The sequence below is a fragment of the Luteimonas rhizosphaericola genome (genome assembly GCF_029888045.1).
In the GTDB taxonomy this organism is placed as follows: Bacteria; Pseudomonadota; Gammaproteobacteria; order Xanthomonadales; family Xanthomonadaceae; genus Luteimonas; species Luteimonas rhizosphaericola.
On sequence record NZ_JARXRN010000021.1, the window covers coordinates 55,733 to 108,844 of the forward strand.

Consider the following 53,112-nt stretch of genomic DNA (forward strand, 5'->3'; position numbering starts at 1 on the left):
GTCCGGCGCGCCACCTCCGCGACCACGGCGCGCCTGGCATCGAGCAACCGGTGTCGCGCGGGGGACGTGGTCCCGCCGCGCACCTCGTCGAGCGCCCGCAGCAGGCGCAGCAGCACGGTGGTATTGCCGTGCGCATTCTCGAGGATCTGGTCGAACGCCAGCGCCAGCAGGCGATCGAACCCCGGGCCGGCGGGCAGCACGCGCAGTCCCTGCGCGTCGCGCAGCGGCCGGGGTCGGACGCGGCGTCCGGCCAGGCGCCGCAACAGCAGCGACAGATAGTCCAGGCTGGTGACCGCGGTGGTGCTGTCGTTGATGGCGGGAGACAGCGCCTTCAGGGCCACGTCGACCAGCTGGCGGATGCCGAAGGCCACGTCCTGTTCGATGGTGCGGTAGGAATCGATGGCATACATCCCGGCCAGGCGATGCAAGTCCCCGACCCCGGGCGCTCGCGCCGTGCCGATGCTCGCGATCGGCAGGTCGGGGCTGGCGAAGTCGCCGAGGCTGGCCTCCATCCGCACCACCACGTCGCGTTCGCGGGCGAACGCCAGCAGGGCCTCGTAGTCCACCCGCTCGATGTAGCCCATCTGCGACGCGGTGACCGGATGCCAGTGCAGCCCGTCGCCGGCCTCGTGTGCGGGCACGGCGTCGTCGCCCTCGAGCGGGTCGGGAAACAGCGCGTCGATGGTGCACAGGGTGTCGGCGGCAATGCCGTGGGCGATCGCGCCCGACTGGATCGATGCCGCCACGTGGTGGATGAAGAACACCAGGAACGCCACCGCCACCAGCGCCAGCCCCAGGCCCGAGGTCACCGCCACCTGCGGAACGAAGCCCTCGCCTTCGCTGCCGGTGATCGTGCGCATCACGCACAGGCAGTAGGCGAACACGCCGAGGAACACGCCGAGCACGACCTGGTTCCCCCGGTCGCGCATGAAGTTGCGCAGCACACGCGAGGTGTACTGCGTCGAAGCCTGCGCGAGCGCGACGATGGTGATCGAGAACACGACGCCGGCCACCGTGATCATCGAGCCTGCGATCGTGGCCATCAGTTCGCGGGCCCCGTCGGCACCGACCGCCCACAGCGCCTCCCCGCGCTGGCCGGCCCCGCTTCCCGACTGCCGGTCGAGCGTCACCAGCCCGACGGCCAGGCCGATCGACGCCAGCACGATGCAGCCGGGCAGGAACCAGAAGCTCGACCGCAGGCTCACGGCGAGCTTGCCCAGCGCCCCGCTCGAAATCCGGTCGGCCATGCTTCGCCCCTGTGAGACGGCGAAGTGTGGTCCGGTCCGCGTGGAGGGCGCGAGAACGGTCGCGCCGCTCGCCGCGTGGACGGGAATGCGCCGCCGTTACGGGAGGGTGACGGGAGGCGCGCCCACAGGGGCGTAGCATCGACCCCGGGGGATCCCCACACAGGGGGACACGACATGGACAGCACGCTGGCGGACTTCATCGAGGAGAACGCCGAGATGGTCGTCGAGCAGGCCATCGCCTTCGCGCGCACCGTCGACGTGGGACGGCCGCTGGATGAAGCCACCCTGCGCGACCACCTGCCGCAGATCATCGAGACCGTCGTGCAGGACCTGCGCACGCCGCAGACACGCGCGCAGGAGATCGAGAAATCCGAGGGCCGTACCCAGGGCGGCCCGGACCAGGCCATGTCCGCGGCCGGCACCCACGCCCTGCACCGCGCGCGCAGCGGCTACAGCATCGCCGACCTGGTGGCCGAGTATCGCGCCCTGCGGGCGTCCGTGCTGCGCGGCTGGGCCGATGCGCCCGACCGCTTCGCACGCTCGACCGCCGAGATCGCGCGCTTCAACGAGGCCATCGACGAGGCCATCGCCGATTCGGTCAGCCACTATGCGAGCGAAACCGAACGCTGGCGCAACCTGTTCCTCGGCGTGCTGGGCCACGACCTGCGCAGCCCGCTGACCGCGATCCTGATCACATCGGAAATGATCGGGCGGATGGCGGCCGGCGAGCCGATCGCGCGGGCGGCGCAGCGCCTCCTGCGCAGCGGGGAGCACATGCGCGACCTGCTCGACAAGCTGCTGGTGTACAACCGCACGCAGATGGGCATCGGCTTCGAAATCCGCCGCGAGCAGACCGACCTCGCGGACGACTGCGCCGAGGAGATCGAGCTGTTGCGGGACTCCATGCCCCTGGCGCGGATCCGCTACCAGGCCGACGGCCCGGTGCGCGGACTGTTCGATGCGAGCCGCGTGCGCGAGGCGCTGGCCAACCTGGTGGTGAATGCCCACAAGTACGGGACTGCCGACTGCACGATCGACGTCGAACTGCGCACCCGGGGCGACGACGCGCAACTGGCGGTGCGCAATCCCGGGGCTCCGATCCCGCCTGAGACGCTGGAACGGCTGTTCGAGCCGCTCAAGCGGGGCGGCGTGGCCGCCTGCGACCAGGCCGAGCGCGCGAGCCTGGGGCTGGGCCTGTTCATCGTGAGCGAGATCGCCAAGGCGCACGGGGGCAGCATCCAGGCCGACTCGCGCGACGGATCGACCACCTTCCACCTGCAGCTGCCGCGCGCCTGATCGGCGCCGATCGCCCGGGCCTCCAGCCCATGCGAGCGAGGCCCCGGAACCGGGGCCTCGACGTCGCACTGGTATCAGGATGTATCGACGGCACGTACACCGGATCGCGAGTGCGCCGGAAACCAGCGGAAGGCCGCGTCGCCCGGCATCGCGCCTGCACTGGATCGTGCCGGGTGACGCGGACTCCCAGGTCCCGACGCAACCGCGGTCAGGCGGCCTTGCTGTCGGCCTGGGCGCGCTCGTTGCCGCCCTGTTCGGCGATCATGGTGAGCTTCTCGTCGGTGGACTTCTCTTCCTTGAGCGTCTCCAGCAGCAGCCTGAGCGCATCGCGCTGACCCTGCTGCTTGGCGAGTGCAGCCAACGTGCCGTAGGCCGCGATCTCGTAGTGCTCGACCTTCTGCGCGCCACCGATCAGCGCGGCATCACGCAGCGGGCCCTTCTCGATCGAGTCGATCACATCCTTGCTTTCCTCGACCAGGCCTTCCATCGCGGCGCACTTGATGCGCTTGAGCTTGATGCCCATCAGTTCGACGATCTGGTCGATGCGCTCGATCTGCCCCTGGGTTTCTTCCAGGTGGGCCTCGAAGGCCGCAACCAGCTTGGGATTGTCTGCCGCGCGCGCGAGCCGGGGCAGCGCCTTGGACATCTGCTTCTCGGCGCTGTAGGTGTCCGAAAGCTCGTGGATGAACAGTTCTTCGAAGTTCTTCACTGACATGTCACATGCTCCGTCAAGGTAGTGGGATGCGCTCCGGAGCGCGGAGCGTGGGATGACCGGTCCGACGGCGTGGCTCACACGACCGCCGGACCGCAAACGGCAAGTCCCGGCCCGTCGACGGGCCTGGTTGCCGCGTTCACGCGGATAGGCGATCGATCAGCGGCCGTCGCCGTCGGCGTCGCCCGGCAGGGCCCGCTCCACGCGGTGCCACGCGGCGCGGGTGGCATCGCGCGCGTCGTTCCATTCCAGCCGCGAGTTGCCGCGGCCGCGCTCGTATTCGGCGCGCAGGTCGCTTTCGGCGGCATCGAAGTCGCGGTCGGCGTAGCGAGCACGTCCTTCGTAGCCGGTGCGATACGCGGGCGCGTAGTCCTCGTAGCCGAACTCGGGCTTGCGGTAGGTCTCGGTGCTGTAGTTCTCGCGCCAGTAGGCTTCTTCGACCGTGGGGTTCACGCGTTCGCCCACCGCCTTGCCGCCGAGGCCACCGGCCACCGCGCCCACCGCAGCGCCGACCACCGTGCCGACCGGTCCGGCCACCGAGCCCACGGCCGCACCCGCCACGCCGCCGGCGGCGGCGCCTACGCCCGTGCCGACGGGATGCGCGCCGGGCGTGCCGGTGATGGGATCGCGGTTGGCATCATGCTTGTCGAGATGCGTTTCGTCGTTGTGGTTCGTCATCGCCATGCTCCATGGAAGGGGGTCGGCCCGAGGCCGGCGCCAAAGGTGCGGCCGGCGGCGTGAGCGAGACGTGTTGCTGCAGTGCGATCTGCTGAACGCGGATCCGCGCGGATTCAGCTAGATCGAGAACGCTTCATGCAGCCGGTGCACGGAGTGGAGTCGGCGCGCGCGTCGAACCCTGGCGACCGTTCAGCCGAGCCCGGGTGCGTCGTGCCTGGCCGGCTCGACGGCAGGTGCACGGGTCGCGGCGAAGGCCGGATCGCGCTGCGGCTCGAAGCGCTCCAACTGCGCATAGTGCTGCTCGACCGGCGTCGACAGCGCATCGGTGACGCGCAGCCGGGCGAGGTTCGCTGCAGGGTCGGGCGAGGCGGTCGGCCCATGCCGCACCAGGAACACGAACTCGCCGCCCCCGGCCACGTCGGTGGCGCGACTCGTCGCGACGTGCAGCGCATCCCCGGCGTCGAATCCGGCGGCGCGGGCGCACACCAGCAGGCCGGCGCTCAGGCGTTCGCTGTCGGCGTCCCAGCGCTTGCCCGCACCCGCGTCGAGCGCACGCACGCCGTCGCGGATCCGTTCGCGCAGTGCGTGATCGGGATGACCGGGATCATCGGGTGTGCGCGCGCGTTCGAGCATCGGCGCCGGATCGTGGAACGGATGGCCGTGCTCGCGCGGCTCGCGCCGCGTGCGCGCCGGATCGGCGGGATGGCCCGCGTCGGGCGCGGGCTGCCCGGGCCGGGGCGTGAAACGTGGATCGAGACCGAGTTCGAGTTCGCGCATCGCCGAAGGCAGCACCTCGATCGCCGCGACCGGGGCCGGCGGCGCCGACCCGAGCGGCCCGAGCGGCCCGAGCGGCCGGTCGAGGTTGACCCGCAGCGCCACCTGCACCGTCGCCGGATCGACATCGCCGGTCCGCGGAATGCGGTGGTCCTGCTGGAACGCGAGCAACGCGCCCTGCATGTCGAGCCGGTACACGCCGTCGATGGTGATCGGGCGATCCCCGGTGGCGCGGTACCCGTCCGCGGCCAGGGCACGCTGGACGGTGGCGATGCGGTCGCTGGTTTCGCCGAGTCTGAGAATCCCATCTTCCTCGACTGCCCTCGCGCCCAAGTCCCGACGATGTTCCGCCTCGACCGTGAGCCTTCCGCTCGCGAGATCTTCGATGTAGTGCTCGAACTGCCGGTAGTACCGCGTATCCACTTCAATATGGACGTGCACGCCGGCTGTGCGCGGCAATCCGCGATTTCCCTGCACCCCGAGCGACTGTCCGTACTCGACTGTGTCTCCGACCCGCACGGAAACCGGATCCAGATGGCGAATACGGGCCACGACCTCGCCGCCTTGGCGGTCGATGATTTCCACCATGCCACCGCTCTGGCGAACCATGCTCACGATTCCGCCGACGGGCGCTGGAACGCCGATCTCGCGAGGACGCTTGCCAGGCGGCGGCGCGGGGTCTTCGAGGATGAAGTCCTTGACGATCAGCACCTGGTCCGGCTTCAAGGAGCCATAGCGATCGGTGGTCGCATCGATGGTCTCCTGGAATTCTCCGGAGACGAACGCGTACGACCGGTCGCCACCGCGATATCGCGGCTGCTGATCTTCCGCACCGAACACGGCGCCATCCCGCATGTGGATATGGCGGTTGGCCCGGGGGTGGTGCGTGACGAGGTCTTCGAGATCCACGACTGCTTCGTTGACCTGAAGATCCCGAGTTCCCTTCGGCGCGCCCAACTGTTCGACGCGGAACGTCCTGCCGGTCGCCATTTCCGTGGTCCTTCACTCGCAGCGGATGTAGGCCGTCTCTCCAGCTCCGGTCCCGATGACGAGCGTTGGCCCGTCCAGCCTGAATATCACCGGGTCGGCGCCGTCATGCTCGCCGGTCCCCGGGCTGTAGGCCAACTCGATGCGCCACGTCGGAGGGTGTGTCCCGACGACCTCCACGCGCCGTGCCCGGCTGGTGTTCTCGTACTGACCCATCAGGTCGGCCTCGATCGACAGGAAGCTTTCGCCGTCGTAGTTGATCGGACAACCGATTTCCCGCTCGACCCATTGACCCCTGATTTCGCTGGGATATTCCACCCAGCCTTTCGAACTTTCGGAGGACGGCTCAGCTTCGAGCGTGCGCGGGGTGCGATCGGGCGCCATCCCAACGACAGGGTCCACTGCCGCCGCCGCAGGGCCGCTGTCCAGCACAGGTTCGCTGCGCGCCTTCGTGTCCTGCTGCGAGCAGGCGGCGGCGATGCACACCGCAAGCGCCAGCCCCGTTCCATGAACGCGCATCGTCGTCATCCCTGAGTTCGCGTGGTCCGTGGGCCGAATCGTCCCTCCGGGGGAAGGCGGAGTCAAATCCACGCAAGGTCGGCCAGGCGAGACAGGACCGCATTCACAGCCAGCCCACGGCCATCCGCGCAGGCTGGCGGCATTCGAACCAGGACGCACGCCGATGACCGCCGAACACAAGCCCACCGCGCAGGAATTCCGTCGACCGGATCGACGCATCGGCAAGCTCGTCGGGTACGGGTTCCTGGTGCTGTTCGCGCTGGCGATCACGGCGGCGGTGCTGCAGGCCACGCTGGGGACGCCGAAGAACGGGACGCCGGAGATCCCGCCGCCGACCGGCACGCGATAGGACACGGCCATCGATCCCGCGTCGCCCGGATAAGCGAAGCGCAGCCGGGGCGGGATGGGTGACGCGTACTCGCGTGCTTCGGCTTCGCCGGGTGTATCGAGCGCGAGGGGAGACGAGCGGAGCACGGCGTGGCGGGAGCGCTTGACCGGGCGCACATTGCGGGCTCGCGCATTCGTTGCGTTCGGACAACCGGGCATCCTTAGGTCCCGGATGCGCTGCGCTTATCCGGGCTACGGAATCGAGGGTCTGTGCCCAGCTCCGTCAGCCCTTCCGCATGTCGAGTCCCGGATGCGCTGCGCTTATCCGGGCTACGGAATCGAAGGTCTGTTCCCACCTCCGTCAGCCCTTCCGCACGTCGATCCCCCGGATGCGCTTCGCTTATCCGGGCTACGCGGTCGTGCGCCCCGCCAGGTGCGGGCCGCACACGGCTGCCCGCGTGCAACCGCGGCATGACATCCCGCGCATGGCTGCCTACAGTGCACCGCAGTCCGTACGCGAGTCCCGCATGGCCGATCGCCCGACCTGGTCGCGCAGCTACTGGTTCGACCGCTGCATCCTCGCGGTGCTCATCGCGTCCACCGCGTGGCTTTCGCTCGCGCTGGCGCGCGGACCGGGCGAACTGGCGGCGATCTGGATCGGCAACGGCATCCTCGCCGGCTGGCTGCTGTCGCGGCGCACCACCACCTGGCGTGGCTACATCGCGGTCGCCTTCGTCGCCGAACTCGCGGCGCGCATGCTGGCTGGCGACGAAGCGCCCTACGCCGTCGCCATCGCCGCCTGCAACCTGATCGAAGCACTGGTCGTGGCAGGCGCGGTGCGCTGGCGGGTGTCCGACACCCGCGATCCGCGCGACTGGATGCGCATGGGCGGCATCGCCACCGCCGCCACGCTGCTGGCCTGCGCCGGCTCGGGCGCGCTGGCGGCGGGCGTGGCGCATGCCATGCACGCGCAGCCGTTCCTGCCCGCGCTGGGGCGCTGGTTCTCGGCGCACGTGGTGGGCATGGTGGTGGTGGCGACGATGACCCTGGTCGCGCAGCGCGAACGCACGCGCCTGTTCGCGCTGCGTGGCCGCACCGGCAGCCTGCTGGCGTCGCTGGCGCTGCTGGTGGCGACCACGGCGGGCGTGTTCCTCACCGACTACGCCGTGCTGTTCCTGGCCTACCCGCCGCTGCTGCTGGTGGCGGTGCAGCACCGTTTCGTGGGCGCCGGCCTGGGCGTGATCGCGATGGCGCTGGTGGCCGCCACCCTCACCACGCTCGGACACGGCCCGCTGTGGCAGCAGGGCCTCGACGACACCGGCCGCATCGCCCTGATCCAGCTCTACATCGCCGGCGGCTGCCTGATGACGATTCCCGTGTGCCTGGCGCTGGCCGAACGCGACCGCCTCGCCGGCCGCCTGCGTGAGAGCGAGCGCCGCTACCGCATGCTGGCCGACCACTCGCACGACGCCATCACCCGCGTGCGCGCCGACGGCGAACGCGTCTACGTCTCGCCCGCCGCCACCGAGATGCTCGGCTGGGACGCGGACGAACTGCTGGGCTCGCGCTGGTCGATCGTGCACCCGGACGACCGCGATGCGCTGGAGCAGTCGATGGCCAGCGCACTGGCCTCGGGCGAACCGCGCACCGACCAGTACCGCCTGCGCCACCGCGAGGGGCACTACGTGTGGGTCGAGGCGGTGTCGCGCGCGATCCCCGCCGACGACGGCAGCGGCCGCACCGAGCTGATGATCAACGCCCGCAACATCAGCCGCCGGGTCGCGGCGGAACAGGCGCTGGCCGAGAGCCGGCGCGAACTGGAGCGCCAGTCGCGCGTCGACCCGCTGACCGACCTGGCCAACCGCCGCCAGTTCGACGAACGCCTGTCCCTGGCCTGCAAGCGCCTGCAGCGCCACGGCACGCCGATCGGCCTGCTGGCGATGGACATCGACCGCTTCAAGTCGATCAACGACGGCCACGGCCACGCCACCGGCGACGCGGTACTGCAGGCCTTCGCCCGGCGCCTGTGCGAGAGCGTGCGCGAGACCGACCTGGTCGCGCGCGTGGGCGGCGACGAATTCGTGATCCTGCTCGAGGACGGATCCGCCGACGGTGCCGAGGCCGTCGCGCGCAAGGTGGTCGCGGCGATGACCGCACCGGTCGAGGCCGGCGGAAAACCGCTGGAGGTCTCGACGAGCATCGGCGTGGCGCACGCGCGCGAGCCGGTGGACCCCGCCACGCTCATGGCACGCGCCGATGCGGCGCTCTACGTCGCCAAGCAGGCCGGCCGCAACCGCTACCACGTCGCCACGCCGTACTGATCCGCGACGCCCACGCCCGCGAGCGTCCGCCGGGAACGGGCGCTCGGCGACGCCGCGCGTCACCCGGGCGCGCCGGCCCTGCCCGCGGATCGCGGCCTGCACGACCGCACGGCCCACGCTGGTCTAGACTGCGCGGCCCACCCGCGCCCTCGCAGCGCCGTCGCGGAGCCCCGCGGCGCGATGCAGGCCCCCGCCCCGCGAGGCTGCCGTGCCCACATCGCGCGACCGTGACACCCCGCCCACCCGCGACGCCGAGCGCGTGCAGCTGGCCATGGCCGCTGGCGCCATCGTGGGCACCTGGTTCTGGGATGTCGCCGGCGACGCGCTGAGCGTCGACGAAGCGCTCGCACAGGCGTTCGGACTGGATCCGGCGCTGCCGCGCGAGAACCTGCGCCTGGAGCAGGTGGTCGCCACCGTGCATCCCGAGGACCAGGCCGCACTGGGCGATGCGATCGAGGCGGTGCTCGCACGCGGCGGCCGCTACGTGCACCAGTATCGCGCCCGCGGCGCCGACGGCACCTACCGCTGGCTGGAAGCGGTGGGCCGGGTGGAGCTGGACGCCGACGGCCACCCGCTGCGCTTCCCCGGCGTGCTGATCGACATCGACGAACGCCGCCGGCTGGAGTCCGAACGCGACCAGGCGCGCAGCCTGCTCGATTCCTTCATCGAGGCGGTGCCGGGCGTGGTCTACGCCAAGGACCGCCAGGGCCGGCTGCTGATCGGCAACCGCGGCACCACCGAGCTGCTCGGCCGGCCGCCGGAGGCCTACATCGGCCGCACCGATGCCGAGCTGCTGGCCGATCCGGAGCAGGCGGCCGCAGTCATGTCCGCCGACGCGCGGGTGATGGACAGCGGGCGGGCCGAACAGCTGGAAGAAGCGGTGAGCTTCCCCGACGGCCGCAGCGCGTACTGGCTCTCGACCAAGGCCCCGCTGCGCGATGAAAGCGGCGCCGTGGTCGGCCTGGTGGGCACCTCGGTCGACATCACCGCGCGCCGCACCGCCGAGCGCCGCCACCGCGAGATCGAGGAGCGCTACCGGCTGGCGGCACAGGCCACCAACGACGCCATCTGGGACTGGCGCATGGTCGACGGCCACGTGATCTGGAACGACGCGCTGCGCACCCTGTTCGGCCACGATGCGGACCAGACCAGCGCGCAATGGTGGATCGAGCACATCCATCCCGACGACCGCGCGCGAATCGACCGCGAGATCCACGCCGTGGTCGACGGCGGCGGCAATGCCTGGAGCGGCGAATACCGCTTCCGCCGCGCCGACGGCAGCTATGCGGCGGTGTTCGACCGCGGCGCCGTGCTGCGCGACGATCGCGGCGCGCCGGTGCGGATGATCGGCGCGATGCTCGACCTCACCGCGCGCAAGCAGGCCGAAGCCGCGCTGGCCGAGCGCGAGGAGCGCCTGCGCCTGGCCACCGATGCCGGCGACCTGGGCTTCTGGGACGTGGACCTGGTGCACGACCAGCTGATCTGGCCGCCGCGCACCAAGGCCATGTTCGGCATCTCGCCGGACGTGCCGGTCAGCCTGCGCGACTTCTACGACGGCCTGCATCCGGACGACCTCGACGCGACCAGCGCGGCGTTCGCGGCCGCCGCCGACCCCGCCCGCCGCGCCCTGTACGACGTCGAGTACCGCACCGTCGGCAAGGAGGACGGCATCGTGCGCTGGGTGGCGGCCAAGGGCCGCGGCCTGTTCGAGGACGGGCGCTGCGTGCGCGTGGTGGGCGTGGCGATCGACGTCACCGCGCGCAAGGCCAGCGAGGCGCGCCTGCAGGAACTCAACGAACGGCTCGAGGCGCGCGTGGCCGAGGAGATCGCCGGGCGCGCGCAGGTGGAGGACGCCCTGCGCCAGGCGCAGAAGATGGAGGCGGTGGGCCAGCTCACCGGCGGCATCGCGCACGACTTCAACAACATGCTGGCCACCGTGATCGGCCCGCTGGATGCGCTGGCCCGGCGCCTGGGCGACGGCGACCCGCGCAACAAGCGCTACGTGGACCTCGCCCTCAACGGCGCCACCCGCGCCGCGCAGCTCACCCAGCGCCTGCTCGCGTTCTCGCGCCAGCAGCCGCTGCAGCCCGTGGCGCTGGACCCCAACCGGCTGGTGGCGGGCATGTCGAGCCTGCTCACGCATTCACTGGGCAGCAGCGTGCAGCTGGAGACGGTGCTGGCCGCCGGCATCTGGTGGATCAACGCCGACGAGAACCAGCTGGAGAACGTGATCCTCAACCTCGCCGTCAACGCGCGCGACGCGATGCCCGACGGCGGCCGGCTCACGGTGGAAACCGCCAACTGCGACCTCGACCATCGCTACGCCGCCGAGCACGCCGGCGTGCAGGCCGGGCAGTACGTGATGATCGCGGTGACCGACACCGGCGCCGGCATGCCGCCGGAAGTGATGGCCAAGGCCTTCGATCCGTTCTTCACCACCAAGGAAGTCGGGCGCGGCACGGGGCTTGGGCTGTCGCAGGTGTACGGCTTCGTCAAGCAGTCCGCGGGGCACGTCAAGATCTATTCGGAAGTCGGCCAGGGCACCACGGTGAAGGTGTACCTGCCGCGGCTGCTGCGGCGCCCGCAGCCGCAGGCCGACGCGCCCGCGCGCGCATCGACCGCGCTGCCGCTGGGCGATGCGCAGGAACTGGTGCTGGTGGTGGAGGACGAGCCGGCGGTGCGCGAGTTCTCGGTGCAGGTGCTGCAGGACCTGGGCTATCGCGTGCTCGAAGCCGACGGCGCCGAGGCGGCGCTGCGCCTGCTCGAGGCGCATCCGGACATCGCCCTGCTCTTCACCGACGTGATCATGCCCGGCCTCAACGGCCGCCAGCTGGCCGACCGCGCGCGCGAGACGCGACCCGACCTCAAGGTGCTGTTCACCACCGGCTACAGCCGCAACGCGGTGGTGCACAACGGCGTGCTCGACCCCGGCGTGCACCTGATCGGCAAGCCCTTCACCGCCGAAGACCTCGCCCAGCGCGTGCGCGCGGTGATCGACGGACTGGCGCCGCTGCGGTAGGGGCGCGCGCCGGCGGGACGCCCCGGTGATGGCGCGACCAGCCCCGGATGCGGCCTTCGGCCTTATCCGGGCTACGCGATCCGGGCAACTCGACTGCGTCGGATCGCGTCGCCCGGCCAAGCGAAGCGCATCCTGGGCCACGCCCACCCTCCGGAACGCCCCATGCCCGAACCCCGATGCGACTCCGCCCATCGAGGCGACGCTCCCGTAGCCCGGATAAGCGAAGCGCATCCGGGGTGCACCGCGTCGCCAACATCATTCTCCGCCCGCGCGCCCCTGCACACCCGCCTCCCCATGCACTCTCGCCTCCCCAGGTCCCCCGCAGCCCACGCATCCGCTGCCGAGGCACGTCGCGCCGGCCATTGACGCAATCATCACATCCCGGTGCGAGATGCTGCCGCCCCGCGGTGCACGCCGGGGATGCGTCGCCCGTCCGGGCATGCGGCCTGCACCCGCCTATCCACGAGGGGACACGATGCGCAACCCGGCGGTGCTGTTGGTGGACGACGAATTCGCCATCGTCGAACTGGTGGGCGACGAGCTCTCCGACATGGGCTATGACGTGGTCACCGCGCGCTCCGGCGTCGAGGCCCTGGACCACATGGCGACGGGCAAGACCTTCGATTTCATCGTCAGCGACGTGAGCATGCCCGAGGGCGTCTCCGGCGTGGATGTCGCCCGCCGCGCGCGCGAGCTGCAGCCGCAGGCGCGGGTGATCCTGTCCTCCGGCCGCACCCGCGCCCAGCTGCCCGAGATTCCCGACGACGCGCAGTTCCTCGCCAAGCCCTATCGCCTGACGCAGCTGCTGGAACTGCTGGCGCCGGCCTAGGCACCCGCGATGCGCGCGTCGCCGCGTCGCCCGTAGCCCGGGTAAGCGGAGCGCACCCGGGAAAGCCTTCGCCCCATCGACGGATGCCCCGCGAACCCGGATGCGGCCTTCGGCCTTATCCGAGCGACGCAGGGGCCGCGTCGCGTAACCGGGTAAGCGAAGCGCACCCGGGGAAGCCTTCGCCCATACACGGGGGAGGCCTTCGCCCCATTGATCCACATGCCCCGGCAACCCCGGATGCGGCCTTCGGCCTTATCCGGGCTACGCAAGCGCCGTCGCGTAGCCGGGGTAAGCGAAGCGCACCCTGGGAGGCCTTCGCCCCATCGATCCACATGCCCCGGCAACCCCGGATGCGGCCTTCGGCCTTATCCGGGCTACGCAAGCGCCGTCGCGTAGCCCGGGTAAGCGAAGCGCACCCGGGGAAGCCTTCGCCCATCGATCCGGATGTCCCGCGAACCCGGATGCGGCCTTCGGCCTTATCCGGGCTACACAAGCGCCGTCGCGTAGCCCGGGTAAGCGGAGCGCACCCGGGGATGCCGGCGGCCGCCTCGCACCACTACCTCGCACCACACCTCGCCCCCCCTCGCCCCTACCCCAGCGGCGTCCGCCACCGCCATGGAAAATCGATCGCCTTTGAGATCCCCACCCGCGGCCCGATACGCGGCTCCGCCGGTGGTGGCATGCCGTCGGTGACGATGCGCACGCCGCGGTCGCCGGTCACGAGGTCCGCGCCGTCGTGCGCGCGGGTGAGGCCCATCGCCTGCGACAGCTTGCCCGGCCCGTTGGCGAGGTCGCGGTCGCGCCGAGCCGCCGGCCGCAGCGCGCGCATGCGTTCGAGCCCGGCGATCGGCTCGATCGCGCGCAGCAGCACGCCGGCGCCCTCGCCCACCTCGCCGCACACCGCATTGCTGCCCCAGTGCAGGCCGTAGATGAAGTACACGTACAAGTGGCCGGGCTCGCCGAACATGGTCGCGTTGCGCGGCGTTTGGCCGCGGAACGAATGCGCGGCCGGATCCTCCGCGCCGGCGTAAGCCTCGACCTCGACGATGCGCCCGGCGCGGCCGTCGTCGTGCACCAGCAGCTTGTTGAGCAGTTCCGGCGCCACCTCGGCCGGGTGCCGGCGGTAGAAGTCCCGCGGCAGCGGCGCCCAGGGGTCAGGCGTCGTCGTCGACACGTTCCACCATCGCCTGCACGCGGCTGCGCACCCATTCGCGCTCGGCCGGCTCGACTTCGCGGCACAGCGCGTCGGCGCGATCCTGCACGGCGTCGAAGAAGGTCTCCATGTCCTGCCGCAGCAGCGGCAGTTCGGCGTCGATCTGCGCCAGCCGCTGTTCGATCGCGGGCCGGTCGAGCTTGGGAACGGGCTTCATGGCGCGATGATCGCCCCGGCGGCGTGGGGTGCGCGTCAACTCCGGCGCTGCCCTCAGCCGCGCAGTTTCAGCATCGGCTGTTCGTCCAGCGTGCCGTCCTCGCGGATCACCACGTGGCGGGTGTTGTCCTGGTCGAACAGCACCGGGATGGGCGGCTGGAACAGCGGCCGGCGCACGAAGGCCAGCCGCCAGCGGAAGATCTCCATCGCCTCCAGCGTGACCAGCTGCGGCGGCGTGAGCCCGGCCCGCAGCAGCTCCGGCGCGGTGGGCTGCGCGTCCTTGCGGCGCTCCTGCCCGCGCGGCGGCGCGGCGGGACGCGGCGAAGACGCCTCGGGCGTGACGGCACCGACCAGGCGTGGCGCAGGCGCGGCCGCAACGGCCGGAGCCTGGGACGGCCAGGGGCCGGGAATGACGGTGCCTTCGGTCTGCAAGCTGAGCATGGTGGAATCTCTGGACGGCCCAGGGGCCGGACGATGCGTCCGCCGGGACCTCCGGCGGGGCGCACAGGCCCCATGCAAAGCCTGTGCCATCGGCCCGCAGACCTGAAAGCCGACGCTCTTCAACGAGGCGCGCCCTTGTGTTCCTTCCCCTGGTTCACGCGGCATTGCGCCTGTCCCACGCGTGGAAGGTGGCCCGCAGGCCCGAATGGGCAATGCGACAACGCGTCGGAAAGCGTTCCCCTCCGCCGTCGGCACCGCCCATCCATTAAAGGGCGCGATGCTCCGCAGCGCGGAGGCAGCACACGCCTGATCTTCTCGCCGGGCCGCCCTCTAGAAGCTGTTGACGTGCAGGATGTTCCCGTCCGGATCCTTGAACCAGATCCCAGCGAACCCCTCGTCCAGGTGCACCCCGGCCTCGATCCGCAGCCCCATCTCCGGATATTCCTCCATCCGCACGCCCTTGCCGCGCAGGTCCGCGGCGATCGCCGCCACGTCCCCGCCCCCGCTCCACACCACCGCATTGCCCGTGCCGGGCCGCAGCCCCTTCGACGGATACACCACCAGCCAGGTGTCGCCGGTGCGGAAGGTCAGCACGCCCTCGCCCCCGTCGCCATCCAGTTCCAGCCCGAGGGTGTCCGCATAGAACCGGCGCGCGCGGTCGAGGTCGCTCACGGCGACGATGGCGGACGAGGTCTTGTGTTTGAGCATGATGGCGCTCCAGTGGGTTGGAAACACGATGCGGGTCAGTCGCGGGGCTGCGGTGGCGTCCATCCAGTGGCCACGATCGCCCGGCTGCGCGGGGGAAGCCTTGCGCCTCAGTCGGCAGGCACGGCCGCCGGGTCCATCCAGAAGGCTTCCCACACATGCCCGTCCAGGTCGGCCAGGGCGCGGCTGTACATGAAGCCGTGGTCCTGCGCCGGGTTGATGTCGCCGGTACCGCCATTCGCGGCCGCGGTGGCATTGAGGGCATCCACCGCCTCGCGATCGTCGAGCGAGATGGCCAGCAGCACCTCGCTGGAACTGGCCGGCGGAATCGGCCGGGTGGTGAACGTGCGCCACTTGTCGTGGGTGAGCAGCATCACGTGGATGGCTTCGCTCCAGACCATGCAGGCCGCGGTGGCGTCGCTGAAGTGCGGGTTGTTGCGGAAGCCCAGGGCCTCGTAGAAGGCGATCGAGGCGGCCAGGTCGGCGACGGGCAGGTTGACGAAGATCATGCGGGGCACGGGGTGGTCCTTCAGTGAGTGGATGCCATGGCGACGAACCGCGGAGCAAGGAATCGACAGGGCGCCCGGTTGCGTGTACCGGACAGCGATCGTGTCCGTGCACGTTCGCTGCAGCCGTGCGACCGGGACGTCCCCGGGACCACGCGTGCGGCAGACGGCCGGACCACCGCCCGGACTCAGCGCACCGCATCGAGAAAGTGGAGATGCCGCTCGTACTGGTCGAGCACATCGTGCAGCAGTTCGTCGCGCCCCCAGCCCATCACGTCGTAGTCCTGGCCGCCTTCGCGCAGGTGGACCTCGGCCCTGAAGAACCTGTCCGCGTCGCTGGACGGACGGCGTGGATCGCGCAGCATGAACTCGGCCGGTTCGTAGGCCACCGGGCGCACGGAGTAGAAGAAATCCATCTCCGCCCCGTGCCCCACTTCCAGCCAGGCGCGGCCGTTCTCGCCGCTCTCCACCCTGACCTCCAGGCCCTGCTGGCCCAGCTCGGCCGCCACGGCTTCGAGTGCCGGGCGCACCGTGCCTTCCAGGTAACGCAGTACCTCGGCCCGGGTCGGGCTCTGCATCAGCGCGCGGATACGCGCCTTCCAGTCGGCCGTCGCGTGGCCCGGCGCCGAGACGCGTGCCGCGCGGATGCTCTGGCGCCTGGTCACGTCCAGCTGCATCGCGCGCAGCAGGCCCCAGGCCATCAGCAGCATGACGAAGGTGAAGGGAAACGCGCTGGCGATCGTGCCGGCCTGCAGCGCTTCCAGCCCGCCGGCGATCAGCAGCGCGATCGCGATCGCACCCACCAGCAGCGCCCAGAAGATGCGCTGCCACACTGGCGATTCCTCTTCGCCCTTCGAGGAGAGCATGTCGATCACCAGCGCGCCCGAGTCGGCCGAGGTCACGAAGAAGATCACCACCAGCAAGGTCGCGGCCGCCGAGGTCAGCATCGGCAGCGGATACGCCTCTAGGAACTGGAACAGCGCCACCGAGGTGTCCGCGCGCACCGCCTCCACCAGCGCGGGCGCCGCCCCGGACATCACCTGGTACAGCGCGCTGTTGCCGTAGATCGTCATCCACAGGAAGGTGAAGCCCAGTGGCACCAGCAGCACCCCGACCACGAACTCGCGCACGGTGCGCCCGCGCGAGATGCGCGCGATGAACATGCCCACGAACGGCGACCACGCGATCCACCAGCCCCAGTAGAACAGCGTCCAGCCGCCCAGCCAGCTGGTGGGTTCGTAGGCGTAGAGGTTGAACGTCATCGAGAACACGTTCGACACGTACATGCCGGTGTTCTGCACGAAGGCCTGCAGCAGGTGCACCGTGGGGCCCATCACCAGCACGAAGGCGAGCAGCGCCACCGCCAGCGCTATGTTGAACTCCGACAGCCGGCGCACGCCGCGGTCGAGCCCGGTGAACACCGACACGGTGGCCACCAGCGTGATCGCCGCGATCAGCGCCACCTGCACCCCGACGCCCACCGGCGCGTCGAACAGGTACCGCAGCCCCGAGTTGATCTGGATCACGCCCAGGCCCAGCGACGTGGCCAGGCCGAAGATGGTGCCCAGCACCGCGAAGGTGTCGACGGCATGGCCGATGGGGCCATGGATGCGCTCGCCGATCAGCGGATACAGCGACGAGCGGATGCGCAGCGGCAAGCCGTGCCGGTAGGCGAAGTAGGCCAGCGACAGCGCGACCACCGCGTAGATCGCCCAGGCATGGATGCCCCAGTGGAAGAAGGTGATGCGCATCGCCTGGCGCGCCGCGGCCACCGTGCCCGGATCGCCCACCGGCGGCTCGGCGAAATGCATGATCGGCTCGGCCACGCCGAAGAACATCAGGCCGATGCCCATGCCCGCGGCGAACAGCATCGCGAACCAGGTGGGATAGCTGTAGTCGGGCCGGCTGTGGTCCGGCCCCAGCCGGATCCGCCCCAGGCTGCTCACGCCAAGGCCCACGATGAACACCAGGAACCCCGCCACCACCAGGATCGTGAACCAGCCCGCATCCTGCGCCACCCACGTCTTGGCGCGGCCGAACAGCAGCGCCGACGCCTCGGGTGCCGCGAACGAGAGCGCCACCAGCAGCGCGATCAGCAGCGCCGTCGGGTAGAACACCGGGCCGAGGATGGCGGCGTGCCAGCGGCGCGCGGGCGGCTGCTCGTCCGGTGACGGCGTCACTGGGAGAACTGACATGTCGGGCTCCAGATCGGTGGCCGGCGCGCCGGGTGGGCCGGGGGTTCGCATCCAGCGATCCCCCAACCTGGAACGGCGCGCGCGACCGGCATGTGAAGCCACGGTAGCAAGCGGACGGTTCCGGCCTTTCGGGACGCGGGCGAACCCGGCATGCGCGCTTGGCCGCCGGATCCGCTCGCGCGGGGTGTGCCGCCGGCTCAGGCCGCGGCCGCGATCCCCGCCGCGAATTCCCGGTACGTGCGCAGCGGGCGGCCCAGCAGCTGCTCCAGCCGCGCCACGTCGCCCGCCTCGGGCACCATGCCGTCGGTGAGGAAACGCGCGGCCATCTGGCGCATGTCGTAGGCCATCCACGGCGGCATGAACTGGCGCAGGTTCTGCTCGAACCCGGCGGTGTCGTCGCCGCCGTAGGCGATCGGGCGCCGCAGCACGTCGGACCACAGGCGCGCCACGTCTTCGCCGGTGAGGGTGTCCGGGCCGACGAGGTTCAGCCGCGCCAGCGCCGTGCCGTCCGCCGCGCGGTCGCGGGCCAGCAGTTCGAGTGCCGCGATCTCGGCGATGTCGCGGGTGTCGATCATCGCCAGACCCTTGCCGCCGATGGGCATGGGATACACGCCGTGCTGCAGCACCACGTCCTTGATGGTGAGGTCGTTGTCGATGAAGTACGCCGGCCGCAGGAGGGTGGCGTTGAAGCCCGACTGCTCGATCATCCGCTCCACGCCGTACTTGCCGGCGAAGTGCGGCACGTCGACGTAGCGGTCGCTATGGATCACAGACAGGTAGACCAGCCGCTGCACGCCGGCCTCGCGCGCCACGTTGAGCGCGATCAGCGCCTGGGTGAATTCATCGGGCACCACGGCGTTGAGCAGGAACAGGGTACGTATGCCGGCGAAGGCGCGGCGCAGGGCGTCGACATCCAGCAGGTCGCCCTGCACCACGTCCACGCCGTCGGGCAGATCGGCGGTGGCGGGGGTGCGGACGAGGGCGCGCACGTCGGCGCCGCGGTCGACGAGCTGCTGGACGACCTGACGGCCGATCTGGCCGGTGGCGCCGGTGATGAGGATGGTCATGGGAAAGCTCCGCGTTGGTTGGGAGGCCCATGGTTGTCGTTTCTCTGACGGACCGATAGCCCATATACTTGGACCACCTGTCCCGCTGGCGGAACACATGGATCTCCTGGCGCTGGCCGATTTCAACCTGGTGGCGCGCCACGGCGGCTTCGGCCGGGCGGCCCGGCTGGCGGACCGGCCCAAGGCCACCCTGTCCCGGCGCGTGTCCGAACTGGAGGCCAGCCTCGGCGTGCGGCTGTTCGAGCGCGGCTCGCACGCGCTGAAGCTGACCCAGGAGGGCCGCGCCCTGTTCGAGCGCACCGAGGCGCTGCTGACCGAACTGGGCGAAGCCACCGCCGCCGTCGCCTCCGGCGGCGACACCCCGCGCGGCCGGCTGCGCGTCAGCGCCCCGCTGCTGTTCTCGCAGACAGCGCTGGGCACGCTGGCGGCCGAGTTCGCGCGGCGCCATCCGCAGGTGCAGCTGGAGATCACCACCGAAGACCGGCCGGTGGACATGGTGGAGGAAGGCGTCGACCTGGTGATCCGCGTGAACCCGCAGCGCGACGCCCAGCTGGTGGGCCGCGTGCTGCTGCGCGACCGCCTGGTGGCGGTGGCCGCCCCCACCCTGCCGCGCCCGGCGCAGGACACGGCGGTGCCCGCCGTGGTGCGCGTGAACAGCCAGGACGCCGCGTGGACGCTCACCACCGCCACCGGCGAGCAGCGCATCGCGATCGACCCGGTGCTGCGCCTGGCCTCGCTGATCATGATCCGCGACGCCGTGCGCACCGGCATCGGCGCCGCGCTGCTGCCGCTGTCGCTCGTCGCCGGCGACCTGCGCACCGGCACCCTTCTGCACTGGGGCGACGGCCAGGGTCCGCCGATCGAACTCTGGGCCCTGTACCCGTCCCGCCGCCTGTTGAGCGCCCGCGTGTCGGCCTTCCTGGAATTCCTGAAAGACGCCTTCCCCCAGGGCCACCCCGAAGAACTCGCCGCCTACGTCAAAGGCTGAGCATTCCGCGCGCCGATGCTCCTGATGTCCCTTCTCCCGTTTGACGGGAGAAGGTGCCCCGAAGGGGCGGATGAGGGCGCTCTTCGCCGCGCCAACGAAGCACCCGAAACAGTAGAGACCCCACCAAAGCGAAGCCTCCCCAGCCTGACGCCCGCCCCTTGGCTCCAGACTACGGGCGTGCGTAGCCTCCCTCGCGTTGCGCACGGATCGCCAGCACCAGCGCGGTGTCGATCACTGCAAGAAAGCGATACAGCGCCACGTAGCCATGCGCATCGCGACCAATCAAAAGCTCGCGCCGATCGTCACCTGCCGGGCGACCGATCAGCGGGTTGTCGGCAAGCACATCCAGTGCGCTGATGATCTCGTTCACGCGGTCGTCGGCCGCCTCGACCTCGTGCTGATGCATGTGGTCGACGATCCTGTCCAGATCCTCGATGACGCCGGGCGCCAGCCGGACGCGCGCCACCTTATCGGGCCTGCTTCCTGGCCAACGGCCGCTTCGCGGGTTTGCCTGCGATTCGCTGCATCAGGTACGTGCGCGCTTCTTCCCACGGAATGCTTTCACCGGAGTCGAGGAACTGCGCATAGCGCTGGTCCGCGAGCGCATGGAACTCGGCGCGCTGTTCGGCCAGCGCGGCCTTCTCGGCGATGGCTTCCAGAATGAAGTTGTGCGAGGTGGTGCCGGCCGCTTCCGCGGCCTTGGCGACGCGGGCCTTGAGGTCTTCGGGCAGGCGGATGGTGGTGGTGCTCAAGGCGACCTCCGGCAGATTGCAGCAGTAGCACAAGTGTGTCACACCATCGCGACGCCTGCATTCGCGGTCAACAAAAAAGCCCCGCCGAAGCGGGGCCCCCACGGCCGATCGCGGACCCAGTCGCGATCACCCCGCAGGCACGGCTTCCGGCGTGCCGTCCGCCAACGAACGCGGCGACCGGCTGAAGCGCTGCGACAGCAAGCGCTTCAGCGCTTCCATCCCCTCCCCCTTGCCCGACACCTTCAGCACCGCATAGCCCTCCAGCGCCGCGTTCATCAGGTCGCTGCCCAGCGCGATCTCCGTGCCGGACATGCGCTCGTGGATGCGCGTGAGCCGCTGCATCCGCGGGCGCAGCGCATCGAGCGTGGCCAGGTCACGCTGGAAGCCTTCCAGGTCGAAGTTGCGCGGCAGCACGCCCGGGTTCTCGCCGAAGGCCACCGTGGCCTGGCGCACGAAGGCCTCGGACTTGGCGCCCATCTTGGTCAGCTCGCGGATCTGGTCCGGGCCCAGCGCGGCCATCCCGGCCAGCTCGGCCTCCACCGCCGCCAGCGCGGCATCCAGGCGTCCCAGCCGCTCGGCATCCAGGCTCAGGTCGATCAGGTTCTGCGACATCACGTGTCTCCTTGGTCCATGTGAAGGGAACACCGGCGCGGTCCGGCCGGCGTGGGCATTGGACGCGGGTGGGACGCGTTGCGCTGTCGGCGCGGGGCGGATGGTGGGGTAGGAAAACTTCCCTGCGGCGGCTCGGAATGGTCCGAAGCCGAGCTGCGGAGCTCCGCCCGGAAGCCAGCGAGGGCCGGACGCAAGGGGCTTCCAGCCGGGCGCAAACGATTGCGGGCCTGCCGCGAGCCGGAATCACCGGGCCGCGGGTGGATTTGGCTTGCGCACAAGCGGCTTCAGGCCGAGCGCCGCCGGTTGTGGCTTGCGCGCGAGCGGATTCCGGTCGCGCTCGGGATTCGGATGGTCCAAGCGCAAGCGGAATTTGGTTGCGCGCGAGCGGAATTGATTCGCGCGCAAGGCAAACTCGGTTGCGCAAGAGCGGAATCGGGCGAGCGATGAGCGAATTTCACTTGCGGACGACCATGAACCAGTGGCTCTGCTGACCGGAGTGATCGCCGCTACCGCAGCGAGTCACTCCATCTGCCCGCTCGACCTGCCCCCCTTCCCCTGACAACCCGATCTAGTCTGCGATCTCCGGATACCGCGTCGCCAAGGACTGTGCGATCAGCGATCGTCTAGTGGCATCCAGATGCTCCGGAGGAAATCCCAAAAACTCCGCGCCACGGCCCATCGGCGTGAACACACGGACAGAAGATCCCTTGGCGCTATCGCTACGTTCGACGAACCAACCAGGCAAGGCGAGGGCAGGAACCACTGGAACATCCAGAGCCAACTTGTCATGCAGGAATCGCCGCACCCATTGGGCGGAGCGCTCCGCTTGCGAGACGGCATCGACATTCACAAAATCGGGAAAGTGCAGCGCTTTTCCATCGTAGCGGACACGGTAGTTCTTGCCTTCGGCCTTTGGCTTACGAAAGGACTTCGTCTCGATTGCAAACACACCCTGTGGCGCCACCACGATGTGGTCGATGTTGCCCACGTCACTTGGCAGATCATGGAGCACGAGGCAACCCTTCGCCACCAGCCGGTTGAGCTGCATGCCCGTCACCCGCTCCGCAAGCAGTCCGTCGCGGGCCTGTTCACGCCGGCGGGCGTGCCGCTGGTAGTACCAGAGCCCGAACGCGAAGAACAATGCCCAGGTCACAAGCATGAAGACTTCCGTCGCGCCAAATCGAACGCTAGACCAGTCGAGCCTGAGTGTGGCCCATACCAGAAAGAGCATCGGCAGAGCCAGCATCATGACGTCGATGCCGAAGCCCGCCTCTCCGGTTTCCTTCTCGATTCGCTCAAGCAACATTTGACCGGGCACATGGCCGACCTGCTTCCCGTACAGCGGGGATCTGCGGCGGCGCGCCAGCCGATACGCCTTGAACAGCACGACGATGCTGCCTGTCAGCAGGACGGAGACCACAAACACCGCATGCCCGATGAACACGTGCTAATTCATGCTGCAGTTCCGTCACTCGTAGTCGACCGCTGGCGGCCCATTGAACAAGCTTGCTGCATCCTTTGCATCAGCTATGGCCTTACGCACGTCCTCACGATGCAGATCCAGCATGCGCAACTTACCAGCCACCATGGCGACCGACGCAATACGCCGATATGTTCCGGCGTGATATTCCGCGTATTTGGCGAGCCCACGCAGCTTGGGGAGCGCGTCCGCCAAGTGAATGCCATGTGGGTCGATCAGGTCTACGGCGACCTTGTCATCCTGCGCTGAGAAGAATACGAAGTCGGGCCGGACGATCTGGTATTGCTCCGCCTCCACATACGCGATTCCCAACGACGATTGACCGGGGTGCTGGGGGTTTCGATACCAAAAAGCGAAGTCGTCGCGCTTTGACTCGGTTTCGACGACCGTTCTTTCCCAATCGTTTAACTGAGCCGGGTAGTTCCCGTCCTTGTCGCACAGCAGGTGGTGCTTCCACATCGCCAGGTCTGTTTCCTTTTCGCCCTCGCGCTCCTTGGTCATCTCGAACTTGCTCTCCGGTTTGACCAAGTCCACGTCCTGGGGCTCTGCGCTCATCTCGATGATCTGTCGGTAGGCTTCCTGGCGGTCATCCTTCAGCGCTTTGATCTGTGGCGCGTAATCGGTCAGCCAGACCTTCGCCAGCTTATCGGCCTCGGCGTCGAAGTAGGCCTGTACTTCCGTCACCAGCGCCAATGCTGCAACGGTCACGCGCGCTTCGATGATTGCTTCCAGGTAGTCCTCGGCATCTTCCTCCCGATCCGCCACCTTGTCGGCCAAGTACTCGACATAGGTGCGCGAAATGTCCGGGCTGAAGATGCGCGTCGCGCGACGGTAGGCGTCGTCGATCACCGCGAGGTCGGCATCTTCCCAGAACTCGTTGAAGGTCATCGCTTTGTTCTTCAGGTCGGCGACTACAGTCTTGCCGTCCACCACCATCACCGAATCGCGCTTGGCACTGATCTTGTCGGCATTGTCTTGCTGGAACTTGTCCAGCGCAGTGTGCAGGGCCGCATGGGCCTTCCTGCCCGCACCTTCGAGAATGCCGTCGTCGACCAGTTCCTGCGCCAACGCGGTGAGGCGCTTGGCCGGCTTGGCGCTCTTTTGCGGCCGGGTCTGTGACGGCAGCGCCTCGAAAGCCTCCCAAACAGCCATGGGAGTGGCCGGGTTAGGCTTCATCTCAACTGGATTGACTAGGATGCGCCCAGTCGGCGGCGTGTTGTCGTCGCCACTGAGCAATGCCTTGACCACATCGTCAACGGTCGTCCGGTTGAACTTCGGTAGCAAGCACTCGACTGAATTCAGGCGATCGTTGCCGCGGATGCGTCGCGCTAGCGGGGTGCGCACCATACGACCAAGCAACTGCGTAATGTGGGTCTTGTCGCTGGCGGCTCGGAAGGAAACCATTACCTCGGCACGTGGGCAGTCCCAGCCGGTACTGATGGCGTCCTTGGCAATCAGCACGCGTACCCAAGTCGACTCTTGCACACGCTGCGGCTCGATGTAGGGCACCTCGTAGCCGCCAAAACGTTGTGTCGTGTGCTCGCCGAACACATTTGCCACGCTATCGCGCGGCAACTCCGGGTAGCGCGCAAACAATATATCCAGCCAACGTCCGACTTCGCTCGGATCGGGCGTGTTCGGCACCTGGAACACTAGCAGCGGCACGACCTCGCGCGACTCATCCTGGCGCCGCGCGTACTCGGTCCAAGCCTCGGTCGCCTCCTTTAGCTTATCGGCGGCGCGACGCACCAGCACGGTATCAAAGTCGCCTGCTTCATCGGGAACGCCGAGGTTGATCGTGTCTTTGATGAGGCCGGACTCCTGTACCTTAGCTGGATCAACCAGTACGTTCGGGAGCTTGACGCGCTGGCCTACGTTCGCAATCGCCTTGTCGAAGCGTTCCACCGTGGCCGAGATGCCCCACACCACCGGAATGCCCTTCACCCCGGACGCGCCGTTGATGATCCGCTGTACGATTGTGCTCTTGGCCGTGTCGCTGGCGGCACTCGACGTACCCATGCCGCGGTGCGCTTCGTCCAGCACAAGGTACAAAGTCAGCCCGGGGTCTTCGATAGTGTTCTGGATGGTGTCCCACAAGGTGTAGGCCTGGGCATCCGGGCGCTGCTCGAACAGGCCGCCCTCGTCGTCGAAGCCGCGCACCAGCAAGCTGCTCTTGCTGAACTTCTGCGTATTGAGGAAATAGATTTTCCCTGGCTCAAACTTTGGCCGACTAAAGGGATGCTCAATCACCACCATGTCGCTGTGGCTGATGCGGTCGCTGGCTTCGAGCAGACGGAATCGAGTCTGCTCGTTGAGATCGGGATTATCGCTGAACCAAATCACCACCGCGCCAGGATCGCCGTCAAAGTCGAATTCGTCGTCGCCGTGGAACAGCGCCTCGAACGCAGCGGCCGCCATGACGGTCTTGCCTGCACCGGTGGCGGCCGTCAGAGAAAAGGCGCTCTTGTCGCCCTCGTTGTGCCAGTAGCGACGGGCCTTCCGAAGGTTGCTCAGGGCGTCTCGCACGGCGTCGCGCTGGTAATCCTTGAGGGTGAACTTCATTCGATCAGTCCCCGTTGGTGAAGCTGAAATTGGTCAGGTACGACTCGTACAGGCGGACTGGTTCGACGCCTTTGGGGAGACGCTTGGCCACGGACTGGAAGCGGCGCTCGTCATCGGTGACAATGAAGGCCAAGCGCGCACCCTTGGCCTTGGTTAATGCTTTGACGAAGGGAGTGGCTTTGTCCACCTCGGCTAGCAGACCATAGGCATCAGCCACGGCCCAGCCTTCGGCGGGCAGTTTGTCGATGCGCTTACCCCTAGCACCCGCGCGCAGCCACAGTAGCGGCGCGATGCGTGTGTAGGCCAAGTTGTGGCCGACCGATTTGTCGGTTTCGTAAGTCAGGGTGAAGAACTCGGCGTTTTCATCGAAGCCATCGACCATCGGGAACTCGTCGGTAAACTTGTAGTCACCCCTAATGAGCTCGCCATTTGGCTTCTTTCCGGTGATAGCAGCCTGCACACGCGGTTTGGTGATGTAGTCGCAGATGCCCCATTTCTCCCATTCTTTGTCGCCTGGACGAAGGCCTCGCTTGCGCAGGGCCTTCTGCTCATCGGCACCTACCTCGTTGTTGGTCACGGAGATGCACTGGCGATGACCGCCGTCCTGCTTGTTCAAGCGCATCACCGCATGAGCCGTGGTTCCAGATCCGCTGAAAAAATCAAGAACGACCGCACTTGGCTTGTCCCGGATGAAGAAGCGCAAAGCATCTTCGACTGCGTATAGCGACTTGGGAAATGGAAACTTCCGCCCACCCAGGAAATTTGTAAGGAAAGTCTTTCCATGTTCTGTTGCATCGTGAGAGCCAAGATTCCAAATCGTCTTCGGCGTCCGAATACGGTTTTTCATATCAGCATAACTAAGAATATGTGCGCCGTTCTTATCGCGACCATTAGACAAGATCTCACCATTATTCAATCTCTTAATATCCTTGGATATCAAATAGTTGATCGTCCAAAGACCATTACTAGGGCTCTTGTTCCCGACCTTTACATAACCATTCTCCAGTCGCTCCCGCAGGCCCTCTGGGCCAACGCTCCAACGCCCTTCAGCTCCATTTGTTCGGATCGGCCAAACGGTGTCGATGCCTCGTCGAGGAAGGATCGATGATCGCGGCGCGCCTAGCGGCAAAGCATCTCCAATCTCCACGATAGCCTTGCTTTTAGGGTCTACAAAGATGGGGTAGAAGAGATTGGGCGAGTCCTCTCGCAACGAGTCAGTTCCTCGCCGCATGAGTTGATTCCAGATGTCTGGAAGTCGTTCTTTGGTGATTCCCGCACCAAGCCCGATAACGTCAATATTTGTTGGTATCACCTCCGCCGAACCGAACCTCACAAAAAAAATATACTCATCCACTCGAGAGAATCCGCCCGCACGCGCAGAGCCCTTCCGATTAATGACCGTGCTGACCATTTGAATGGTCCCCTCAGGGAACGTTTGCTCTAATAGAAGCCCAAGTCTCAGGTATTCTTTCTCATCAATGGTGACGATCAGCACTGAGTCTTCTGGATTCAGAAGCTCCCTTGCTACTTGCAAGCGGCGCTCCATCATCGCCAGCCATTTGCTGTGGCGATACAGGTCATCCTTCTCCACGTAATCGTTGTTGTATTTCCAATCCTTCGCCCCAGTGTTGTAGGGCGGATCGATGTAGATGGCGTCCACGTTGCCCCGGTGCGTGTAGGTCAGCGCCTTCAGTACGTGGTAGTTCTCCCCATTGATAACCGTGTGGAACGGTTTGTCGCCGCCGCGCATCACCGTGCCCCCGCTCACCAGACCCGGATGGATCAAATCCCGGAACTCGGCGACCACTACCAGGTCATTCAGCGATACCGACTGCCTTTCCGACTCATCTACACCTAGCAGTTCCAGGTCGGCCATCTGTGTCGCTTTGTGGATGGCCTTCACCTGCCAGAGTCGCTGGTCGCCGCTCTTGATCTCACCTCGCGGTGGAAGCGCCCGCACCTTGTCGCCCTTGCGGATGGGCCGAAGCGGCAGTTCCACCGCTTCCGGCCGATGTCGCTCGAAGTTCAGGCCGAACGGCAATCGCGACGACAGCACCTTGAACTCTCTGTCCAAATCAGCACCAAGCTGAGGATCCCTCTTCTTTGCCTGGGCGATCAAATCGGTGAGTCGTGACACGCGTATCCCCTTGGTGATGGCGAAGTGACCCAGTGGATCAACTACCTACATTCTAGAAGCTAGAGAGTGCGAGGTACGACGCGTCCGACGTTTGTCACGCCGCAGCGCGCGCAGTGCTAAGCGGAACGAGATGTTCCTGATCGGCGTGTCATTGCCTCGGGACTGGTTTCACCGCGCATCTAGGGACCCACTCCCTGCGTTCCGCCGCTCGCGGCGAAACCCCATACCGCCTCCGAAACCCCTTCGACAACGCCCCCGCCCCCGCGAACCCCAGCTCGTGCGCCACCTGCTTCACCGCCCTGCCCTCGCGCAGGCGGGTGGCGGCCAGGCCCAGGCGCCAGTCGAGCACGTAGGCGGCGGGCGTGGTGCCCACGGTGTGCTTGAACGCGGCGGCGAAGGCGCTGCGCGACATGCCGGCCTGCGCGGCCAGGCGTTCGAGCGGCCAGGGCTCGCCGGGGCGCGCGTGCAGGGCGCTGAGCGCCTTGGCCAGCTGCGGGTGCGCCAGGCCGGCGAGCGTGCCGTGGTGCACGCCGGACCGAGCAGGATTGTCCAGCGCCCAGCGCAGCAGCTGCACCAGCAGCACCTCGAACAGGCGGCCGGCGAGCAGGCGCGAGCCGCAGCGCACGCGGTCGGCTTCGGCGAACAACAGGTCGAGCGTGGGCCCCAGGCCTTCCACGTCCGCCAGCGGTACGGCCAGCAGGGCGGGCAGCGACTGCACGATGGGGTTGCGTTCGCCGCCGTCGAAATCGAGCGTGGCGCAGGTGAAGTCCGGGCCGTCCACCGGGGCGTTGCGGAACACGTGGTGCACCGGGCGCGGGAACAGCAGCAGGGTGGGCTCGGCGAGCGCGGTGCGGACCAGGCCGTGGTCGCCCTGGTGCTCGACCTCCATCGTGCCCCGGCGCAGCACGTGCAGGAAGGCGCGCCCGGGCACGGCGTCGAACACGTGCAGGCCGCACAGCGGGCCGGTATGGAACAGCTGGGCGCGGACGTGGAAGCGGTCGAGGATGGGGGCGAGGCGGTCGACCGGGGCGGGCTCGGGCGCCCCGGGTGTGGACGAATCGGCAGGTTTCATGGACGAATCGGCGCCTTGCGTCCAGAGCGGGCGCCTAGTCTAGCCGCAGCCGCCACTCCGGCGGCATCGAGGCCAAGGAGCCCGCCATGTCCCGCATTCCCCTGATTGACCCGGCCGCCACCACCCCCGACCGCCAGGCCCTGCTGTCCGAGATCCACGGCGCCTTCGGCGCCACGCCCAACATGTTCCGCGCGGTGGCCAACTCCCCCGCCGCGCTGCGCGCGATGTGGGGCGCGTTCGGCGCGCTGGGCGGCGGCGTGCTGCCCGCGCGGCTGGGCGAGCAGGTGGCGGTGGCCATCGCCAACCGCAACGCCTGCGAGTACTGCCTGGCCGCGCACACCGCCCTGGGCCGCAGGGCCGGCGCCAGCGCGCAGGAGATGAGCGACGCGCAGGACGGGCGCTCGGACGACCCGAAGACCGCGGCGGCGCTGCGCTTCGCGCTGGCGGTGGTGGAGCGGCGCGGGCAGGTGGACGCGTCCGAGGTGGAGGCGCTGCGCGCGGCGGGCTTCGACGACGGCGAGATCGTCGAGCTGCTGGCGCATGTGGCGCTGAACTTGTTCACCAACTACGTGAACGTGGCTTTCGCGGTGCCGGTGGATTTTCCGGCGGTGCGGTTGCGCAAGGCAGCTTGATCTGATGGCGGGGCGGATGGGGGTCTCGCGGCTTCGGCGTTGCCCCCATCCGCCTTTGGCGCCTTCCACCGGTGGAGGGCGCAATGCCCCGCCGAGCCAGCAAGAAGCAGGGCGGCTATCGGGGAGCGCCGTCCACCAGCACGTACTCGCGGCCGCGGCTCTTCCAGACCGGGGCATTGGCGTCGAGTCGGATGCAGGGGCGGCCGCCACAGGAGGTGATCTCGACCTGCTGAGCGGCGTGCTGCACTTCGGCCGAGACCTCGGCGGCATCGGCGCGGGCGCGGGCATCCTGCAGGCGCCTGTATTCGTGGCCGAGCAGCAGCAGGAAGCCGAACACCAGCAGGGCCAGGCCGACGCCGATGGCCGCCAGCCACTGCCATGCGCGACGCACCGCGGGACGCAGGGCGAGTTCGGTGCGGGACTGGTGGTCCTGGAACAGGCGCGTCATGGCCTGGCGGAACTGCGCTTCTTCCGCGCTGCGGATGGCGGCGAGGTCGCCGGCGGCCGCCTGCGCGTGCTGCACGCGCTCGGCCGCGTGTTGCGCCTGCGTGGCCTGATGGTCGGCGGCCCGTTCGAGCCGTTCCACCGCCAGCATCAGCCGACGGATGACGTCCGTGTCGTTCATGCCCCTGCTCCGTCTAGCGTTCCATCGCGTGGTGCGGTGCCTGCGGGGCGGGTTGCGCGAACTCCGCCATGACGTGGCGCGCCTGCGTGGCAGGTGCGTCCGGCGACCATTCCGCGGCCGGTGGCGGAAGCGCTTGGGCTTCCTGCGCGCGGCGGGGTGCCCCGTCAAGCCCGCCCGGCCACAGCTGCTGCCCTGCTTCGGAGCGCAGGAAGGCCCGCTGCACGGCGCGCGCGGCGGCATCATCGCGCGCCTGCAGCGCGTCGATCCAGGCATCCACGACGGCGTCGCCGCTGGCGCCGATGCGCGCGTGGTCGGCGACCGGCACGTGGCGGTGGTCGTGGCCCATGCTGCCGTCCTGGGTGTGGTGGAACCGGCCCCGCACCGCCGGCGTGCGGCTGGTGTCTAGGTACGGGCGCGGCGACCGGTTCGCGCCAAGGTCCAGCCCCTCGCGTTCGATCAGGTCTTCCTTCAGGCCGAGGCCCGCCATGTCGATCGCGATCTGCGGGCGCGCGCCCTGGATGCGCACGTTGGCGCGATCCTCGGCGGCCACGATCCGCTCCAGCGCCCAGGTGCCGTAGTAGTTGGTGTAGTCCGCGGTCGGCGTGGGCCGCCCTTCGCCGAGTGCGACAGGTCGCTGCCCCGCCTGGGCGTACAGGTGGGAGGGACGGTCGAAGTAGTGCCGGCCCATAGCGGCGATGTTGGCGGGCGTCGGGCTCAGGCTGCCGTCGGGGTTGAAGGTGAGGCCGGGGTTGATGATCGCTTTCGAAGGATCGGCCGGATCGCGTCGGATGAAGTCCAGCACGCGATCATTACGGGTGTCGAGCATCAGCGCGAGCCCGTCGTCATGAGGACGCGCCTGCCTTTGCCTGTCCAGCAATGCATTCCAGCCCGCGATCTCCGCCTTGGCTTCGTCTGCCCGGCCAGCTCCGATGTATGCGCGGAGCTCATCGGTGTAATCATGGATCGCGCTGCGCTCGATCGCCTGTCGACGCACCTGATCCAGGAACGTCAGCGTCGCCTGGCTTTTGACCGCGTTGTGAGACCATGCTGGATCTCATGGCCCAGCACGAAGGTGAGGTCGTCAGCGTTGTACATGCCGCCGGGATTACCGGGTGTGCGGCTCTGCAACGCCGCCGGCGGGAGATTGATGCCCTTGGGAGTGCCGTCGGCCGTGCTTCCGTCATAGGTGGCTCCGGCAGCCATGCCGTTTCCCAGCAGGCTGAAGTGCTGCACGTGCGATCGTGCGACGGCGGACTTGAGTTGCGCTGCGAGCGCAGGTGAACCGTTGAAGGTCGCCTGGAGGTTGCCGACCATGTCTTGCGTCACGGCCTGCCGCTGTCCCGAGGCATCCTGCCAGGTCTTGTGCGCGAAATCGGCGATGAGTGCCTGGACACCCACCACTGCATCGAGATCACGACCGCGAAAGCTGGCGGCAGGCAGCTCGATCAAGCCAGCGCGCTTGTCGAAACTGCCAATGAGCGTGCCATTGTTGGAGTCGACTGCGAAACTTCGAAGTCGTCCGGAAGCGGCCAGCCCATTGAGAAGGTCCAGACGATCCGGGTCGGCCACCACTGCCGCGCGCAGCTGACTGTCCTGGGCAGAGGTGAGGCCGCCCTGCGCACGTGATTGTCTGAAGACTGCTTCGAGATGCGGATTCGGCACGGCCATCCTTGGCCTCCTGTGTCAGTTCAGTGTTCCGATGGATTCCACGCACAGGCGGCCGGAATTTCCGTTCTCGAATCTTGGGATGATCGAGAGGGTGATATCGCCCTTGTAATAGCGCACCGAACGCAGCTCACCGATCTCACCGGGAACCGGAGCGTCTCGGTATCCCATCGACAGCAGGGCATTGTGGTAGGCATCTAAGTCGAGGCTGCACACCTCCGCCATGTCGGCCCACCTTTCCTGCTCATTGACGAAGGACAGGTCGATCCCCCGGGCGTCGGCCGACGCTCCCGGAATGTAACTGACGACATAGCGCCACCCACCGCCCAGATCATCGCTGGCGACGCCTCCCCGCGTCCCTTCGGACTTGAGAACGATGCGGACCCCCATCACTTCGTTGATGCGCTCCAGGGTCAGCTGCTCCCGAGACTCCAGGCTCCCGATCAGCTTCAGGAAGCGCTGCCCGATCTCTTCCGGGGAATAGGTCAACTTGTCCGCAGGGCGTGATTCAGGCGCATCCATGGCCTCGGCCTCCTGTGCCGTCGTGGAAGCGGGTGCGGGCGCGGAATGGGCGCAGGCGGCGGTGGCGAGGGTAAGTATCGCGGCCGCCAGTACGGGCCGGAGACGGCGGATGCCGAAGCCATCGGGGCGGTTCCATCGCGTCATCGTCATGCGTTCCGTCGCAAGGCCGGGCTCCAGCATACCCGCGCACGGGCGCGAGGCAAACCCGGCGGCCGTGGCGCTGCGCCGTCGCTCAGTCCGCGGCGGAGCGCGCGTCGCGCGTCAGGGCGCGAGCGCGGGTTCGAACGCGAAGCCGTCGCCGATGGCGTCGAGGCAGACCGGCGTGCGGTCCTGCAGGCGCGTGGGCCGCGTCGGGCCCGGCGCGTCGTCCTCGATGCTGCCGCCGCGCGTCCAGGCGCGGCCGGTGAGGTAGTTGACGCTCATGGCATCGGTCTCGCCCGAGCCGCGATGCAGGCCGGCACGGTCGAAGCCGATCAGGCGGAAGCATCCGTCCTGCCAGCGGACGGTGAACGTGCGCTCGTGCGTGGACCAGCTGCCCGCGCTGGCCCAGCTGTGCAGGGTGATCGAGACCGCGCGGTTGGTGGCGATGCGCAGCGCGTTGGCGGGATCGTCCTGCAGCACGTCGTCCAGCACCGGCGATTCCGGGCGCGGGATGACCGCGTGGTCCACCAGCGCGCGGCGATAGCCGCCGCCTGCATCGGCGAGCGCGAACACCAGCATCCGCGGGTTGGTATCGAATGGCGAGACGCCGAGGCCATCGTGCGCGACGACGTTGGCCGGGTCGTCCATGCGCAGCAGGAGCAGCAGGTCGGGCTGCGCGTCGTCGTCCAGGCGCCCGGCGACGGCATGTTCGAGCCGCCAGCCGTCGGGCACGAAGCCCTGCGCGGAGGCCGCCTGGGCCGGGATCGCGGGGATCGCGACCATCGGGACCTCCAGCGCCTGCGCGAACGCCGGCAGGGCCACGCTGGCCGCCGCCAGCGCGGCGACGGCCACCTGCGCGTGCAGCACGCGCAGTCGCGCGATCAGGCGAACGGATCCTGCAGCACGATGGTGTGGTCGCGGTCCGGGCCGGTGCTGACGATGGCGAGCGGGCAGCCGGCCAGCTCCTCCAGCGCGCGCAGGTAGGCGCGCGCGGCGGGCGGCAGCTTGTCCCAGTCGGTGATGCCGTGGGTGTTCTCGTCCCAGCCGGGGAACTCGAGGTACACCGGCGTGCACTCGTCCCAGCCCTGGGCGTCGAGCGGGGCGTACTCGGTGCGCTTGCCGCGGTACTCGTAGGCGATGCACATCTTCAGCGACTCCATGCCGTCGAGCACGTCGAGCTTGGTGATGCACAGGCCGCTGATGCCGTTGATCGCGACCGCGCGCTTGAGCGCGACGATGTCGATCCAGCCGCAGCGGCGCGGGCGGCCGGTGGTGGCGCCGTATTCCTGGCCGCGGTCGCGGATGCCCTCGCCGATCTCGTCGTCGAGCTCGGTCGGGAACGGGCCGCCGCCCACGCGGGTGGCGTAGGCCTTGCAGATGCCCAGCACGTAGTCGATCGCGTCCGCGCCCACGCCGGTGCCGGCGAGCGCGCCGCCGACGGTGGTGTTGGAGCTGGTGACGTAGGGATAGGTGCCGTGGTCGATGTCGAGCAGCGAACCCTGCGCGCCTTCGAACAGCACCTTCTTGCCCTGCTTGCGCAGGTCGTGGAGGATGCCGGCCACGTCGGACTTCATCGGCTGCACGTACTCGCCGAACTCCAGCGCCTCGTCGAGCATCTTCTGGAAGTCGACGGCCTCGGTATTGAGGTACTTGGTCAGCACGAAGTTGTGGTAGTCGAGCGCGGTGCGCAGCAGTTCGGCCAGCTGGTCGGGATAGTGCAGGTCGGCCACGCGCACGCCGCGGCGCGCCACCTTGTCCTCGTACGCCGGGCCGATGCCGCGGCCGGTGGTGCCGATGGCCTTGCCGCCGGCGGCCTTCTCGCGCGCCTGGTCCAGGGCGATGTGGTACGGCATGATCAGGGGCGTCGCCGGCGAGATCTTCAGCCGCGAGCGCACTTCGACGCCGTTGGCCTCGAGCTCGTCGATCTCCTTGCGCAGCGCGGCCGGGCTCAGCACCACGCCGTTGCCGATCAGGCACAGCGCGTCGGGGCGCAGGATGCCCGACGGGATCAGGTGCAGCACGGTCTTCTTGCCGCCGATGACCAGGGTGTGGCCGGCGTTGTGGCCGCCCTGGAAGCGCACGACCGCGCCGATCTCCTCGGTCAGCAGGTCGACGATCTTGCCCTTGCCTTCGTCGCCCCACTGCGCGCCGAGCACCACCACTGACTGACCCATCACCGCACTCCTGGATTCGCATGGACGCGCGGCACCCGCCGCGCAGCACCCCGTGACCGGGCCGGGATCTGCGCCGTCAGGGGCGCGCACGCGGACTCCGCACAAGGAAAAAGCCGGGGGACCGTCTCGCAAGGAAATCGGCCCATCCGGCTTTTCCGCATTATCCGGGTTTTGGGGGGCGGGGGCCAGTTGCGGCGGCGGCCGCTTCCCCGTTTCGACGGGGTATCGGGCGCTTCACGGGCCGAAGGTGCCGACGACGGAACGCGGCCGGGTCCGGCGCCGCTGCACGGCCCCGTCCGGCGCTCAGGGCCACCCGGGAGGACGCAGCCCGGCGCCTATGCGCCGCGCACGAAATACAGCGAGATCAGCCCGACGGCGAGGAACACCGCACCGTAGCGGCGCAGCTGCGCGTCGGGCATCGCCAGCAGCTGGGCGGCGGCGCGCTTCCAGCCGCCGGGGGCGACGAACAGGATCAGCCCCTCCAGCACGGCGACGAGACAAAGGGCGGCCCAGAGGTCGTGCATGGCGGGAGTTCCTGGTGCGGACTACGACGGATGGAGGACACAACCGGGTCCGCCCCGCCCGCCTTCGCCGCCTTCCACCCGTGAAGCGCGCAATGCGCCATCGCACGGGGGAAGGGACACGACGGCGCCGGGCGGACCGGGGTCCGCCGGCTCAGCGGTCGCTGCGCAGGTACTGCAGGAACGGGTCGTCGCGTTCGAGCACGATCATGCCTTCGCCGTCGGCGAACGAGGCGCGGTAGGCCTCGAGGCTGCGCTGGAACGCGTAGAACGACGGGTCGCGGTTGGCGGCCTCGCCGTAGATGCGGGTGGCTTCGGCATCGCCCTCGCCTCGCAGCTTCTGCGCGTCGCGTTCGGCTTCGGCCACCAGCACGGTGCGCTCGCGGTCGGCCTGGGCGCGGATGATGCGGGCCTGTTCCTCGCCCTCGGCGCGCAGGCGGCTGGCCACCTGGCGGCGTTCGGCGCGCATGCGGTCGTAGACCTGCGAGATGACGTCGCTGTCGGTGGGCAGGTCGATCTGCTTGAGGCGGATGTCGATCACGCGCATGCCGAGCGTGGAGGCGGCCTCGTTCACCCCTTCCAGCTGCCTGGCGATGATCTCCGCGCGCTCGCCGGACACCAGCTGCTGCAGGGTGCGGGCGTTGATCTCGTTGCGCATCGAGTCCTTGATGATCGGCGCGAGGCGGTCGTTGGCCACTTCCATCTGGCCGCCGGTGGCGCGGTAGAAATCGGCCACGTCGCTGATCAGGCCGATGGCCACGAAGTCCACGCTCACGTCCTTGCGCTCGGAGGTGAGGTAGCGCTCGGGCGAGAACTCGGAGGCGTAGAAACGGCGGTCGAACACGCGCGCGGTCTCGACCAGCGGGATCTTGAAGTGCAGGCCGGGACCGATGTCGGTGCGGGCGACGCGGCCCAGGTTGAGCACCAGCGCGGTCTGGCCCTCGCGCACCACGAACACCGAGCCGAGCAGGCCCAGCAGCACGATGACCGCGATCGGGATGATCAGGTTGAGCCTCATCGGGCACCTCCTTCGGCGCGCTCACCCCGGGTGGGGCGCGGCAGGCTGGAATCTGGCGTGGCGCTGACCGGAGGCGTGATCACCTCCTGCGGCAGCACCGGCGGCTGGCTGGCGTCCTGGCGGTTCGCGCCGGACTGAGGCGTCATCGGCACGTAGATCAGCTGGCGGCCGTCGCCGCCGATGATCTTGCGGTTGTCGGCCAGCACTTCCTGCACCGTCTCCAGCCACAGGCGCTTGCGGGTCACGTCGGGCGCGTTGCGGTAGGCGTCGACCAGCAGGGTGAAGCGCTCGGCGTCACCGGTGGCGCGCGCGACCGAGGCGGTCTTGTAGCCCTCGGCCGTGGTGCGCAGGCGCTGCGCGTCGCCGCGGGCCTCGGGCACCACGCGCGCGGCATAGGCACGGGCCTCGTTGACCAGGCGCTCGTTGGTCTGCTGGGCGCTGTTGACCTCGTCGAACGCGGGCTTGACCTCTTCCGGCGGACGCGCGTCCTGCAGGTTGAGCTCGGTCACCACCAGGCCGGTGCGGTAGGCGTCGAGCGAGGCCTGCAGCGCGGTGGACGCCGCGATCGACAGCGGGCCGCGGGCGTTGAGCGCGGTGTCCAGGTCGGCGCGGCCGATCACCTCGCGCACGGCGCTCTGCGACACCTGTTCCAGCACGCGGGTCGCGTTCTGGGTGCCGAACAGGAACAGTTCCGGATCGCTCACGCGGTACTGCACGTTGAACGAGATGGTGACGATGTTCTCGTCGCGGGTCAGCACCGGCAGGCTGTTGCTGAAGGTGCGCACGCTGGTGGCGTCGACCTTGACCACGCTTTCCACCGGCCACGGCAGCTTGAAGTTCGGGCCGGGCTGCATGATCCGCGCGACCTCGCCGAAGCGCAGGACCACGCCGCGCTGCTGTTCGCCGATCAGCGTGAAGCAGTTGAACGCCAGCCACACCACCAGGGCGATGGCCACCCAGCGCAGCGGGTTGCCGCCGCCACCGCCGCCACCGAACAGGTCGCGCAGGCGGTCGCCGATGTCGCCCAGGCCGTTGCCGCCGCGGCGGCGGCGCTTGGGCGGCCAGGGGTTGCGGCCGTCGTTGCCGGGGCGATCGCGCTCGGGTGGGCGGTCGTCGTTGTTCTTGCCGGGGATGTTCCAGGCCATGCCTGCTCCAGTCGGGATGGGGCACGCCGGCCCGGACAGCCGGGTGGCGCGAAGCGGCCGTCGCCTCGGGCGCGGTCCATGGGCGGCGGACGCAGGGCGTCCGGTCGCGGGCATGGCCCGGGCCCGCGGGCGGCGGGCCGGCTAGTTTACAGGGTGGGGTCGGCCTCGACCTCCGGCAAGAGCGGCCGCAGCACCGCTCCGTCCGGTTGCGCGGCCAGGCGCGCCGCATCGGCCTCGGACAGGTCGACCTGCAGCCGCCAGCCGTGCTCGTCGTGGGATTCGCCGCGCACCGCGTCCAGCGCGTGCAGGCGCGCACGCAGGCGGCCGGCGTCGGCGGGCAGCGCGAGCTCGCCCACGATCCGCCGCTGGGCCACGCGCGCGGCCAGGGCCTCGCGCAGCAGGTCCAGGCCGAGGCCGTCGCGGGCGGAGATCCAGACCCGCTCGCGGGCCACGCCCACGGTGCCGCCGGGCAGCGGCGGACCGGCGTCGCCGGCCGCGGGCTCGGGGGCGTCGCGCCGGGCCTGGGCGCCTTCGATGCGGTCGATCTTGTTGTAGACCAGCAGCTGCGGGATGTCGCCCGCGCCGATCTCGGACAGCACCGCGTCCACCTGGCCGATGCGTTCCTCGCGCAGCGGGTCGGCGGCGTCGATCACGTGCAGCAGCAGGTCGGCCTCGCGCGCCTCGGAGAGGGTCGAGCGGAACGCGGCCACCAGCTCATGCGGCAGGTCGCGAACGAAGCCGACGGTGTCGGCCACCACCACCGGCATGCCCTGCAGCACGATCCGGCGCACGGTGGGGTCGAGGGTGGCGAACAGCTGGTCGGCGGCGTAGGCCTCGGCGCCGCTGAGGGCATTGAACAGGGTCGACTTGCCGGCGTTGGTGTAGCCGACCAGCGCGATCCGCGGCATTTCGCTGCGCACCCGCGCGCGGCGCATCTGGGTGCGCTGCACCTCGACCTTCTCCAGCCGCTTCTGCAGCATGTCCACGCGCTTCTGCAGCAGCCGTCGGTCGGTCTCGAGCTGGGTCTCGCCGGGCCCGCGCAGGCCGATCGAACCGCCGCGCTGGCGCTCGAGGTGGGTCCAGCCCCGCACAAGGCGCGTGGCCATGTGCTTGAGCTGGGCCAGTTCGACCTGCAGCTTGCCGTCGGCGCTGCGCGCGCGCTGGGCGAAGATGTCCAGGATCAGGCCGGTGCGGTCGACCACGCGCCGCTCCAGGGCCTTTTCCAGGTTGCGCTCCTGGCCGGGCGTGAGCGGATGGTTGACCAGCACCAGATCGGCGCCGGAGGCCTCGCAGGCGGCCTTCACTTCCTCGAGCTTGCCGCTGCCGATCAGGGTGGCCGGGTTCGGGCGGTCGAGCCGCGCGGTGACCAGGGTGGCCACGGTGGCGCCCGCGGAGCGCGCCAGTTCGGCGAATTCCTCGAGTTCGGCCTCGTCGGGCGGGCCGCCGGCGTGGGGCTGGATCAGCAGCGCGTGCTCGCCCTTGCGGGAGCGTTCGAACAGTTGGGTCGGCATCGGGGCTCGGCGGTGGGCTCAGCCCCGTGATATGGAGGCCGCGGGGCCGGAGTTCAACCGTGCGCGCCCCGCGCCGTCGCCGTGCTCAGGCGGGTTCGACCGTGGCCTCCTCGACCCCGTCGGCGGCCTGCACCACGCCCCCGCCCGGCCCCACGCGCACGTTGCGCGCCGGCACCACGGTGGAAATGGCGTGCTTGTACACCATCTGGCTGACGGTGTTGCGCAGCAGGACCACGAACTGGTCGAACGACTCGATCACGCCCTGGAGCTTGATGCCGTTGACGAGGTAGATCGACACCGGCACGCGTTCGCGGCGCAGCGCATTCAGGAAAGGATCCTGCAAGGATTGTCCCTTGGACATGGTGTTTCCCCAGCTTGGTTATTGTTGTGTCCGGCCGGCGCCCGTGACGGGCCTCCCCCGACCGCATCGCCCGACCCGCAGTTTCCCCGGCGGCGGCGACCGTCCGATGGTACACAACCGGCGTGCCCGCGCGGGCCGCGGGGACGCATCCGGTCACAGAAGCGGTGGCGGCGGCCTCGCGCGCCGACGGACGGGCGGCCGCGCCACCGCCCGGATGGCCGATCGAGGGCGGCACCGGCACCCGCGGCGCGTGCGGTGCTCAATCCCTCGCGTTGCGTGGGTGGTTTCCGGATCCAGGGAAGCGGCGTCGGGTTGCGCCCCTATCGCGCCCCCGACCCGCTCGCGCCCCGACCCGGGCGCCCGTGCCGGATGCATCGCGGCCTCCCTCCCGCGACGCTCCTCAACCGAGGAAGCGGCGCACGGCGTCGTCCAGGTCGGCGCGCTGGCTGGCCGGATCGAACCAGCGCGCGTCGAGCTGGCCGCGCAGCCAGGTGAGCTGGCGCTTGGCGAGCTGGCGGGTGGCGAAGATGGCGCGGTCGCGGAATTGCGCGGCATCGGTGGCGCCGTCCAGGTGCTCCCAGGCCTGGCGGTAGCCGACCGCGCGGATGGCCGGCAGGTCCAGCGGCGCGGGATGCGCGCGCAGCGGCGCCAGTGACCGCAGCGCGCGCACCTCGTCGAGGAAGCCGGCGGCGAGCATCGCGTCGAAGCGGGTTTCGATCCGCACATGCAGGGTCGCCCGCTCGCGCGGGGCCACCACCAGCTTCAGCACCCGCGCCGGCAGCCGCGGCATGGCCGGCGCTTCGCGCTGCCAGTCGCTGATGGTGCGGCCACTGAGCCGGAACACTTCCAGCGCGCGCTGGATGCGCTGCGGATCGCCGGGCTGGATGCGGGCGGCGGCGACCGGGTCGATGCGCGCCAGGTCCGCGTGCAACGCGGGCCACCCGAGCGCCTGCGCTTCGCGGGCGATCGCGGCACGCATGCCGGCATCGGCCGCGGGCATCGGCGAGAGCCCGTGCAGCAGGGCGTGGAAGTACAGGCCGGTGCCGCCGGCGAGGATCGGCAGGCGGCCGCGGGAGAGGATGTCGTCGATCGCCTCGCGCGCGGACGTGGCGAAGTCGGCCGCCGAGCAGGTCTCCCAGGGATCGTGGAGATCGAGCATGTGATGCGGCGCGCGCGCGCGCTCGGCCGCATCGGGCTTGGCGGCACCGATGTCGAGACCGCGGTAGACCAGGGCCGAATCGATGCTGACGATCTCGCCACCGAAGCGCTCCGCCCAGTCCAGCGCCAGCGCGGTCTTGCCCGCGGCGGTGGGGCCCATGAGGGCGATGGCGGGGGGGCGGCTGTCGGCGGGCATGCGGAGATTATTGTCCAGCGCTCCTGAAACCCCATCCCCGGGCACCGCGCGTTCAAAGCCCCCGTCCACCACGGGAGTCCCGCCATGCAACGTCGCGTCCTGGTCACTGCACTGTCCGCCGCCCTGCTCCTGTCCGCCTGCAGCAGCGCGCCCGATTCGAAACAGGCGCAGCAGGCGTCGGCCGCTGCTTCCATGTTGTCGTCTGCTCCACCCCCGCCGCCGTCGCCTCCCGCGCCGCCCGCCGAACGCGGCGCGCTGGCCGAAGCCCGCACCGACCAGATCGTGGTCACCGGAACGCGGGTCCGTTCGCCGGAGGTTGTCGCCTCGGCGCGCATGCTCGCCGCACCTGCGCCGGCCGCCGCGGCGGTTCTGTACGACATGCCGGCGCCCCCGCCCCATGGGCAGGCCGCGAACACGGAGCGCTATGCCGAACGCGACGACAACCCGGTGCAGCGCGCGTCCGAACAGCCGGTGTCGACCTTCTCGATCGATGTCGACACCGGCAGCTACAGCAACGTGCGGCGCATGATCCGCCAGGGCGTGCGGCCGCCGGCCGATGCGGTGCGTGCGGAGGAATTCATCAACTACTTCGACTACGGCCATCCCGGCCCGGCATCGCTGGACACGCCCTTCCGCGCCACCACCGAAATCGCACCCGCGCCCTGGAATGCGCGGCGGCACCTGCTGATGATCGGCATCAAGGGCTACGACGTGCCGAAGTCGGACCTGCCGCCGGCGAACCTGGTGTTCCTGCTCGACACCTCCGGGTCGATGAACACGCCCGACAAGCTGCCGCTGCTCAAACAGGCCTTCGCGGAACTCACCGCCCAGCTGCGCCCGCAGGACCGGGTGTCGATCGTGGTCTACGCCGGATCGGCCGGACTGGTGCTGCCGCCGACGGCGGGCGACCGGCAGGACGAGATCCTCGCCGCGCTCGACCGGCTCGAAGCCGGCGGCAGCACCAACGGCGGAGATGGCATCCGCCTGGCCTACGCGATGGCGCGGCGCGCGTTCATCGAAGGCGGGGTCAACCGCGTGATCCTGGCCACCGACGGCGACTTCAACGTCGGCACCGTCGACGGCGGCTCGCTGGACACCATGGTCGCCGACCAGCGCGCCTCCGGCATCGCGCTGACGACGCTGGGTTTCGGCCAGGGCAACTACAACGACGCGCTGGCCGAGCGCCTGGCCGACGCCGGCGACGGCAACCACGCCTACATCGACACGTTGCAGGAGGCGCGCAAGGTGCTGGTGGAGGAACTGTCCTCGACCCTGCTGACGATCGCGCAGGACGTGAAGATCCAGGTCGAGTTCAACCCGGCGCAGGTGGCCGAGTACCGCCTGATCGGCTACGAGAACCGCATGCTGGCGCGCGAGGACTTCGCCAACGACCGGGTGGACGCCGGCGACATCGGCGCCGGACACGAGGTCACCGCGCTGTACGAGATCACCCTCGCCGGCTCCGGCGCGGAGCAGCTGCCGCCGCTGCGCTACGGCGCCGCGCAGGCCGCCGCGCCCGGAGCGCGCGGCGACGAGCTGGCGCACCTGCGGCTGCGCTACAAGCGGCCGGGCGAGACGACCAGCCGGCTGATCGAGACGCCGGTCCCGCGCCGCGCGATCCGCGCCGAACCCGGCGAGTCGATGCGCTTCGCCGCGAGCGTCGCCGCGTGGGCCGATGCGCTGCGTGGCGGCACCCACCTGGGCACGTGGGACTGGCGCGCGATCGCCGAAGGCGCCCGCGCCGCACGCGGCCACGACCGCTGGCGCCTGCGCGGCGAGTTCGTGGACCTGGTGGATGCCTCGCGCGCGCTGGTGGCGGACGGCGGGCGGATGGAGGATCCGGCGGTCAGTGCGGTCGCGCGCTGAGCGCCGGGCTGCGCGCGGCCTTGCCGCGCGCTTCCTTCGGCGGCGCCGGACGCCCGAACAGGTAGCCCTGGCCGTAGGCGCAGCCGAGTTCGGCCAGCAGCTGGCGCTGGTGCTCGGTCTCCACGCCTTCGCCGATGGTGTCGATGCCGAGCGTGACCGCCAGGGCGAGAATGGCGCGCACCAGCGCCAGGCTTTCGGCGTGGGTCTCGCCGGACAGCCCGGCGATGAAGCTCTGGTCGATCTTCAACGCCTGGATCGGGAACCGGTGCAGGTACGACAGCGCCGAGAAGCCGGTGCCGAAGTCGTCGAGCAGCGCCAGGACGCCCTGGCTGCGCAGCGTGCCGAGGATGCGCGCGGCGCGCGGCGCGTCGTCGAGCAGCGCGCCCTCGGTGATCTCGATCCGCAGCCGGTGCGGATCGACCTTGGCCTCGTGGATGATGCGCAGCAGCCGTTCGGCGAAATCGTCGGCGTGGAAGTGGCGCGGCGAGACGTTGATCGACACGTAGCCCTCGGGATGCCGTCCCATCCACGCCACCACCCGCTGGTACAGCAGCCAGTCGACCTGCTCGATCAGGCCGCTGTCCTCGCACACGCGCAGGAATTCCGACGGCGGCAGCGCGCCGTGCAGTTCGTGCTTCCAGCGCAGCAGGGCCTCGTGCCCGACCACGGCGCCGTCGGACAGGCGCACGATCGGCTGGAAGTGCGGCTCGAACGCGTCGCGCTGGATGGCGCGGCGCAGGTCGGCTTCGAGGTCGAGCAGGCGCATCGCCTCGGCGCGCATCGCTTCGTCGAAGCGTTCGCTGCGGTCGCGGCCGCGCGCCTTGGCGCGGTACATGGCGGCATCGGCGTCGCGCAGCAGTTCGTCGGCGTGGCGGTAGCGCGGCTGCCACAGCGCGATGCCGATGCTGGCCGAGGGGAACAGCTCGCGTCCGGCCACCCACATCGAGCGGCCCAGCTTCTTGAGGATGCGCGACGCCGTGGCCTCGGCCGCGTCGGCGTCGTCCACTGCTTCGAGCACGATCGCGAACTCGTCCCCGCCCAGGCGCGCGACCACGTCCTCCATCGCGATCGCGCCGCGGATGCGGCGGCCGACCTCGATCAGCATCGCATCGCCGGCGGCGTGGCCCATCGAATCGTTGATCAGCTTGAAGCGGTCCAGATCCAGGAACAGCACCGCGAACGGCAGGCGCCCGGGCTCGTACATCTGCAGCATCATGCTGTCGAGGCGGTCGAGCAGGAACACCCGGTTGGGCAGGCCGGTGAGGTGGTCGTGGCGCGCCTGGTGGGTCAGGCGCTGCTGCGCGCGCACGCGCTCGCCGATCTGCGCGCGCAGTTCGCGGTTGGCCTGTTCCAGTTCGCGCGTGCGCGCCTCGACCCGGAATTCCAGCTCGGCGTGCGTGGCCTTGAGCGATTCCTGCGCGCGCTTGCGCGCCAGCGCGCCGTCGACGTGGTGGGCGACGAAGGTCAGCAGCTCCTGGTCGGAGGGGGTGAAGCCGACCTCGGCGCTGTAGCTCTGGACCGCGATCACGCCGATCGGCGTGCCCTCGCGCGACAGCGGCACGCCCAGCCAGCAGTGGGCGAGCGAGCCATGGCCGCGCATCTGGCCGGCGCTTTCCAGCTGCGCCATCCCGTAACGGTCGACCAGCAGCGCCTGGCCGGTGCGGATCACGTACTCGGTCAGCCCGCGGCCGAGCCGGCGCGGGCGCCGCACCGGGTCGCGTTCGTCCACCGAATACGGGAATTCGAGCCGGGTGCCGTCGTCGGTCAGCAGCGCGATGTAGAAGTTGCGCGCATCGAGCAGTTCGTCGATCACGCCGTGCACCTCGGCGTAGAAGCGCTCGATGCTGCCGGCGGTGATCGACAGTTCGCTGATCCGGAACAGCGCCCGCTGCAGGCGCTCGGCGCGCTCGCGCTCGACGATCTCGGCCTCCAGCACCCAGTTGGCGTGCTGCAGTTCGCGCGTGCGCTCGTCCACCCGGCGCTCGAGGTCCTCCTGCGCGGTCTTGCGGTCGAGCGCGGTCAGGATGTGCTGGGCGACGAATTCCAGCAGCGCGCGGTCCTCGTGGGTGTAACGCTGCGGCCGGTCGTAGCTCTGGACCACGATCGCGCCGCTGACGTAGCCGTCGCGCCGCATCGGCACGCCCAGCCAGTCGGCGCTGTCGGGCCCGTGGGCCGGATCCTTGTCGACGCCGAGCGAGCGTCGGATCTGCGCCGAAGGCCCCAGCATCGGCTGGCCATGGCGCAGCATCGCCACGGTCAGGCTGTTGGGCATGTCGGCCAGCGGGATCTCTTCGTCCGGGTCGGCGCGCCAGGGGTCGCGTTCGTCGACGAAGTACAGGAAGCGCACCGTCTCGCGCACGTCGTCGTAGCGCACGATGTAGAAGTTCTCGGCCGGCATCAGGGTGCCGACCACGGCGTGGATGCGCGCCAGCACTTCCTGCATGTCGAGGCTGGCGCCGGACAGGTCGGCGATCTCGTACAGCGCCTGGCGCAGGCGCTCGGACTTGCGCAGGCCCTCGATCCGCGACTGGGCTCGGGCGCTGGCGAAGGTGGCGTCGATCGTGCTGCGCGCGAGCGCGAGCCAGCCCCTGCGCAGGGCCGCCGGCAGCGCGCGGCCGGGTTGCGCGACGAGGGCGACGCGGGTGGCGTCGTGGGTCCAGGCGTCGCGCATGGCGGCCGCCGCGGCCGTCGGCTCGCCGCCCAGCAACGCTTCGACCGCGGCATCGAGTGCGGCGCCGGCGCAGGCACTGCGCGAACGCCCCGTACCCAGCAGCGGATCGCTCCAGCCCACGGCCACGCTCGCGCCTGCCGGCAGCGTGCGCGCCAACAGCGTCGCCAGCTCCGCCAGCCCTGCATGCGCTTCGGGACCGGGCGCGCTCGCCTCGACGGCCGGGACATTCACGGGTGCGACACCTCCAATGAGGAAGCATAACGGGAGAAGGCGTCCGCACCGGCAACCCCGCCGGCGCGTCCCGCACGTTCCCATGCCCATGTCGACCGCGATCGCCCATTGGCCGGCCGACGCCGCGCCGCGCCGCGCCGCCGCATCCGGCTTCTCCTTCCCCGGGGCAGGGCTTACCCTGCTGCCGGTGAACGAGGCCGCCCCCGCCACCGCCCCCCACCCCGACCCCAGCGACGAAGCGCTGATGCTGGCGTGGGCGGATGGCGACCCGGCTGCGTTCGAACCGCTCTACGCGCGCCACCGGCTGCGCCTGTACCGCTATTTGCTGCGCCAGCTGCGCGACGGCGCGCTGGCCGACGAGCTGTTCCAGGACGTGTGGCAGAAGGTGATCGCCGCGCGCGCGGGCTGGACGCCGGGGGCCACGTTCGCCACCTGGCTGTACCGGATCGCCCACAACCGCCTGGCCGACCACTGGCGGGCGCTGCAGCACCGCCCGCCGGCACCGGTCGACGCCGACGAGCGCACCGCGCGCGTCCCCGACCCCGACACGCCCGAGCGTCGGCTGTCGGAATTCGAGCAGCGCCGCCAGCTGCAGCGGGCGCTGGACGACCTGCCGCCCGAGCAGCGCGAGGTGATCGTGCTGCGGCTGGAGCAGGAACTCACCCTGGAGGAGATCGGCGAGGTGACCGGCGTGGGCCGCGAAACCGTCAAGTCGCGCCTGCGCTACGCGATGGACAAGCTGCGCGCGCACCTGGGATCGGAGGTGGCGCCATGACCGGCCGCCGGCACGAACCGCTGGACGCGCAGGAGCGCGAGCTCGCCCGGCGCCTGGCGCAGCTGGACGCGAACGCGGCGCCCTCGCCCGCGCTGGACGCGGCGATCCTCGCGGCTGCGCGTGCCGACGGCGCCGACCGGGGCGCGACCGCGGCGACCGGGGCCCGACGCGGGCCGCCGGCCACCCGTCGCCGGCCTCGCGGCTGGCCGATGGGGCTCGGGATCGCCGCATCGCTGGCGGTGGCGGTCGGCGTGGCCTGGCAGTTGCGCCCGCAGCCGGAAACGCGGTTGCTCGTGTCGCCGTCGGACACCGCGCCACGGCCGGCCGCGATCCTGTCCGAAACGCGCACGCGGCGCGCCGACCCTGCATTGCAGGCGCCGGCCGGTGCCGCCGACAGCGCCCGCGAATCCGCCGCTGCAGTCGCCCCCGGCGAATCCGATCGCAGCGCACCGGGCGATGGATCGCCCGCCTCGCAGACCGCCGCGGCCCGTTCCTCCCAGACAGGGGCCGGAACCGACATCGCCGGCGCCGCCGCCGCGACCGATGCGCTGGCCGCGGAGGCCGAGCGCGAGCAGGCCGAATTCCAGCAGGCGGCGCGCACCCGCGCCGCCGACCGCGAGCGCCGCGCCCGGGCCGCGGCGGCCGGGAGCGCGCCCGCAAACGCCGATGACCTCGCGCTCGATCGGCTGCCCCCGCCACCAGCCCCACCAGCGCCACCGGCGCCGCCCGCGAGCCCGGCGCCCGCGGAACCCGGCTTCGCGCCGGACCCGCCGCAGGCGTCCGCTGCGGCGCGCCCGGACATCGATGCGCGCGCGCGTGCGCTCACGCCGCAGCAGCAGGCCGCACGGGCTTCGGCCGAACGCCTGGACCAGATCGTGGTGAGCGGCTCGCGGATCGCGCCGCCGGACGCGGTCGACGCGCAAGCCGACCAGCCTGTGGACGATCAGCCGCCGGCGTCGGCCGATTCGCCCGCGGTGCGCGAAGTCTGGCTGCAGCGGGTGCGCGAACTGCGCGATGCGGGGGACGTCGAAGCCGCGCGCGCCAGCCTGCGCGAGTTCGTGCGCCGGCACCCGCAGGCGACGGTACCGGACGACCTGCGCGCGCTGCTCGGCGGATGAGCCTGGACACGCTGGCCGGGCCCGTCCGCCACGCGGTCGAAATCCGCCACAGCCGCTTTCTTGCGCAGGCCGCGCCGGTGGAGTCGGCCGAGGCCGCGGCGCGGTTCCTGGCCGACGCCTCGATCGGCGACGCCAGCCACAACTGCTGGGCCTGGCGCGTGGGCGGCGAGTACCGCAGCAACGACGACGGCGAACCGGCGGGCACCGCCGGGCGCCCGATCCTGGCCGCGATCGACGGACAGGGCTTCGATCGCGTGGCGGTGGTGGTCACGCGCTGGTTCGGCGGGGTCAAGCTCGGCGCAGGCGGCCTGGTGAGGGCCTATGGCGGCGCGGCGGCCGAATGCCTGCGCCTGGCGCCGCGGCGCCCCCTGGTGGAGACCGTGCTGGCACGCGTGCACCTGGAGTTCGCCGACGTGGCCACGCTGCACCAGCTGCTGCCCGCCTTTGCCGCCAGCAAGCGCGACGAAAGCTTCGACGCGCGCGGCGCCTGGATCGCGCTGGAACTGCCGGCCGGACACCTCGATGCCTTGAAAACCCGGCTGCGCGACGCCACCCGGGACCGGGCACGTTTCGAAGACCAGGGCTGATGGCGTTTTCCCGAACCCGGCGCGGCGGCGCCCGCGACACCGGCGACGGCGCGCCCGAAGGCGCCAAGGCCCCGATCGGCTCGCTGCGCACGCTGTGGCCGTTCGTGCTGCGTCACCGCGGCCTGTTCGTCGCCTGGCTGGTGGCGCTGGCGGCCTCGTCGGCGGCCACGCTGAGCCTGCCGGTGGCGGTGCGCCACGTGATCGACCGCGGTTTCACCAGCGGCAGCAACATCGACGCCACCTTCGCCCTGCTGCTGCTGGTGTCGCTGGCGCTGGCCTTCGCCACCGCCGCGCGCTTCTTCTTCATCTCGCTGCTGGGCGAGCGCGTGGTGGCCGACCTGCGCACGCGCCTGTACGGCCACCTGGTGGGCCTGGACCAGGCGTTCTTCGAACGCAGCCGCAGCGGCGAACTGGTCTCGCGCCTGAGCGCGGACACCGAGCTGCTGCGCAGCGTGGTCGGTTCGACCATTTCGGTGGCGCTGCGCAGCGTGGTGATGGTGCTGGGCAGCGTGGTGATGCTGGTGGTCACCAGCCCCACGCTGGCGGCGTGGACGCTGGTGGGCATCCCGCTGTTCGTGCTGCCGCTGGTGGTGGGCGGGCGGCGGCTGCAGAAGGTCTCGCGCGCCAGCCAGGACCGCGTGGCCGACGCCAACATGCTCGCGGCCGAAACGCTCGGCGCGATCCGCACCGTGCAGGCGCATGCGCGCGAACCCTACGAGCGCGGCCGCTTCGGCGACGCGGTGGCGCAGACGGTGGCCACCGCGCGGCGCCGCATCGGCCTGCAGGCGCTGGTGACCGCGGTCGCCATCTCGCTGGTGTTCGGCGCGATCGTGCTGGTGCTGTGGTCCGGCGCGCACGACGTGATCGCCGGCGACATGAGCGCCGGCACGCTCGGCCAGTTCGTGCTGTACGCGCTGTTCGGCGGCGGCTCGGTCGGCGCGCTGGCCGAAGTCTGGAACGAGCTGCAGAAGGCGGCCGGCGGCATGGGCCGGATCAGCGAACTGCTGGAACAGCAGCCCGGGATCGCCGCGCCGGCCTCGCCGGCGCCGCTGCCGGCGCGGGTCCGCGGCGAACTGCGCTTCGAGGACGTGCGCTTCCACTACCCCGGCCGCGACGACGCGCCCGCGCTCGAAGGCTTCAGCCTGCAGGTGGAACCTGGCGAGACCGTGGCGCTGGTGGGCCCGTCGGGCGCCGGCAAGAGCACCGTGTTCGCGATGCTGCTGCGCTTCCACGACCCGCAGTCGGGCCGGATCCTGGTCGACGGCATCGACATCGCCACGCTCGACCCGGCCACGCTGCGCGGCGAGATCGCCCTGGTGCCGCAGCAGCCGAGCATCTTCGCCGCCAGCGCGCGCGAGAACATCCGCTACGGCCGGCTGGAGGCGGACGATGCGGCGATCGAGGCCGCCGCCGCCTCTGCCGAGGCGCACGAATTCATCGCCGCCCAGCCCCACGGCTACGACGAGCAGCTGGGCGAACGCGGTGCGCGGCTGTCCGGTGGCCAGCAGCAACGCGTCGCGATCGCGCGTGCGCTGCTGCGCGACGCGCCGATCCTGCTGCTCGACGAGGCCACCTCCGCGCTCGACGCGCAGAGCGAACGCGCGGTGCAGACCGCGCTCGAGCACCTGATGGCCGGCCGCACCACGCTGGTGATCGCGCATCGCCTCGCCACCATCCTCAAGGCCGACCGGATCGTGGTGATGGACCGCGGCCGCATCGTCGCCCAGGGCACGCACGCGCAGCTGCTGGCCCAGGACGGCCTCTACGCCGAACTGGCGCGGCTGCAGTTCATCGACTGACGCGCGCACCGCCCGGCGCCTCGCCCGCTTCCGCCGCCATCGCCCGACAGTGCGCGGCGGTGGCTTCGTCCATCGGGAAGCAGCATTCGATGTGCAGCTCGTCCAGGGTGATGTCGCGGGGCATCGCGAAGGTGGTGATGGTCGAGAAGAAGCGCAATTCCATCCCGTCCCGACGCAGCACCGTGGTCAGCAGCGGCGACGGCGGCGTCGACAGGTCGCGCAGGCGCCAGCGCGCGGGCACGCCCGGGTAGGCGAGCATCTCGTCGAGCAGCGCGCGCGCGATCCGGTCCCCGGGCGCGGCCGCCACGCGGTCGTGCAAATGGCCAATCAGCTCGCCCGCGACCTCCTCCCAGTTCGCGATCGAGGCGCGCAGATCGGCCGGATCGAAGAACTGGCGCAGGATGTTGGCGTGCGCACTGTCGCGGCCGCCGAGCATCCGCCGGTTGACCCGGTCGGCCGCCGCATTCGCGCGCAGCACGTCCCAGCGCCGGTTGATCAGGAAGGCCGGGTACGGCGACTGCTGCGCGAGGATCGCGTCGATCGCCTGGTCGATGCGCGCCAGCGCCGGCGCGTCGAGGGCGCTTTCGGGGAACCGGGGCGCATAGCCGGCGTCGAGCAGCAGCGCATTGCGCTCGCGCAGCGGCATCTCGAGCGCATCGGCCAGCCGCGCCAGCAGCTCGCGCCCGGGCTGCGATTTCCCCGTCTCGATGCAGCTCAGGTGGCGCGCGGACGTCTCGGCGGCCAGGGCCAGCTGCAGCTGGCTGAAGTGGCGCGCAAGCCGCCACTCGCGCAGCCGCGCACCGACCGGCGCCACGGCGTCTGCGCGGGCGGAAAGCGGAGGGGATTCAGGCATGAGGCGAGGATACGGGGCCGATGCGGATGCGGCCATGACCCCGGGGTCATGCCGCGATGACGCGCGCGTCATTGCCGCGTGCTCGCCGGGCGCGGAGGCTGCGCACTCCCCGCCCGACAGGACGCCGCCATGGCCGACCGTTCCGCACAGGCCCGCCGCCTGCATGCGCTGCACCACGCAGCGCGACCGCTGCTGCTGTTCAACGCCTGGGACGCCGGCAGCGCGAAGGCCGTTGCGGACGGCGGCGCCGACGCCCTCGCGACCAGCAGTTGGGCCGTGGCCGCGGCGCACGGATTGCCGGATGGCGAACAGCTGCCGCTGCAGGCGACCCTCGATGTGGTCGCGCGGATTGCGGCGGCATGCGAACTGCCGCTCACGGTCGACCTGGAGCGCGGCCACGGCGACCCGGCCGCCGCGGTTCGGCACGCGATCACGGCCGGTGCTGTGGGCGCGAATCTGGAGGACGGCCTCGCGAACGCGCACTTGCGGCCGGCCGAGGAACAGGCGGCGCTGCTGGCGCAGGCGCGCGCCGCTGCGGCCGCCGCCGGCATGCCCGCCTTCTTTCTCAACGCACGGACCGACCTCTTCCTGCAGCATTCGCGCGACGCCCATGACGGGGCCCTGCTGGACCAGGCCCTGGCGCGGGCGCGCGCCTACGCCGACGCCGGCGCGGACGGCTTCTTCGCGCCGGGGCTGGTGGACGCGGGATCGATCGAAGCGCTCGTCCGCGGCTGCCCGCTGCCGGTCAACATCATGGTGATGCCGGGGTGCCCGCCCTTCGCGGAACTGGCGAAGCTCGGCGTCGCCCGGGTCAGCCATGGACCAGGACCGTACCTTGCGGCGATGCAGGCGCTTGCGACCGCGTTCGCGCACGCGCGCGAGGCGGTCGGGCGGCCGGACCGGACGCAAACAGAGAGCGCGCGCAGTGCCGGCTAGGCGAGGCCCGACTGCCCGCGCAGGTGGTGGATCCACGCGCGCGGCGACTGGCCGGCCTGCGCCTTGAACGCGCGCGACAGCGCGGCCTCGCTGCCGTAGCCGACCTCCGAGGCGATCACCTTGAGCGGCCGACCGCGCCGCAGCGCCTGCTGCGCCAGACCGATGCGCCAGGCCTGCAGGTATTGGCCGGGCGTGGTGCCGACCGTGTCGCGAAACGTGCCGGCGAAGGCGCTGCGCGACATGCCCGCCTGCTCGGCCAGCGCTTCCAGGCTCCACTCCCGCGACGGCGCCTCGTGCATGGCCACCAGCGCGGCCCGCAGCCGCGGATGCGCCAGCCCCGACAGCATGCCGCCGCGGATGCCGCCGCTTTCCATCAGCTGGCGCAGGATCTGGATCATCACCACCTCGAACAGCCGCTCCACCAGCGCCACGCGTCCGCAGCGCTGCTCGAACGCCTCCTCGAACAGCAGCGCCAGCACCGGCGCGGCGCCGCCCACCGCCGACAGCGGCAGGCAGACCGCCGGCGGCAGCGCCGCGGCGATCGGATTGGCCGCCCCGCCTTCGAACACCAGATGGGCGCAGACCATGTCCGCACCGCGCACGGGATCGGTCACGAAGCTGTGCGGCAGCGGCCTCGGGAACAGCAGCAGGCTCGGTTCGGTGACCTGCAGCGACTCGCGCCGGTAACGGACCTCCACCCTGCCCTCGCGCACCAGGTGCAGCTGGCCCCGCCCCGCCTCGTCCTCGACGTGATTCAGCCCGCACAGCGCACCGGCGTTGAACACCTGGGCACTGACCGGGAAGTGCGCCATCAGCGCCGCAAGTCGATCGGCCATCGAATACTCCGGATCAAGTTTTCCGCACTGTACGTCATCGAATGTCCGCTCCGGCGCGGCACAGTACACCTCACCGGGGCGGGCGCCCCGGTTCCCCCCAACGGACCAGGAGACCCGCTCATGAATACGCTCACCCGCACCCTCGGCACCGGCGTGCTGGCCGCCTCCCTCGCGGCCGGAGCCGCGCAGGCCGCGCCCCGCGCCGACACCACCCCGCAGGCCACCGCAGCCGCCGCCACGCTCGACGGCAACTACGTGGTCACCGCCGACGGCGTGCGCCTGTACGTCAAGGACTGGGGCCCGAAGGACGGCCCGGTGGTCACCTTCAGCCACGGCTGGCCGCTCAATGCCGACAGCTGGGAGGCGCAGATGCTGTTCCTGGCGGATCACGGCTACCGCGTGGTCGCACACGACCGCCGCGGCCACGGCCGCTCCAGCCAGCCCTGGGACGGCAACGACATGGACCACTACGCCGACGACCTGGCGGCGGTGATCGAAGCGCTCGACCTGCGCGACGTCACCGTGGTGGGCTTCTCGACCGGCGGCGGCGAGGTGGCGCGCTACATCGGCCGCCACGGCACCGGGCGGGTGAAGAAGGCGGCGCTGGTGAGCGCGGTCACCCCGTTCATGCTGCGCACCGACGACAACCCCGACGGCATTCCGCTCGAGGTGTTCGACGGCTTCCGCAAGGCCGCGCAGCAGAACCGCTCGCAGCAGTACCTGGACATCGCCTCGGGCCCGTTCTTCGGCTTCAACCGGCCCGGCGCCGAGACCAGCCAGGGCCTGGTGCAAAGCTTCTGGGCAGCGGGCATGCAGGCCGGGCACAAGAACACCTTCGATTCGATCGCCGCGTTCTCGGCCTCCGACTTCCGCCCCGACCTGGCAAAGTTCGACGTGCCGACCCTGGTGATCCACGGCGGCGACGACCAGATCGTGCCGGTGGCGCTGTCCGCCGAAGCGGTGCCTCGCTACGTGACGCAGGCGCAGGTGATCGTCTACCCGGGCGCGCCGCACGGCATCACCGACACCCACAAGGACCGCCTCAACCAGGACCTGCTGGACTTCGTGTCGAAGTAGGTGCGTCTCCGCACCAATGGCCGCGGGCACCGTGCCCGCGGCCAGTTCGCTGCGTCGCATGCGGCTCTTTGGTCTTCCAGGATCAGGAGTCGGCGGGTG

The 53,112-nt window shown here is 70.1% G+C and carries 48 protein-coding genes (1 of these 48 running past the window's edge); 14 read left to right on the forward strand and 34 right to left on the reverse strand.

The features are described 5' to 3' along the window. A protein-coding gene (locus tag QFW80_RS06610; RefSeq protein ID WP_280600728.1) for a DUF2254 domain-containing protein crosses the window boundary here: on the reverse strand, positions 1-1,247 show its 5' portion. Its footprint begins 82 nt before the window's first position; only the first 1,247 of its 1,329 coding nucleotides appear in the window; its start codon is at positions 1,245-1,247; its stop codon lies beyond the left edge, outside the window. A gap of 174 nt (positions 1,248-1,421) precedes the next feature. Between QFW80_RS06610 and QFW80_RS06615 the strand changes: the two genes are divergently transcribed. Then, complete coding sequence (locus QFW80_RS06615; protein ID WP_280600729.1) at positions 1,422-2,543, forward strand: ATP-binding protein; 1,122 nt, start codon at positions 1,422-1,424, stop codon at positions 2,541-2,543. Positions 2,544-2,751: 208 nt separating this feature from the next. Here the strand turns inward: QFW80_RS06615 and QFW80_RS06620 are convergent, their stop codons facing one another. The 4 genes from QFW80_RS06620 to QFW80_RS06635 all read right to left on the reverse strand — a co-directional run bounded on the left by QFW80_RS06620 (position 2,752) and on the right by QFW80_RS06635 (position 6,222). Beyond that, positions 2,752-3,258: a YciE/YciF ferroxidase family protein gene (locus QFW80_RS06620; protein ID WP_280600731.1), complete on the reverse strand. Its 507-nt coding sequence runs from the start codon at positions 3,256-3,258 to the stop codon at positions 2,752-2,754. A gap of 156 nt (positions 3,259-3,414) precedes the next feature. Beyond that, positions 3,415-3,933, reverse strand: coding sequence for a glycine zipper domain-containing protein (locus QFW80_RS06625; protein ID WP_280600733.1), 519 nt, complete (start codon positions 3,931-3,933; stop codon positions 3,415-3,417). Positions 3,934-4,122: 189 nt separating this feature from the next. Beyond that, positions 4,123-5,697 (reverse strand): XVIPCD domain-containing protein, encoded by a 1,575-nt coding sequence (locus QFW80_RS06630; RefSeq protein WP_280600735.1) that lies wholly within the window; start codon positions 5,695-5,697, stop codon positions 4,123-4,125. A gap of 12 nt (positions 5,698-5,709) precedes the next feature. Continuing rightward, the gene (locus tag QFW80_RS06635; RefSeq protein WP_280600739.1) at positions 5,710-6,222 is read right to left on the reverse strand and encodes a hypothetical protein; all 513 of its coding nucleotides are present in this window, start codon (positions 6,220-6,222) and stop codon (positions 5,710-5,712) included. Positions 6,223-6,376: 154 nt separating this feature from the next. Here QFW80_RS06635 and QFW80_RS06640 point away from each other — a divergent pair, with 154 nt between their 5' ends. The 4 genes from QFW80_RS06640 to QFW80_RS06655 all read left to right on the forward strand — a co-directional run bounded on the left by QFW80_RS06640 (position 6,377) and on the right by QFW80_RS06655 (position 12,709). Beyond that, positions 6,377-6,562: a hypothetical protein gene (locus QFW80_RS06640; protein ID WP_280600741.1), complete on the forward strand. Its 186-nt coding sequence runs from the start codon at positions 6,377-6,379 to the stop codon at positions 6,560-6,562. A 505-nt stretch (positions 6,563-7,067) separates the two neighbouring features. Further along, entirely contained in the window at positions 7,068-8,861 is a 1,794-nt protein-coding gene (locus tag QFW80_RS06645; protein WP_280600743.1) for a sensor domain-containing diguanylate cyclase, read from the forward strand. Between the two features lie 208 nt (positions 8,862-9,069). Then, entirely contained in the window at positions 9,070-11,880 is a 2,811-nt protein-coding gene (locus QFW80_RS06650; RefSeq protein ID WP_280600746.1) for a PAS domain-containing protein, read from the forward strand. A 475-nt stretch (positions 11,881-12,355) separates the two neighbouring features. Next, positions 12,356-12,709, forward strand: a complete 354-nt coding sequence (locus QFW80_RS06655; RefSeq protein ID WP_280600748.1) for a response regulator — start codon at positions 12,356-12,358, stop codon at positions 12,707-12,709. Positions 12,710-13,298: 589 nt separating this feature from the next. On the opposite strand, the gene QFW80_RS06660 is transcribed toward QFW80_RS06655, so the two are convergent. The 7 genes from QFW80_RS06660 to QFW80_RS06690 all read right to left on the reverse strand — a co-directional run bounded on the left by QFW80_RS06660 (position 13,299) and on the right by QFW80_RS06690 (position 18,992). After that, complete coding sequence (locus QFW80_RS06660) at positions 13,299-13,883, reverse strand: DNA-3-methyladenine glycosylase (RefSeq protein WP_280600750.1); 585 nt, start codon at positions 13,881-13,883, stop codon at positions 13,299-13,301. Further along, on the reverse strand, positions 13,864-14,079 hold the full coding sequence (locus QFW80_RS06665; protein ID WP_280600751.1) for a hypothetical protein: 216 nt from the start codon (positions 14,077-14,079) through the stop codon (positions 13,864-13,866). The genes QFW80_RS06660 and QFW80_RS06665 overlap by 20 nt, the downstream gene beginning before the upstream one ends. A gap of 53 nt (positions 14,080-14,132) precedes the next feature. Beyond that, positions 14,133-14,519, reverse strand: coding sequence for a hypothetical protein (locus tag QFW80_RS06670; protein WP_280600753.1), 387 nt, complete (start codon positions 14,517-14,519; stop codon positions 14,133-14,135). 330 nt (positions 14,520-14,849) lie between these two features. Beyond that, positions 14,850-15,227, reverse strand: a complete 378-nt coding sequence (locus QFW80_RS06675) for a VOC family protein (protein ID WP_280600755.1) — start codon at positions 15,225-15,227, stop codon at positions 14,850-14,852. Between the two features lie 107 nt (positions 15,228-15,334). Next, positions 15,335-15,733 carry a VOC family protein gene (locus QFW80_RS06680; protein ID WP_425603525.1) on the reverse strand — a complete coding sequence of 133 codons (399 nt, stop codon included), beginning with the start codon at positions 15,731-15,733 and terminating at the stop codon, positions 15,335-15,337. Between the two features lie 185 nt (positions 15,734-15,918). Next, complete coding sequence (locus QFW80_RS06685; RefSeq protein ID WP_280600758.1) at positions 15,919-17,925, reverse strand: BCCT family transporter; 2,007 nt, start codon at positions 17,923-17,925, stop codon at positions 15,919-15,921. Positions 17,926-18,122: 197 nt separating this feature from the next. Continuing rightward, positions 18,123-18,992: an SDR family oxidoreductase gene (locus QFW80_RS06690; protein WP_280600760.1), complete on the reverse strand. Its 870-nt coding sequence runs from the start codon at positions 18,990-18,992 to the stop codon at positions 18,123-18,125. A gap of 97 nt (positions 18,993-19,089) precedes the next feature. On the opposite strand from QFW80_RS06690, the gene QFW80_RS06695 reads away from it, so the two are divergent. Beyond that, entirely contained in the window at positions 19,090-19,980 is an 891-nt protein-coding gene (locus QFW80_RS06695) for a LysR family transcriptional regulator (protein ID WP_280600761.1), read from the forward strand. A 169-nt stretch (positions 19,981-20,149) separates the two neighbouring features. On the opposite strand, the gene QFW80_RS06700 is transcribed toward QFW80_RS06695, so the two are convergent. The 7 genes from QFW80_RS06700 to QFW80_RS06730 all read right to left on the reverse strand — a co-directional run bounded on the left by QFW80_RS06700 (position 20,150) and on the right by QFW80_RS06730 (position 28,595). Then, positions 20,150-20,446 (reverse strand): type II toxin-antitoxin system RelE/ParE family toxin, encoded by a 297-nt coding sequence (locus QFW80_RS06700; protein WP_280600763.1) that lies wholly within the window; start codon positions 20,444-20,446, stop codon positions 20,150-20,152. 1 nt (position 20,447) lies between these two features. After that, positions 20,448-20,732: a type II toxin -antitoxin system TacA 1-like antitoxin gene (locus tag QFW80_RS06705; RefSeq protein WP_280600765.1), complete on the reverse strand. Its 285-nt coding sequence runs from the start codon at positions 20,730-20,732 to the stop codon at positions 20,448-20,450. 126 nt (positions 20,733-20,858) lie between these two features. Further along, the gene (locus QFW80_RS06710; RefSeq protein WP_280600767.1) at positions 20,859-21,344 is read right to left on the reverse strand and encodes a hypothetical protein; all 486 of its coding nucleotides are present in this window, start codon (positions 21,342-21,344) and stop codon (positions 20,859-20,861) included. 568 nt (positions 21,345-21,912) lie between these two features. After that, a complete protein-coding gene (locus QFW80_RS06715) occupies positions 21,913-22,788 on the reverse strand; it encodes a nuclease-related domain-containing protein (protein ID WP_280600769.1) in 876 nt (291 codons plus the stop codon). Positions 22,789-22,812: 24 nt separating this feature from the next. Next, entirely contained in the window at positions 22,813-25,386 is a 2,574-nt protein-coding gene (locus QFW80_RS06720; RefSeq protein ID WP_280600771.1) for a DEAD/DEAH box helicase, read from the reverse strand. A 4-nt stretch (positions 25,387-25,390) separates the two neighbouring features. Continuing rightward, entirely contained in the window at positions 25,391-27,523 is a 2,133-nt protein-coding gene (locus tag QFW80_RS06725) for a site-specific DNA-methyltransferase (protein WP_280600772.1), read from the reverse strand. A gap of 148 nt (positions 27,524-27,671) precedes the next feature. Then, a complete protein-coding gene (locus tag QFW80_RS06730; protein WP_280600774.1) occupies positions 27,672-28,595 on the reverse strand; it encodes an AraC family transcriptional regulator in 924 nt (307 codons plus the stop codon). 86 nt (positions 28,596-28,681) lie between these two features. Here QFW80_RS06730 and QFW80_RS06735 point away from each other — a divergent pair, with 86 nt between their 5' ends. Then, positions 28,682-29,227 carry a carboxymuconolactone decarboxylase family protein gene (locus QFW80_RS06735; RefSeq protein WP_280600776.1) on the forward strand — a complete coding sequence of 182 codons (546 nt, stop codon included), beginning with the start codon at positions 28,682-28,684 and terminating at the stop codon, positions 29,225-29,227. Positions 29,228-29,342: 115 nt separating this feature from the next. Here QFW80_RS06735 and QFW80_RS06740 read toward each other — a convergent pair whose 3' ends face one another. From QFW80_RS06740 to miaA, 12 genes are all read right to left on the reverse strand, one after another. After that, complete coding sequence (locus QFW80_RS06740; RefSeq protein WP_280600778.1) at positions 29,343-29,852, reverse strand: hypothetical protein; 510 nt, start codon at positions 29,850-29,852, stop codon at positions 29,343-29,345. Positions 29,853-29,865: 13 nt separating this feature from the next. Beyond that, positions 29,866-30,678, reverse strand: coding sequence for a hypothetical protein (locus tag QFW80_RS06745; protein WP_280600779.1), 813 nt, complete (start codon positions 30,676-30,678; stop codon positions 29,866-29,868). 182 nt (positions 30,679-30,860) lie between these two features. Beyond that, on the reverse strand, positions 30,861-31,520 hold the full coding sequence (locus QFW80_RS06750; protein ID WP_280600780.1) for a hypothetical protein: 660 nt from the start codon (positions 31,518-31,520) through the stop codon (positions 30,861-30,863). A gap of 15 nt (positions 31,521-31,535) precedes the next feature. Next, positions 31,536-32,183, reverse strand: a complete 648-nt coding sequence (locus tag QFW80_RS06755; RefSeq protein ID WP_280600782.1) for a hypothetical protein — start codon at positions 32,181-32,183, stop codon at positions 31,536-31,538. Between the two features lie 117 nt (positions 32,184-32,300). Further along, complete coding sequence (locus tag QFW80_RS06760; protein WP_280600783.1) at positions 32,301-33,047, reverse strand: hypothetical protein; 747 nt, start codon at positions 33,045-33,047, stop codon at positions 32,301-32,303. Between the two features lie 14 nt (positions 33,048-33,061). Beyond that, entirely contained in the window at positions 33,062-34,354 is a 1,293-nt protein-coding gene (locus tag QFW80_RS06765) for an adenylosuccinate synthase (protein WP_280600785.1), read from the reverse strand. Between the two features lie 335 nt (positions 34,355-34,689). Next, positions 34,690-34,878 (reverse strand): DUF2065 domain-containing protein, encoded by a 189-nt coding sequence (locus tag QFW80_RS06770; RefSeq protein WP_280600787.1) that lies wholly within the window; start codon positions 34,876-34,878, stop codon positions 34,690-34,692. Positions 34,879-35,029: 151 nt separating this feature from the next. Next, positions 35,030-35,893, reverse strand: coding sequence for a protease modulator HflC (hflC, locus tag QFW80_RS06775; RefSeq protein WP_280600789.1), 864 nt, complete (start codon positions 35,891-35,893; stop codon positions 35,030-35,032). Next, a complete protein-coding gene (gene hflK / locus QFW80_RS06780; RefSeq protein ID WP_280600790.1) occupies positions 35,890-37,038 on the reverse strand; it encodes an FtsH protease activity modulator HflK in 1,149 nt (382 codons plus the stop codon). Before hflK ends, hflC begins: the two co-directional genes overlap by 4 nt. 146 nt (positions 37,039-37,184) lie before the next feature. Further along, a complete protein-coding gene (hflX, locus tag QFW80_RS06785; protein ID WP_280601365.1) occupies positions 37,185-38,537 on the reverse strand; it encodes a ribosome rescue GTPase HflX in 1,353 nt (450 codons plus the stop codon). Positions 38,538-38,634: 97 nt separating this feature from the next. After that, positions 38,635-38,910: an RNA chaperone Hfq gene (hfq, locus tag QFW80_RS06790; RefSeq protein ID WP_280600792.1), complete on the reverse strand. Its 276-nt coding sequence runs from the start codon at positions 38,908-38,910 to the stop codon at positions 38,635-38,637. A 400-nt stretch (positions 38,911-39,310) separates the two neighbouring features. Then, entirely contained in the window at positions 39,311-40,264 is a 954-nt protein-coding gene (gene miaA, locus QFW80_RS06795; protein WP_280600794.1) for a tRNA (adenosine(37)-N6)-dimethylallyltransferase MiaA, read from the reverse strand. Positions 40,265-40,348: 84 nt separating this feature from the next. On the opposite strand from miaA, the gene QFW80_RS06800 reads away from it, so the two are divergent. Next, on the forward strand, positions 40,349-42,130 hold the full coding sequence (locus QFW80_RS06800; RefSeq protein ID WP_280600795.1) for a vWA domain-containing protein: 1,782 nt from the start codon (positions 40,349-40,351) through the stop codon (positions 42,128-42,130). Here QFW80_RS06800 and QFW80_RS06805 read toward each other — a convergent pair. Next, positions 42,111-45,032 (reverse strand): EAL domain-containing protein, encoded by a 2,922-nt coding sequence (locus QFW80_RS06805; RefSeq protein WP_280600797.1) that lies wholly within the window; start codon positions 45,030-45,032, stop codon positions 42,111-42,113. The two genes, QFW80_RS06800 and QFW80_RS06805, sit on opposite strands and share 20 nt — an antisense overlap. 82 nt (positions 45,033-45,114) lie before the next feature. Between QFW80_RS06805 and QFW80_RS06810 the strand changes: the two genes are divergently transcribed. The 4 genes from QFW80_RS06810 to QFW80_RS06825 are packed head-to-tail and all read left to right on the forward strand — an operon-like array spanning position 45,115 to position 49,311. Beyond that, entirely contained in the window at positions 45,115-45,807 is a 693-nt protein-coding gene (locus QFW80_RS06810; protein WP_280600799.1) for an RNA polymerase sigma factor, read from the forward strand. Then, on the forward strand, positions 45,804-46,925 hold the full coding sequence (locus QFW80_RS06815) for a hypothetical protein (protein ID WP_280600801.1): 1,122 nt from the start codon (positions 45,804-45,806) through the stop codon (positions 46,923-46,925). The genes QFW80_RS06810 and QFW80_RS06815 overlap by 4 nt, the downstream gene beginning before the upstream one ends. Continuing rightward, on the forward strand, positions 46,922-47,512 hold the full coding sequence (locus tag QFW80_RS06820; RefSeq protein ID WP_280600802.1) for an IMPACT family protein: 591 nt from the start codon (positions 46,922-46,924) through the stop codon (positions 47,510-47,512). The genes QFW80_RS06815 and QFW80_RS06820 overlap by 4 nt, the downstream gene beginning before the upstream one ends. After that, positions 47,512-49,311 (forward strand): ABC transporter transmembrane domain-containing protein, encoded by a 1,800-nt coding sequence (locus QFW80_RS06825; protein ID WP_280600803.1) that lies wholly within the window; start codon positions 47,512-47,514, stop codon positions 49,309-49,311. Before QFW80_RS06820 ends, QFW80_RS06825 begins: the two co-directional genes overlap by 1 nt. On the opposite strand, the gene QFW80_RS06830 is transcribed toward QFW80_RS06825, so the two are convergent. After that, entirely contained in the window at positions 49,301-50,164 is an 864-nt protein-coding gene (locus QFW80_RS06830; RefSeq protein WP_280600805.1) for a helix-turn-helix domain-containing protein, read from the reverse strand. The genes QFW80_RS06825 and QFW80_RS06830 overlap by 11 nt on opposite strands. 78 nt (positions 50,165-50,242) lie before the next feature. Between QFW80_RS06830 and QFW80_RS06835 the strand changes: the two genes are divergently transcribed. Continuing rightward, positions 50,243-51,100, forward strand: a complete 858-nt coding sequence (locus QFW80_RS06835; RefSeq protein ID WP_280600806.1) for an isocitrate lyase/PEP mutase family protein — start codon at positions 50,243-50,245, stop codon at positions 51,098-51,100. Here the strand turns inward: QFW80_RS06835 and QFW80_RS06840 are convergent. Then, positions 51,097-51,936, reverse strand: coding sequence for an AraC family transcriptional regulator (locus QFW80_RS06840; RefSeq protein WP_280600808.1), 840 nt, complete (start codon positions 51,934-51,936; stop codon positions 51,097-51,099). The two genes, QFW80_RS06835 and QFW80_RS06840, sit on opposite strands and share 4 nt — an antisense overlap. A 120-nt stretch (positions 51,937-52,056) precedes the next feature. Here QFW80_RS06840 and QFW80_RS06845 point away from each other — a divergent pair, with 120 nt between their 5' ends. Next, entirely contained in the window at positions 52,057-53,013 is a 957-nt protein-coding gene (locus QFW80_RS06845) for an alpha/beta fold hydrolase (protein ID WP_280600810.1), read from the forward strand. Positions 53,014-53,112 lie beyond the last annotated feature (99 nt).

Coding starts and splice junctions, on each gene's coding strand:
- QFW80_RS06615 (WP_280600729.1), top strand. CDS start 1,422: ATGGACAGCACGCTGGCGGACTTCATCGAGGAGAACGCCGAGATGGTC.
- QFW80_RS06620 (WP_280600731.1), bottom strand. CDS start 3,258: ATGTCAGTGAAGAACTTCGAAGAACTGTTCATCCACGAGCTTTCGGAC.
- QFW80_RS06625 (WP_280600733.1), bottom strand. CDS start 3,933: ATGACGAACCACAACGACGAAACGCATCTCGACAAGCATGATGCCAAC.
- QFW80_RS06630 (WP_280600735.1), bottom strand. CDS start 5,697: ATGGCGACCGGCAGGACGTTCCGCGTCGAACAGTTGGGCGCGCCGAAG.
- QFW80_RS06635 (WP_280600739.1), bottom strand. CDS start 6,222: ATGACGACGATGCGCGTTCATGGAACGGGGCTGGCGCTTGCGGTGTGC.
- QFW80_RS06640 (WP_280600741.1), top strand. CDS start 6,377: ATGACCGCCGAACACAAGCCCACCGCGCAGGAATTCCGTCGACCGGAT.
- QFW80_RS06645 (WP_280600743.1), top strand. CDS start 7,068: ATGGCCGATCGCCCGACCTGGTCGCGCAGCTACTGGTTCGACCGCTGC.
- QFW80_RS06655 (WP_280600748.1), top strand. CDS start 12,356: ATGCGCAACCCGGCGGTGCTGTTGGTGGACGACGAATTCGCCATCGTC.
- QFW80_RS06665 (WP_280600751.1), bottom strand. CDS start 14,079: ATGAAGCCCGTTCCCAAGCTCGACCGGCCCGCGATCGAACAGCGGCTG.
- QFW80_RS06670 (WP_280600753.1), bottom strand. CDS start 14,519: ATGCTCAGCTTGCAGACCGAAGGCACCGTCATTCCCGGCCCCTGGCCG.
- QFW80_RS06675 (WP_280600755.1), bottom strand. CDS start 15,227: ATGCTCAAACACAAGACCTCGTCCGCCATCGTCGCCGTGAGCGACCTC.
- QFW80_RS06680 (WP_425603525.1), bottom strand. CDS start 15,733: ATGATCTTCGTCAACCTGCCCGTCGCCGACCTGGCCGCCTCGATCGCC.
- QFW80_RS06685 (WP_280600758.1), bottom strand. CDS start 17,925: ATGTCAGTTCTCCCAGTGACGCCGTCACCGGACGAGCAGCCGCCCGCG.
- QFW80_RS06690 (WP_280600760.1), bottom strand. CDS start 18,992: ATGACCATCCTCATCACCGGCGCCACCGGCCAGATCGGCCGTCAGGTC.
- QFW80_RS06695 (WP_280600761.1), top strand. CDS start 19,090: ATGGATCTCCTGGCGCTGGCCGATTTCAACCTGGTGGCGCGCCACGGC.
- QFW80_RS06710 (WP_280600767.1), bottom strand. CDS start 21,344: ATGTCGCAGAACCTGATCGACCTGAGCCTGGATGCCGAGCGGCTGGGA.
- QFW80_RS06720 (WP_280600771.1), bottom strand. CDS start 25,386: ATGAAGTTCACCCTCAAGGATTACCAGCGCGACGCCGTGCGAGACGCC.
- QFW80_RS06730 (WP_280600774.1), bottom strand. CDS start 28,595: ATGAAACCTGCCGATTCGTCCACACCCGGGGCGCCCGAGCCCGCCCCG.
- QFW80_RS06735 (WP_280600776.1), top strand. CDS start 28,682: ATGTCCCGCATTCCCCTGATTGACCCGGCCGCCACCACCCCCGACCGC.
- QFW80_RS06740 (WP_280600778.1), bottom strand. CDS start 29,852: ATGAACGACACGGACGTCATCCGTCGGCTGATGCTGGCGGTGGAACGG.
- QFW80_RS06745 (WP_280600779.1), bottom strand. CDS start 30,678: ATGCTCGACACCCGTAATGATCGCGTGCTGGACTTCATCCGACGCGAT.
- QFW80_RS06750 (WP_280600780.1), bottom strand. CDS start 31,520: ATGGCCGTGCCGAATCCGCATCTCGAAGCAGTCTTCAGACAATCACGT.
- QFW80_RS06755 (WP_280600782.1), bottom strand. CDS start 32,183: ATGACGCGATGGAACCGCCCCGATGGCTTCGGCATCCGCCGTCTCCGG.
- QFW80_RS06765 (WP_280600785.1), bottom strand. CDS start 34,354: ATGGGTCAGTCAGTGGTGGTGCTCGGCGCGCAGTGGGGCGACGAAGGC.
- QFW80_RS06770 (WP_280600787.1), bottom strand. CDS start 34,878: ATGCACGACCTCTGGGCCGCCCTTTGTCTCGTCGCCGTGCTGGAGGGG.
- hflC (WP_280600789.1), bottom strand. CDS start 35,893: ATGAGGCTCAACCTGATCATCCCGATCGCGGTCATCGTGCTGCTGGGC.
- hflK (WP_280600790.1), bottom strand. CDS start 37,038: ATGGCCTGGAACATCCCCGGCAAGAACAACGACGACCGCCCACCCGAG.
- hfq (WP_280600792.1), bottom strand. CDS start 38,910: ATGTCCAAGGGACAATCCTTGCAGGATCCTTTCCTGAATGCGCTGCGC.
- miaA (WP_280600794.1), bottom strand. CDS start 40,264: ATGCCCGCCGACAGCCGCCCCCCCGCCATCGCCCTCATGGGCCCCACC.
- QFW80_RS06800 (WP_280600795.1), top strand. CDS start 40,349: ATGCAACGTCGCGTCCTGGTCACTGCACTGTCCGCCGCCCTGCTCCTG.
- QFW80_RS06810 (WP_280600799.1), top strand. CDS start 45,115: ATGCCCATGTCGACCGCGATCGCCCATTGGCCGGCCGACGCCGCGCCG.
- QFW80_RS06815 (WP_280600801.1), top strand. CDS start 45,804: ATGACCGGCCGCCGGCACGAACCGCTGGACGCGCAGGAGCGCGAGCTC.
- QFW80_RS06820 (WP_280600802.1), top strand. CDS start 46,922: ATGAGCCTGGACACGCTGGCCGGGCCCGTCCGCCACGCGGTCGAAATC.
- QFW80_RS06825 (WP_280600803.1), top strand. CDS start 47,512: ATGGCGTTTTCCCGAACCCGGCGCGGCGGCGCCCGCGACACCGGCGAC.
- QFW80_RS06830 (WP_280600805.1), bottom strand. CDS start 50,164: ATGCCTGAATCCCCTCCGCTTTCCGCCCGCGCAGACGCCGTGGCGCCG.
- QFW80_RS06840 (WP_280600808.1), bottom strand. CDS start 51,936: ATGGCCGATCGACTTGCGGCGCTGATGGCGCACTTCCCGGTCAGTGCC.
- QFW80_RS06845 (WP_280600810.1), top strand. CDS start 52,057: ATGAATACGCTCACCCGCACCCTCGGCACCGGCGTGCTGGCCGCCTCC.